Source organism: Streptomyces nanhaiensis (assembly GCF_046614825.1).
GTDB classification, from domain to species: domain Bacteria; phylum Actinomycetota; class Actinomycetes; order Streptomycetales; family Streptomycetaceae; genus Streptomyces; species Streptomyces radiopugnans.
The window spans coordinates 1-50,739 of record NZ_JBKJFM010000026.1 but is presented as its reverse complement, the minus strand read 5'-3'; the positions used below and the strand labels follow the sequence as shown (position 1 = coordinate 50,739).

41 protein-coding genes and 1 pseudogene are annotated in these 50,739 nt (G+C 71.7%); 10 read left to right on the top strand and 32 right to left on the bottom strand.

Annotated features, from left to right (window positions below):
- From ACLIYP_RS09510 to ACLIYP_RS09485, 6 genes and pseudogenes are all read right to left on the bottom strand, one after another.
- Positions 1-293, bottom strand: a pseudogene (locus ACLIYP_RS09510) (hypothetical protein); the annotation flags it as partial.
- Positions 294-376: 83 nt separating this feature from the next.
- The gene (gene rlmB / locus ACLIYP_RS09505; RefSeq protein WP_412712696.1) at positions 377-1,330 is read right to left on the bottom strand and encodes a 23S rRNA (guanosine(2251)-2'-O)-methyltransferase RlmB; all 954 of its coding nucleotides are present in this window, start codon (positions 1,328-1,330) and stop codon (positions 377-379) included.
- A 125-nt stretch (positions 1,331-1,455) separates the two neighbouring features.
- Complete coding sequence (gene cysS, locus ACLIYP_RS09500; protein ID WP_412712695.1) at positions 1,456-2,868, bottom strand: cysteine--tRNA ligase; 1,413 nt, start codon at positions 2,866-2,868, stop codon at positions 1,456-1,458.
- Between the two features lie 51 nt (positions 2,869-2,919).
- Entirely contained in the window at positions 2,920-3,423 is a 504-nt protein-coding gene (gene ispF / locus ACLIYP_RS09495; protein WP_412712694.1) for a 2-C-methyl-D-erythritol 2,4-cyclodiphosphate synthase, read from the bottom strand.
- A complete protein-coding gene (gene ispD / locus ACLIYP_RS09490; protein ID WP_412712693.1) occupies positions 3,413-4,198 on the bottom strand; it encodes a 2-C-methyl-D-erythritol 4-phosphate cytidylyltransferase in 786 nt (261 codons plus the stop codon). The genes ispF and ispD overlap by 11 nt, the downstream gene beginning before the upstream one ends.
- Before the next feature lie 503 nt (positions 4,199-4,701).
- On the bottom strand, positions 4,702-5,184 hold the full coding sequence (locus tag ACLIYP_RS09485) for a CarD family transcriptional regulator (protein WP_093658831.1): 483 nt from the start codon (positions 5,182-5,184) through the stop codon (positions 4,702-4,704).
- 600 nt (positions 5,185-5,784) lie between these two features.
- Between ACLIYP_RS09485 and ACLIYP_RS09480 the strand changes: the two genes are divergently transcribed.
- The gene (locus tag ACLIYP_RS09480; RefSeq protein WP_412712692.1) at positions 5,785-6,477 is read left to right on the top strand and encodes a copper chaperone PCu(A)C; all 693 of its coding nucleotides are present in this window, start codon (positions 5,785-5,787) and stop codon (positions 6,475-6,477) included.
- Positions 6,478-6,689: 212 nt separating this feature from the next.
- Here ACLIYP_RS09480 and ACLIYP_RS09475 read toward each other — a convergent pair whose 3' ends face one another.
- Positions 6,690-7,370, bottom strand: a complete 681-nt coding sequence (locus ACLIYP_RS09475; protein ID WP_093658825.1) for a response regulator transcription factor — start codon at positions 7,368-7,370, stop codon at positions 6,690-6,692.
- The gene (locus tag ACLIYP_RS09470) at positions 7,367-8,923 is read right to left on the bottom strand and encodes a sensor histidine kinase (RefSeq protein WP_412712691.1); all 1,557 of its coding nucleotides are present in this window, start codon (positions 8,921-8,923) and stop codon (positions 7,367-7,369) included. Before ACLIYP_RS09470 ends, ACLIYP_RS09475 begins: the two co-directional genes overlap by 4 nt.
- A gap of 227 nt (positions 8,924-9,150) precedes the next feature.
- Here ACLIYP_RS09470 and phoU point away from each other — a divergent pair, with 227 nt between their 5' ends.
- The 3 genes from phoU to ACLIYP_RS09455 all read left to right on the top strand — a co-directional run bounded on the left by phoU (position 9,151) and on the right by ACLIYP_RS09455 (position 11,267).
- On the top strand, positions 9,151-9,861 hold the full coding sequence (phoU, locus tag ACLIYP_RS09465) for a phosphate signaling complex protein PhoU (protein ID WP_093658821.1): 711 nt from the start codon (positions 9,151-9,153) through the stop codon (positions 9,859-9,861).
- Positions 9,862-10,079: 218 nt separating this feature from the next.
- Positions 10,080-10,226, top strand: a complete 147-nt coding sequence (locus tag ACLIYP_RS09460) for a hypothetical protein (RefSeq protein ID WP_412712690.1) — start codon at positions 10,080-10,082, stop codon at positions 10,224-10,226.
- 279 nt (positions 10,227-10,505) lie between these two features.
- Positions 10,506-11,267, top strand: coding sequence for an OBAP family protein (locus tag ACLIYP_RS09455; protein ID WP_412712689.1), 762 nt, complete (start codon positions 10,506-10,508; stop codon positions 11,265-11,267).
- A 46-nt stretch (positions 11,268-11,313) separates the two neighbouring features.
- On the opposite strand, the gene ACLIYP_RS09450 is transcribed toward ACLIYP_RS09455, so the two are convergent.
- Complete coding sequence (locus tag ACLIYP_RS09450; protein ID WP_412712688.1) at positions 11,314-12,552, bottom strand: ABC transporter substrate-binding protein; 1,239 nt, start codon at positions 12,550-12,552, stop codon at positions 11,314-11,316.
- Positions 12,553-13,232: 680 nt separating this feature from the next.
- On the opposite strand from ACLIYP_RS09450, the gene ACLIYP_RS09445 reads away from it, so the two are divergent.
- Positions 13,233-13,469 (top strand): transposase family protein, encoded by a 237-nt coding sequence (locus ACLIYP_RS09445; protein ID WP_412712687.1) that lies wholly within the window; start codon positions 13,233-13,235, stop codon positions 13,467-13,469.
- A 104-nt stretch (positions 13,470-13,573) separates the two neighbouring features.
- Here the strand turns inward: ACLIYP_RS09445 and mads8 are convergent, their stop codons facing one another.
- From mads8 to ACLIYP_RS09425, 4 genes are all read right to left on the bottom strand, one after another.
- Positions 13,574-19,171, bottom strand: coding sequence for a methylation-associated defense system ATP-binding protein MAD8 (mads8, locus tag ACLIYP_RS09440; protein WP_412712686.1), 5,598 nt, complete (start codon positions 19,169-19,171; stop codon positions 13,574-13,576).
- Between the two features lie 8 nt (positions 19,172-19,179).
- Positions 19,180-20,874: a methylation-associated defense system protein MAD7 gene (gene mads7 / locus ACLIYP_RS09435; protein ID WP_412712685.1), complete on the bottom strand. Its 1,695-nt coding sequence runs from the start codon at positions 20,872-20,874 to the stop codon at positions 19,180-19,182.
- Positions 20,874-25,094 (bottom strand): methylation-associated defense system protein kinase MAD6, encoded by a 4,221-nt coding sequence (gene mads6 / locus ACLIYP_RS09430; protein ID WP_412712684.1) that lies wholly within the window; start codon positions 25,092-25,094, stop codon positions 20,874-20,876. The genes mads7 and mads6 overlap by 1 nt, the downstream gene beginning before the upstream one ends.
- Before the next feature lie 143 nt (positions 25,095-25,237).
- On the bottom strand, positions 25,238-25,366 hold the full coding sequence (locus ACLIYP_RS09425) for a hypothetical protein (protein ID WP_412712683.1): 129 nt from the start codon (positions 25,364-25,366) through the stop codon (positions 25,238-25,240).
- 396 nt (positions 25,367-25,762) lie between these two features.
- Here ACLIYP_RS09425 and ACLIYP_RS09420 point away from each other — a divergent pair, with 396 nt between their 5' ends.
- A complete protein-coding gene (locus tag ACLIYP_RS09420) occupies positions 25,763-26,611 on the top strand; it encodes a helix-turn-helix domain-containing protein (RefSeq protein WP_412712682.1) in 849 nt (282 codons plus the stop codon).
- Positions 26,590-26,796, top strand: coding sequence for a DUF397 domain-containing protein (locus ACLIYP_RS09415; protein ID WP_412712681.1), 207 nt, complete (start codon positions 26,590-26,592; stop codon positions 26,794-26,796). Before ACLIYP_RS09420 ends, ACLIYP_RS09415 begins: the two co-directional genes overlap by 22 nt.
- Before the next feature lie 66 nt (positions 26,797-26,862).
- Here the strand turns inward: ACLIYP_RS09415 and mads5 are convergent, their stop codons facing one another.
- The 6 genes from mads5 to ACLIYP_RS09385 all read right to left on the bottom strand — a co-directional run bounded on the left by mads5 (position 26,863) and on the right by ACLIYP_RS09385 (position 36,141).
- Positions 26,863-28,302 (bottom strand): methylation-associated defense system restriction endonuclease subunit S MAD5, encoded by a 1,440-nt coding sequence (gene mads5 / locus ACLIYP_RS09410; protein WP_412712680.1) that lies wholly within the window; start codon positions 28,300-28,302, stop codon positions 26,863-26,865.
- The gene (gene mads2, locus ACLIYP_RS09405) at positions 28,299-30,548 is read right to left on the bottom strand and encodes a methylation-associated defense system DNA methyltransferase MAD2 (RefSeq protein WP_412712679.1); all 2,250 of its coding nucleotides are present in this window, start codon (positions 30,546-30,548) and stop codon (positions 28,299-28,301) included. The genes mads5 and mads2 overlap by 4 nt, the downstream gene beginning before the upstream one ends.
- A 144-nt stretch (positions 30,549-30,692) precedes the next feature.
- The gene (locus tag ACLIYP_RS09400) at positions 30,693-32,819 is read right to left on the bottom strand and encodes an AIPR family protein (RefSeq protein WP_412712678.1); all 2,127 of its coding nucleotides are present in this window, start codon (positions 32,817-32,819) and stop codon (positions 30,693-30,695) included.
- 608 nt (positions 32,820-33,427) lie between these two features.
- The gene (locus ACLIYP_RS09395; protein ID WP_412712677.1) at positions 33,428-34,258 is read right to left on the bottom strand and encodes a hypothetical protein; all 831 of its coding nucleotides are present in this window, start codon (positions 34,256-34,258) and stop codon (positions 33,428-33,430) included.
- Positions 34,255-35,148: a hypothetical protein gene (locus ACLIYP_RS09390; protein WP_412712676.1), complete on the bottom strand. Its 894-nt coding sequence runs from the start codon at positions 35,146-35,148 to the stop codon at positions 34,255-34,257. Before ACLIYP_RS09390 ends, ACLIYP_RS09395 begins: the two co-directional genes overlap by 4 nt.
- Positions 35,149-35,382: 234 nt before the next feature.
- The gene (locus ACLIYP_RS09385) at positions 35,383-36,141 is read right to left on the bottom strand and encodes a phosphoglyceromutase (RefSeq protein WP_412712675.1); all 759 of its coding nucleotides are present in this window, start codon (positions 36,139-36,141) and stop codon (positions 35,383-35,385) included.
- A 191-nt stretch (positions 36,142-36,332) separates the two neighbouring features.
- On the opposite strand from ACLIYP_RS09385, the gene ACLIYP_RS09380 reads away from it, so the two are divergent.
- Entirely contained in the window at positions 36,333-37,658 is a 1,326-nt protein-coding gene (locus ACLIYP_RS09380) for an MDR family MFS transporter (RefSeq protein ID WP_412712674.1), read from the top strand.
- Here ACLIYP_RS09380 and ACLIYP_RS09375 read toward each other — a convergent pair.
- From ACLIYP_RS09375 to mshA, 9 genes are all read right to left on the bottom strand, one after another.
- Positions 37,636-38,076, bottom strand: a complete 441-nt coding sequence (locus ACLIYP_RS09375) for a GNAT family N-acetyltransferase (RefSeq protein ID WP_412712673.1) — start codon at positions 38,074-38,076, stop codon at positions 37,636-37,638. The genes ACLIYP_RS09380 and ACLIYP_RS09375 overlap by 23 nt on opposite strands.
- A gap of 52 nt (positions 38,077-38,128) precedes the next feature.
- On the bottom strand, positions 38,129-39,106 hold the full coding sequence (locus tag ACLIYP_RS09370) for an alpha/beta hydrolase (protein WP_412712672.1): 978 nt from the start codon (positions 39,104-39,106) through the stop codon (positions 38,129-38,131).
- Positions 39,103-40,275 (bottom strand): branched-chain amino acid ABC transporter permease, encoded by a 1,173-nt coding sequence (locus ACLIYP_RS09365; RefSeq protein WP_412712671.1) that lies wholly within the window; start codon positions 40,273-40,275, stop codon positions 39,103-39,105. The genes ACLIYP_RS09370 and ACLIYP_RS09365 overlap by 4 nt, the downstream gene beginning before the upstream one ends.
- Positions 40,272-41,144, bottom strand: a complete 873-nt coding sequence (locus ACLIYP_RS09360; protein ID WP_412712670.1) for a branched-chain amino acid ABC transporter permease — start codon at positions 41,142-41,144, stop codon at positions 40,272-40,274. Before ACLIYP_RS09360 ends, ACLIYP_RS09365 begins: the two co-directional genes overlap by 4 nt.
- Positions 41,141-41,998: an ABC transporter ATP-binding protein gene (locus tag ACLIYP_RS09355; RefSeq protein WP_412712669.1), complete on the bottom strand. Its 858-nt coding sequence runs from the start codon at positions 41,996-41,998 to the stop codon at positions 41,141-41,143. Before ACLIYP_RS09355 ends, ACLIYP_RS09360 begins: the two co-directional genes overlap by 4 nt.
- A complete protein-coding gene (locus tag ACLIYP_RS09350; protein WP_412712668.1) occupies positions 41,995-42,750 on the bottom strand; it encodes an ABC transporter ATP-binding protein in 756 nt (251 codons plus the stop codon). Before ACLIYP_RS09350 ends, ACLIYP_RS09355 begins: the two co-directional genes overlap by 4 nt.
- 5 nt (positions 42,751-42,755) lie before the next feature.
- A complete protein-coding gene (locus ACLIYP_RS09345) occupies positions 42,756-43,979 on the bottom strand; it encodes a substrate-binding domain-containing protein (protein ID WP_412712667.1) in 1,224 nt (407 codons plus the stop codon).
- 315 nt (positions 43,980-44,294) lie between these two features.
- A complete protein-coding gene (locus ACLIYP_RS09340) occupies positions 44,295-44,828 on the bottom strand; it encodes a type III secretion system chaperone family protein (protein ID WP_412712666.1) in 534 nt (177 codons plus the stop codon).
- Positions 44,821-46,140, bottom strand: a complete 1,320-nt coding sequence (mshA, locus tag ACLIYP_RS09335) for a D-inositol-3-phosphate glycosyltransferase (protein WP_412712665.1) — start codon at positions 46,138-46,140, stop codon at positions 44,821-44,823. The genes ACLIYP_RS09340 and mshA overlap by 8 nt, the downstream gene beginning before the upstream one ends.
- Before the next feature lie 224 nt (positions 46,141-46,364).
- Here mshA and ACLIYP_RS09330 point away from each other — a divergent pair, with 224 nt between their 5' ends.
- Positions 46,365-47,189: a class I SAM-dependent methyltransferase gene (locus ACLIYP_RS09330; RefSeq protein WP_412712664.1), complete on the top strand. Its 825-nt coding sequence runs from the start codon at positions 46,365-46,367 to the stop codon at positions 47,187-47,189.
- Between the two features lie 19 nt (positions 47,190-47,208).
- Here the strand turns inward: ACLIYP_RS09330 and ACLIYP_RS09325 are convergent, their stop codons facing one another.
- From ACLIYP_RS09325 to ACLIYP_RS09310, 4 genes are all read right to left on the bottom strand, one after another.
- Positions 47,209-47,631 (bottom strand): Hsp20/alpha crystallin family protein, encoded by a 423-nt coding sequence (locus tag ACLIYP_RS09325; RefSeq protein WP_093658797.1) that lies wholly within the window; start codon positions 47,629-47,631, stop codon positions 47,209-47,211.
- A 158-nt stretch (positions 47,632-47,789) separates the two neighbouring features.
- Entirely contained in the window at positions 47,790-48,644 is an 855-nt protein-coding gene (locus ACLIYP_RS09320; protein WP_412712663.1) for an oxidoreductase, read from the bottom strand.
- A complete protein-coding gene (locus ACLIYP_RS09315; protein ID WP_412712662.1) occupies positions 48,641-49,222 on the bottom strand; it encodes a TetR/AcrR family transcriptional regulator in 582 nt (193 codons plus the stop codon). The genes ACLIYP_RS09320 and ACLIYP_RS09315 overlap by 4 nt, the downstream gene beginning before the upstream one ends.
- A 31-nt stretch (positions 49,223-49,253) precedes the next feature.
- The gene (locus ACLIYP_RS09310; protein ID WP_412712661.1) at positions 49,254-50,303 is read right to left on the bottom strand and encodes a serine hydrolase domain-containing protein; all 1,050 of its coding nucleotides are present in this window, start codon (positions 50,301-50,303) and stop codon (positions 49,254-49,256) included.
- Positions 50,304-50,422: 119 nt separating this feature from the next.
- On the opposite strand from ACLIYP_RS09310, the gene ACLIYP_RS09305 reads away from it, so the two are divergent.
- On the top strand, positions 50,423-50,739 hold a 317-nt coding region (locus ACLIYP_RS09305; RefSeq protein ID WP_412712660.1), incomplete at its 3' end, for a TetR/AcrR family transcriptional regulator.

Genomic DNA, 50,739 nt, shown 5'->3' with positions numbered 1-50,739 from the left:
CGCACCGCCTGGAGCAGCCGGGTGGCCCGTACGTCGCCGGGCTCCGTCCGGCCGCTCCACACCACGGGCGCGCGCCGCCCGGCCGCCGGGCGGCGGACCGGGACGGCGCCGCGCACCGCCGTCGGCACATCGGCTCCGGTGAGCACGCGGCCGCGGGGCGGCGGCGAGGCGAGCCGCACCCGGAAGCTGGCGTGGTTGACGACGACCTCGGCCGGGTCGCTGGGCACCTTGACCGTGCTCAGCACCGGCTCGTCGTCGAAGAAACCGCGGGGTGTTCTGGTGTCCACACTCATCTAACCGAGTGACGGACGCATAGGACACTGCCTTGACGGTCCCGATCTGTCGGGGGCCCGTCAAGGCCCGGGCGGGCGCGGGGTCACGCGCGGCGGCGGCGGGCGGCCTCGTAGAGGGCCACGCCCGCGGCGACACCGGCGTTGAGGGACTCGGCGCCGCCCGGCATCGGGATGCGCACCCGCATGTCGCAGGTCTCGCCGACCAGCCGGGACAGGCCCTTGCCCTCGCTGCCGACCACGATCACCAGCGGGCCGTCGAGCGCGGCCACGTCCTGGATCTCGGCCTCGCCGTCGGCGGCCAGGCCGACCACGAACAGGCCCTCCTTCTGGTACGCCTCCAGGGCGCGGGTGAGGTTGGTGGCCCGGGCGACCGGGGTGCGGGCGGCGGTGCCGGCCGACGTCTTCCAGGCGCCCGCGGTCATGCCGGCCGCGCGGCGCTCGGGAACGACCACGCCGTGGCCGCCGAAGGCGGCGACGGAGCGGACCACCGCGCCCAGGTTGCGCGGGTCGGTGACGCCGTCGAGCGCGACGATCAGCGGGTCCTCGCCGTCGTCGTAGGCGGCCGCGGACAGGTCCTCGGGGTGGGCGTACTCGTAGGGCGGGATCTGGAGGACCAGGCCCTGGTGGTTGAGGCCGTTCGTCATCCGGTCCAGCTCGGGGCGCGGGGCCTCCATCAGGTGGATGCCGCCGCGGTCGGCGGCGAGCTTGAGGGCCTCGCGCACGCGCTCGTCGCTGTCGATGAACTGCTGCACGTACAGCGTGCTCGCGGGCACGCCCTCACGCAGCGCCTCGACCACCGGGTTGCGGCCGACGACCAGTTCGGAGGTGCCCTTGCCGCCGCGCCGGGCCGCGGGGCGGCGGGCGGACTGGCGGGCCTTGGCGTTGGCCATGCGGTTCTTGACGTGGCCCTTGCGCATCTCGGCGGGCGGCGTGGGGCCCTTGCCCTCGAGGCCGCGGCGCCGCTTGCCGCCACTGCCGACCTGCGCGCCCTTCTTGTTGGACGTACGGCGGTTCGGGCGCTGGCTGTTCCCGGCCATCGGGATCACTCATCTCTTCTTGCTGCTCGGTGGAACTCGTCGGAGTCCGATGGGGTTCGTTGGGGTTCGGTGGAACGGGCGGGCGGGTGGGGGCGGTTGGGAGCCGCGCTCCGGTCCGCGCGGGCTCAGCGGGCGTCGCGCGAACCCAGTTCCCAGCGCGGCCCGGACGGGGTGTCCTCGATGACCAGGCCGGAGCGCTGGAGCTGGTCGCGGATGGCGTCGGCGGTGGCGTAGTCCTTGCGGGCGCGCGCCGCCTGACGCTGCTCCAGCACGAGGCCGACCAGGGCGTCCACGACCGAGACCAGTTCCTCGCCGCGCCCGGCGGAGTCGCCGCCCGCCCAGTGCGCGTCGAGCGGGTCGAGGCCGAGCACGCCCAGCATCGCCCGTACGCCGGCCAGCGCGCCGGCCACCGCGTCCTTGTCGTCCTCCGCCAGGGCTGCGTTGCCCTGCCGGACGGTGGTGTGGACGACGGCGAGCGCCTGCGGGACGCCGAAGTCGTCGTCCATGGCCGCCGCGAACTCGTCGGGCACCTCGGCGGCCGGCTCCACGGAACCGGCCCGCTCCACGGCCCGCTGGACGAAGCCCTCGATACGGCCGAAGGCGGCCTCGGCGTCGCGCAGGGCGTCCTCGCTGTACTCGATCGTCGAGCGGTAGTGCGGGGTGCCCAGGTAGTAGCGGAGCACGATGGGCCGCCACTGCCGGACCATCTCCGAGACCAGCACCGAGTTGCCCAGCGACTTGCTCATCTTCTCGCCGCTCATCGTCACCCAGGCGTTGTGCAGCCAGTAGGCGGCGAAGTCGTCGCCGTACGCCCTGGACTGGGCGATCTCGTTCTCGTGGTGCGGGAAGACGAGGTCGACGCCGCCCCCGTGGATGTCGAAGGCGCGGCCCAGGTACTTGTGGGCCATCGCCGAGCACTCCAGGTGCCAGCCCGGGCGGCCGGGGCCCCAGGGCGTCTCCCAGCTCGGCTCGCCGGGCCTGGCGGCCTTCCACATCGCGAAGTCGCGGGGGTCGCGCTTGCCGGTCTCGCCCTCGCCGGAGGGCTGGCGCAGGTCGTCCAGGTCCTGGTTGGACAGGGAGAGGTAGCCGGGGAAGGAGCGCACGTCGAAGTAGACGTTGCCGTCGGCGGCGTAGGCGTGGCCGCGGTCGATGAGCTCGCGCATCATCCCGACCATCTCGGGGATGTGGCCGGTGGCGCGCGGCTCGTAGGTGGGCGGCAGGCAGCCCAGCGCGGCGTAGGCGTCGTCGAAGGCGCGCTCGTTGGCGTAGCCGATCGCCCACCAGGGGCGGCCCTGCTCCGCGGACTTGGCGATGATCTTGTCGTCGATGTCCGTGACGTTGCGGACGAACGTCACGTCGTAGCCGCGGTGGGTGAACCAGCGGCGCATGATGTCGAAGTTCAGCCCCGACCGGATGTGACCGATGTGCGGGGCTGCCTGCACGGTCGCGCCGCACAGGTAGATCGAGACGCGGCCCGGTGCGAGCGGGGTGAAGTCACGGATCTGCCGGGCGCTGGTGTCGTACAGGCGAAGAGTCACGGGTCAAGGGTAGTCGGAAACGCAAGAGGGGCGGTGCGGGCCGGGCCCGGGTCAGGCGCGGCGTACCACCAGTGCCGTGGCGACGGCCGCCAGCCCCTCGGCGCGGCCGGTCAGGCCCAGGCCGTCGGTGGTGGTGCCGGAGACGGACACGGGCGCGCCGACCGCCTGCGAGAGCGCCTTCTGCGCCTCCGCGCGGCGCTTGCCGATCTTGGGCCGCACGCCGATCACCTGGATCGCCACATTGCCGATCCCGAAGCCCTCGGCGCGGACGATCCGGGCGGCCTCGGCCAGCAGCACGGTGCCCGCGGCGCCGGACCACTCGGGGCGGCCGGTGCCGAAGTGGGCGCCCAGGTCGCCGAGTCCGGCCGCCGAGAAGAGGGCGTCGCAGGCGGCGTGCGCGGCGACGTCGCCGTCGGAGTGCCCGGCCAGGCCGTGCGTCTCCCCCTCCCACAGCAGGCCGGCGCACCACAGTTCGCGGCCCTCCTCGAAGGCGTGCACGTCCGTGCCGATGCCGACCAGCGGCAGGGCGGGGTGAGAGGCGTGCTCAGAAGCCATCGGTGACCCTCCGGCGGGCGAGTACGGCCTCGGCGAGCACGAGGTCCAGGGGGCGGGTGACCTTGAAGGCCTCCTCGTGGCCGGGCACCAGCACCACGGGCACGCCCAGCCGCTCGACCAGCCCGGCGTCGTCGGTGGCGCCCTCGCCCTCGCGCGGTGCGTCCGCGTGGGCCTTGGCCAGGACGGTGCGGTCGAAGCCCTGGGGGGTCTGCACGGCGCGCAGCAGGGACCGCTCGGGGGTGGCCACGACCGGCTCGGGCTCCCCGGCCGGCGTGCCGGGCCCGATCTGCTTGACGGTGTCGGACACGGGCAGCGCGGGGACGACCGCGGGTGCTCCGGCCCGTACGGCGGCGGCCACGGCCTCCACCGTCTCCACCGGGACCAGCGGGCGGGCGGCGTCGTGGACGAGGACGGTGTCGACGTCGCCGGGCAGCGCCGCCAGCCCGCGTGCGACCGACTCCTGCCGTGTGCCGCCGCCGGTGACGACCATCACGTCGGTGTCGCCGGCGGCCTGGGGCAGGGGGTGCTCGTCCAGGAGCGTGCGGACGGCCGCGGCACCGTCGGGCGGTGCCACCACGACCACGAGCGAGACCGTACGGGCGCGGGCGACCGCGCGGACGGCGTGGACGAGCATCGGGGTGCCGCCGAGCGGGCGCAGCGCCTTGGGGGCGCCGCGGCCGAGCCGTACGCCGCGGCCCGCGGCGGGGATGACCGCCGCGGTGCGGGGGGACGGCGCGTCGTCGATCGCTTCTGCGTGCCTGGTTTCGTCTGGCATTGGTCGCCCGTTCAGGTTTGTTTCCTCGGCGGAGGTGGGTATGGCAATCAGCGTGCCGGGTGCGAGGCCCCGACCGGACCCTTCCGTGACGACCGGTCGAGCAGCCGCCCGGGCCCGGCGCTTACGGCACCGGGCAGCCCGGCACCGAGTATCGCGGGCGGCCCGTACGACCTCCTACAACCGCGTTCCGGCAGCCCCGTGCGCCGGGGAACCCGACGGACCCCCGTGGGCGCTGCCCCGACATGCCGCAGTGCCCGGCGACGACTCACGTCGCCACCGGGGCACCGCGGCACTCCTCGCGTCCGCCGGCCTGTGGCCGGCGGGGCTGCGACACGTGTCGCCTTCACGTCCCGCATGTCTTGCGGATGCTGACGGATGGTGGCGGACGGCGGACGTCCGTCACAGGGGCCGGACACGGGTGTCGGGCCTTGTCCGGTGCGCCGCACCGGTCGCCGCCGGCTCGCCGGGGCCACCGGTCCGGGTCCGGGCGGGCGCCGCCGGGTTCAGGACGCCAGGACCTCGTCCAGCAGCGTCTCGGCCTTGTCCTCGTTGGTGTTCTCCGCGAGAGCCAGCTCGCTCACCAGGATCTGGCGCGCCTTGGCGAGCATCCGCTTCTCACCGGCGGAGAGTCCGCGCTCGCGCTCACGGCGCCACAGGTCGCGCACGACCTCGGCGACCTTGATGACATCGCCGGAGGCCAGCTTCTCCAGGTTCGCCTTGTACCGGCGGGACCAGTTGGTCGGCTCCTCGGCGTAGGGCGCGCGGAGCACCTCGAAGACCCGGTCGAGGCCGTCCTGGCCGACCACGTCACGCACGCCGACGAGCTCCGCGTTTTCCGCCGGGACGCGCACCTCCAGGTCGCCCTGGGCGACCTTCAGAACCAAGTAGGTCTTGTCCACGCCTTTGATCTGGCGAGTTTCGATAGCCTCGATCAGCGCGGCCCCGTGATGGGGATAGACCACGGTGTCGCCAACCTTGAACGTCATGTGACAGGTACCCCTTCCGTGGCTATCCAGGGTAACACGGGAACGCCCTCTTCTGAATGGCGTTTTCGCAGGTCAGGGCATATCTCGGGGCTTGACAACAACGCCCGGATCGTGCTGCACGGGCCCCCGGAGGACGGGAATCCGCAGGTCGGAGGGGGTGTGCAAGGGGCGGGAATCGCGCATGGAAGCGCCCCGCAGAGCTTGACCGAAACACCTGTACGTCCGTTTTGTCGGTATCGTTGATCCGGTCGAACGGCCGGAAGCGAATTGATCAGCGCGCGGGCGAACGGCCCCGGGCGGTGTTTTCCGGCGAACTTCCCCGCCTCCTTCACCGGCACTTCCACGGAATGCTCGTAATCGTTCGCACGGACGTGCAGTCGATATTCCGCGGAACCCGCCCCCGCCGGCTCCCGCCCCTCCGCCGGCCCCGCGCGGAAACCTTCCCCGCCTCCCCGCGCCCCGTTCCGCGTCTCCCCGCGCCCGCGCCGGGATGCGGCACTCGGAGGGCCGTGGGGCGGGTCGGGTGCGGGGGCGTTTCGCGGGGTCGGTACTCTGAGCCCGCCGACAGACCCATCCATCCCGCAAGGAGTTGCCGCCGCCGTGAGCAGCAGCCTTCGACGCGGCGCCCTCGCCGCCAGCTCTCTCGCGCTCTCGATCGCGTCCCTGACCGCCTGCGGGGCCGGGCCGGACGCGCAGAGCCTGAACATCAACCCCGACAACGCCTCGGCCGAGGTCGACGACATCAAGGTCCAGAACGTCAACGTCGTCACCTCCGAGGAGGGCTCCGGCCCCGCCTCCGTCTCGGCGCGCATCTTCAACGGCGGCACCGAGGACCAGACGCTGGAGTCCATCACGGTGGACGGGCAGCGCGTGGAGCTGAGCCCGGCCGAGGGCGAGCAGGAGCTGACCGTCCCCGCGGGCGGCTCCCTGGCGCTCGGCGGCGAGGGCAACGCCTCCGCGATCATCGACGACCCCGAGCGGGCCGGCATCGAGGCCGGCAACGCCCAGCCGCTGGTCTTCGAGCTCAGCTCGACCGGCCGGGTGGAGCTGCGCGCCACCGTGGTCCCGGCCGCGGGCACCTGGAAGGACTTCGGCCCCAGCGGCGCCCCGGCGCCGACCGAGTCCGGCCTGCCCGACCCGGACGCCTCCCCGACCCAGACCCCGGGCGGCCCCGAGGAGGACGACCCGGACGGCCAGGACGAGGGCGCCAACGACAGCGGTGACGACGACACCCAGGGCGAGATCGGCAGCTCCCAGGAGGACGGCGGCACCGAGGACACCGGGGGCCGGTGACCCCCGTCCGGCCCCGCCCCGGCCGGCGCGCCAAGGCCGCCCGGGGCACGGACGCGGGTGGGGGCCGCTCCTGATCGGGGAGCGGCCCCCACCCGCGTCGCACCGCACCGGCCGCCGCCGCGCCGGATCCCGGGCGCGGCGGGACCCGAGGGTCCCTTCATGAGCCGGTCACGGGCCCCTTCACCGACCGGTGACGGCCCCGCGGCGGCCCGTCACGGCTCGAACTTGTAGCCCAGCCCCCGCACCGTCACCAGGTAGCGGGGCGCGCTCGGGTCCGGCTCGATCTTGGCGCGCAGCCGCTTGACGTGCACGTCCAGCGTCTTGGTGTCGCCGACGTAGTCCGCGCCCCAGACCCGGTCGATGAGCTGCATGCGGGTCAGCACGCGCCCGGCGTTGCGCAGCAGCATCTCCAGCAGGTCGAACTCCTTCAGCGGCAGGTCGACCTTGGCGCCGGAGACCGTCACCACGTGCCGGTCCACGTCCATCCGCACCGGCCCCGCCTCCAGCGCCTGCGGGGCGGCCTCCTCCGGCTCGCCGCGCCGCCGCAGCACCGCCCGGATGCGGGCCACCAGCTCGCGGGAGGAGAAGGGCTTGGTGACGTAGTCGTCGGCCCCTATCTCCAGGCCGACGACCTTGTCGATCTCGCTGTCCTTGGCGGTCACCATGATGACCGGCACGTTCGAGCGGCCGCGGAGCTGGCGGCACACCTCGGTGCCGGGCAGTCCCGGCAGCATCAGGTCGAGCAGCACCAGATCGGCGCCGTTGCGCTCGAACTCCTCCAGCCCGTCCGGGCCGGTGGCCGCGATGGCCACCTCGAAACCTTCCTTGCGCAGCATGTACGACAGTGCGTCGCTGAACGATTCCTCGTCCTCGACGACGAGCACTCGGGTCACGGGAGGACCTCCGGGGCGGGATCAGGGTGGTGATCGGTGGAGTCGTGGGGGGTTCGGTGGGTCCCGCGGGGAAGACCGCGGGACGTGGTGGGGGTCCGGTGGGAGACCCCGTACGGAGGTACGGGGCCGTCGCCCGCGCCGTACGGGCCGCCGTGCGCGGGGGCGCCGGGGGTGTCCGGGGCGCCGGCGTCGACCAGGTCGTCGGAATCGGTCAGGTCGTCGGAATCGGTCAGGTCGGCGGCGGCCGGGCGGTCCGGGCCGGGGCCGGCTCTGTGCGCGTCGTCCCCGTCGCCGGGGTCGCCGGGGTCGTCGGGGTCGCCGTCGTCGTCGAAGTCCGCCGGCTCGCGCAGCGCGCCGCCGGCCCGCTCCCTCTCCAGCCTCCGGGCTTCGGCTCGCTCGCGCGCGCTGGCGGCCTCCGGCAGGCGCAGGGTGAAGGTGGAGCCCTGGCCCTCCGCGCTCCACACCGTGACCTCCCCGCCGTGCGAGGCGGCCACGTGCTTGACGATGGCCAGACCCAGGCCGGTGCCTCCGGTGGCCCGGGAGCGGGCCGGGTCGACGCGGTAGAACCGCTCGAAGATCCGGTCCTTGTCCTTGTCCGAGATGCCGATGCCCTGGTCGGTCACCGCGATCTCGATCATGTCCCCGCCCGGGGCGGCGACCCGGCGTCCGGCGATGCCCACCCGGGTGCGGGCCGGGGAGTAGTTCACCGCGTTCTCCACCAGGTTGCCCAGCGCCGCCGCGAGCTGGCCGCGGTTGCCCCACACGTGCAGGTCGGCGGTGCCGCCGGTGGCCATGGTGATCTGCTTGACGCCCGCCGCCTGGCGGCAGCGGTCGATGGCCTCGGCCACCAGCTCGTCCACCCGGACCGGTTCGGAGTCCTCCAGCGGGTTGTCGTTCTGCACCCGGGAGAGGTCGATCAGCTCCTGGACGAGGTTGGTCAGCCGGGTCGCCTCGGTCTGCATGCGCCCGGCGAAGCGCTCCACCGCCTCCGGGTCGTCGGAGGCGTCCATCACGGCCTCCGACAGCAGCGACAGCGCACCGACCGGGGTCTTCAGCTCGTGGCTGACGTTCGCCACGAAGTCGCGCCGCACGGCCTCTATGCGCCGGGCCTCGGTCAGGTCCTCGACCAGCAGCAGCACCAGCCGGGAGCCCAGGGGCGCCACCCTCGCGGAGACCGCCAGGGCCTCGCCCCGGCCCGTCCCGCGGCGCGGCAGGTCCAGCTCGACCTGGCGGATCTCGCCGTCGCGGCGGGTGTCGCGGGCCATCTTGAGCATCGGCTCCACCGTGAGCCTCCCGCCGCGCACCAGCCCGAGGGCGTATGCGGCCGAGCTGGCCTTGACGACGGCGTCGGCCTCGTCGAGCACCACGGCGGAGGAGCGCAGCACGGACAGCACGGTGTCCACTCCGGGCGGCAGCACCGCCTCGGTGTGCAGCGAGCTGCGCGTGGGACGGGCCTGCTCGCGTTCGCTCCAGCGGAACGCGAGCATCGCGAACACGCCGGTGCACACCCCGGCGATCGCTGCCGCTGCGGCGACCGCCGCGTTCACGTCCATGCGTCCAGGTTATGCGGGCCCCGGAAGACCGCCCCAGCCGTTCGGGCACCTGCTCGAACAGACGTCTCCGAGAGTTCACGTCGGTGTCGGTACCGGTTCACTTGGTCGGGCGGAACCGGACGTGTTTCGGACAGAACGTGGGAGCGTAGGGGAGAACCGGGGCCCGCGCGCACTCTTCGCGGAAGGCCCGGGCCCTACGGTCACGTCATGCGAGGGGAAGGAAAGTCATGCGGGACGCGTACCACGAGGAGCTGGACTCGATCGGCGACAGCCTGGTCGAGATGGCCCGGCTCGTCGGCTCCGCGATCGGCCGCGCCACCACGGCGATGCTGGACGCGGACCTCAATCTCGCCGAGAGCGTGATCGCAGCGGACGAGAAGGTGGACACCCTCCAGCGGGACCTGGAGACCAAGGCCATAAACCTGCTGGCCCGGCAGCAGCCGGTCGCCACCGACCTGCGGATCGTCGTCACCTCGCTGCGGATGAGCGCCGACCTGGAGCGCTCCGGCGACCTGGCCCAGCACGTCGCCAAGGTGGCCCGGCTGCGCTACCCCGAGTCGGCGGTGCCGCGCGACCTGCACGCGACCATCCTGGAGATGGGCCAGCTCGCGCAGCGCCTGATGGCGAAGACGGGCGAGATCCTGATCACCAAGGACGTCGACCTGGCGCTCCAGCTGGAGCAGGACGACGACGCGATGGACCTCCTGCACCGCACCCTCTTCCAGCACCTGATGGACGACCGCTGGAAGCACGGCATCGAGACGGCCGTGGACGTCACCCTGCTGGGCCGCTACTACGAGCGCTTCGCCGACCACGCGGTCTCGGTCGCGCGCCGCGTCGTCTACCTGGTCACCGGCGACTACGCGGACGAGGTCGACCCGGCCGCCGCCGCGACCGCCGCGGCCACCGCGGAGGAGGCTCCGGCCGGGGACGCGTGAGCGCGGGCTGTGTCCCGGGCGGGGTCCGGGCGAGCGCGGCACGACGGGGTCAGGGGCGCGCGAAGGGCGCGGAGCGCCCGCCGCCCGGGCCGGTGCGCCCCGGGCCCGTGAGCACGCGGTACGTGCCCCCGCGCGCCGTTGACGCGCTCGTCGGTGCGGGCCGTCAATGGGTGGCGAGACGAGCCGGTGACAGCCGGCGAGACGCGGAGGAGGCACTCATGGCGGACTTCCCGACTCCACCCACCACGGCCGAGCACCCCGGCGAGAGGCCCTCGCTGCCCGTACCGGGAGCCTGCGGCTGCGGATCGGGGTGCTCGTGCGGCTGCCAGTCCGGCGGCTCCTGCCAGTGCGGCGGGAACTGCTGACCCCCGGAACGCCCGCCGGCGCGTGCATCCGCACCGGCGCCACACGCCGGGACGGGGCCCGGCCGGACCACCGGCCGGGCCCCGCGGCGTGCCTCCCGCGTGCCCCCGCATGCCTCTGTCGCCGTACGGGCCCCGCGGGCCGTGCCGTCGGGTGAGGGATGCGGGCGGCGGGGTAGTCGTCACGGAGTTCCGGAGCCCGCCGGGCCGCCGCGGCACCGCGCGGGTCCGGCTCCGGCCGGCTCCCCCGACAGCGACGCCGACACGACGGAGGCACCGCAGATGGGCCCCAACCCGAGGATCAAGGACCGCATGACCGGCACCACCCCGGCCGGACGGGACAAGGGCGCCTGGCTCGCGGCCCTGGAACAGGGCTCGAACCTGCTCCAGTCCGCGACACCGCTCAAGGGCTTCGACGTCTACGTCGTCGGCTTCCACTGCGCCAAGGGCGAACCGGACTCCCAGATGGAGGCCCACCACTACTGCCGCGTGGTCAACGACGATCTGCTGCAGTGCGTCCTGTTCGACGGCAACACCCGGGACGCGAACCTGATCGGCATCGAGTACATCGTCTCCGAGCGGCTGTTCGACACCCTGCCCGAGGAGGAGAGGGCCTACTGGCACCCGCACAACTTCGAGGTGTTCTCCGGGCAGCTCGCCGCCCCCGGGCTGCCCCGGTCCGCCGAGACGGCGCTCATGAAGCAGCTGGTCAACTCCTACGGCAAGACCTGGCACACCTGGCACACCAGCGGCCACGGCCACGGTCACGGTCACGGCGCGGGCATGGACCTCCCCTACGGCGACCCCGCACTCATGTGGTCCTTCAACCGCGAGGGCGAGTGCGAGGAGGACCTCAAGCGCGACCGCGACCGGGCCATGGGCCTGGACACCGAGGCCAACCGGGCCGCCCGGCAGTCCTTCCTCGACCTGGCGCGTCCGCAGTGGGGCGTCGACGCGATGAAGGACGACTTCTCCGGCACCACACCCGTCCCCGGCGTCAGGGACGTCCACGCGGCACCCGACGGCGAGGGCGCCGCGTCCTGACCCCGGCGTCCCGCCGTCCCGCCGCCCCACTGCGCGGAGCGGCCCGTCACAGCTCCTTGGCCGCCTCCTCCTCCTTCTCCGCCGTGCGCTGGAGGGTGCCGAGCACGGCGGCCGGATCGCCGTCGGCCAGTACCGACTGGCCGACGTAGAGGCCGATCTCCCGGCTGACCCTGGCCCAGGACACCTTGTTGGACGGGAAGAACTCCGCGGCTCCGAGCCGGTCCAGGAACGGCCGCATCCTCTTGTGCCGCCTGTCGCCGCGCATCCGGTCCGAGGCGGACACCGTGACCGGCAGGGTGTGGTAGCGGTCGGCGAAGGCGAACTGGTTCTCCACGTCGTAGACGTGGTCGAGGAAGGCGGCGACCGCCTCCCGGTTGCCCTCCCGGCGGAAGGCGAGCATCCAGCCCGCGGACCCGGCGGTGGTGTCGGAGAGCCCGTCGCGGCCGGGCAGCGGGGCCGTCCCGTAGTCGGTCTTCTTCCGGTCGGCCTGCCGCGTCAGCGACAGGTCCCCGTTGAGCATTCCGACGTGCCCGTCCGTGAACAGGTTGAACAGCCCCTGGCGGTTGGTGACGGCGGGGTTGGACGTGGTCAGGCCCTGATCGACGAGCTCGTCGCGGAGCCACCCCATGGCCTGGATGTTGGCGGGGTCGTTGATGGCGTACATACCGCCGTCGCCGGTGTAGCCGCCGCCGTTGCCCAGCATCCAGGTCATGGCCTCGGTGGGCGCCTCCTCGCTGCCGAGCGGCAGCCCGTAGGGCACGTCCACGCCGATCGCCTTGAGCGCGATGGCGGCCTGCTTCAGCTCCTCCCAGCTCCGCGGCGGCTTCTCCGGGTCCAGACCGGCCTCGGCGAAGAGGCCGCGGTTGTAGAAGAGGAGCTGGATGTCGGCGGTGAAGGGCATCGCGTACCACACGCGGCGCAGCTCACCCGCCGTGCTGAGCGCGGGGACGAAGTCGGCCTGGACGGGGATGGACAGCACGTCGTCGGCCCGGTGGAGCCGCCCGGCGGCCGCGTGGTCGGCGAAGGAGTCGATCTGCGCCAGATCGGGGGCCTGTCCGTTCCCGATCATCTCCGCGACCTTCTGCTCGGCCTTCCCCGAGGCGTGGACGGAGACGTTCACCTTGATGCCGGGGTTCTTCTTCTCGAACGAGGCGACCACCCCGTCCCAGTAGTCCTGGGTGAGGTCGTTGCCCTCCAGGTCCCCGTGATCCGACGCGACCATCGTCAGGGTGACGTCACCGGTGCGGGACGCCCCGCCTCCGCCGCCGCACCCGGTCGCCGTCAATGCGACAGATCCGGCCACCCCCGAAGCCAAGCCCAGGAACCGTCTTCTCCGCATCCGTGCCACCCCTTACTTAACCGGTACTGCTCCCGCATCGGCGTTCGCTGAGAACCACGCCGGGAACCGTTTCGGAAACCGGAGCGCGGCACCCCCCTGGAAGCCACCGCAGGGTGGCTGAAAAGTAACGCTCGGTCCGCACCTCGACCACCCCGTCGAGCGGACCGATACGCAAACGAGTCCGAGCCCCCGGTTTCGACGCCCGCAGGGCGGCGGGACGGCGTACCGACGGGGGCCGGCCCGCGCCTCGTCCGGGCCCCGCCACGACCTCGGATCCGGCGGAAGGGAAGAAAGCGAAAAAAACCGCCTTCCACCCCTTCCGGTTCGCCGTGGGAGAGTTACCGTGGAATTGGACCTACGGGACGAGCGAGGGAGTTCGACCGGAGTAGCCGACTTGGGCGGAAAGCTCCGGCTTCCGCTGAGGCCGACGTCGACGGTCGGGCTGAGAGGCCCGAAGGTGGTGACACCGGAAGGCGACCTCCACAACCTGATCCGGACAATGCCGGCGCAGGGAGCCCGCCCCGTAGGTTCACCCTTGTCGCGGGCTGCAGAGTCAGGAGGGCCCGTCTGCGAGAACTCGGCGCTCTGTACGGCTCGCGACGCCGGGATCTTCCGGGTCACCGGCTATGTCACCGTGTGAGTACCTGCGGATCCCGGTACTCGCGGACAAGGCGTACGGAGGAGCCGGCAGCACCTTCTGTACTCCGTTCAAACGGCCCTGCGGACGCGACCTCACCACTCGCCAGGAATCCTTCAACCGCGCACACATCCGCTTGCGCAGCCCCATCGAGTATGCCTCCGCTCGCCTGAAGGGTTGGCGGATCTTCCGCCACACGCGCTGCAGCTCCAACTGGCCCGCGTAAGTCGTTCAAGCAGCCCTCCCTCTCGGGCAGCACCGCTGAAGAACCTCCGTAAAAGGTAACTGTGAAACCGAACGAATCTGGCATCAGCCTTCCCATAGGAGGATTTACTGCCCCAGTGCAGTCTGTGTCGCACCTCCGTGGCGCGTCACCCTCGGTCGGCAGTCGACCTTGACCGTCCCCCTGGCGAACGCCTCATCCGTCGCCTTCCCGGACCACACATACGCCTCACCCGGCCTGAGCGCCGCCAGTTTTTCGGGGTTGAGGCCCGAGAGAGCCGCGTTGACCTTCTGCAGGTGCTTCAGCCAGGCGGGCGAGGTGAACCTGTGCAGCACCATGTGGGTGGAGAGCTCGATGAGCTCGGACGGAACCGACGGCGGGTCCTGACTGGCGACCAGAACCGACATGCCCTTGTGGCGCATCTCGCGCACGCTGGACACCAGCCCGGTCACCAGGTCGCCGCTGTTGACGTACTTGTGGGCCTCGTCGAAGACAACCAGTTTGTTGAAACGCCGCCCCTCGTCGGTCGCCTCCGAGAACAGATGCATCAGGACGACGAACAGGCTCAGCGCGTCGCTCTTCTCTATGTCGTCGGAGCGCAGATCGACGATGATCAGGCGGCCGGGACGCACCAGGTCCTTGAGGCGCGCCGAATCGTCGATGTAGTCACCGGCGAGTTCGAGCCGGTCCCTGGCCCGTTTCTTGAGGTGGTCGTCCAGCGTCGAGTCCTCGACACCCCGGCGTACGGCCGCCAGGCTCAGATCCGCACGGTTCGCCTTGATGATCCGCCCGATCTGCCGGATGTAGCCGGACTGGTTGCCCACGGCTCCCATGAGGAACTTCCAGTGGGCGATCTTCAGTTCGGAGGAGGCGAAGGCCAGCGGGCGTACCTGGACGCCCGGGTACTCCGCCTGGCGCTCCTCCACGTACTCCTCGGGAACCAGCAGCACGACATCGCGGAGAGCCGCGGGCTGCGCCCCGTACCGTCGGCGCAGGGCTTCCCGCTGCCCCGCGTCGTCGTTCGCATGAATCATGCTGAGGAACTCGGGGGCGTACTCCGATGTCTCGCTGTAGTGGAAGACGATGCTTGCCAGCGGGCCGGCCAGCCGGTTGACTCCCGGCACCGGCAGACTCGCCATCTCCAGCACCGACCCCAGCGTGTAGCTCTTCCCGGCGCCCTGGACGCCGAACAAGCTGATTGCATGGGTTTCGTTGAGGTCCAGGGCCACGGTGCGCCCCGCGCTCCTGCCGAGCAGACCGTACTGCGGGGAGGGCCGGGAGACGCCGAGGAAGACGTCCGGCTCCGCGGTGTCCGGCTCCGCACCTGGTGTGGGGGACGCTCCGTCACCCACGGCGGGATCGCCGACCGTGTCCCCCCGTTCCGCCGGTGCTTCTCCTGGGGGCGCCGGGACCGCCGGCGCCTCGGGGACCGGTGCCGTTGCGAGAGCCCGTGCCGGTGCGGCGGCCGGAACGGCGGGGCTGTCCGCTCCGCCCTGGGCGGCCTCGGCGCCGCTCCCGGCTTCGGTACTCCCTTGAGAATCGGGTTCCTCCTCCGTTTCCTCCTCCGTGTCGTCGGAGAGGGGAACGGGTTCTTCGGGAACGTGCCGGGTGCGTTCCCGGGGCCGCAGCCGGACGGTGGCCTCGGCCGCGGCGGGGTCGTCCTCCGCTCCGAAAAGGGCCTCCAGGCCGGGCAGTACGGGCTCGCCCGCAGCGGGGCCCTCCGGAGTCACCGGAGCGGGCAGGTACTCCGTCTCGATGCCGTCGAACAGCCGCACCGCATGGTCCCGGCCCACACGGTGGAAGGCGATCCCCTCCTCCTGATCGGTGTCGAGCCCGTCCCTGGACAGGTCGAAGACCAGGCCGGTGCGGGTAAATTCGAGCCGGTAGCCGTGGTCGAGCTGTTCCAGCAGCCAGCGTGCCTCCTTCAGCGGGTCCTCGTCGAAGAGGCCGTAGCGGTCCGCCCGGGAGAGGTACCGGTCCAGGAGGGTCCGCAGGGTGACGTTCTGCAGCGGACGGTCGGCGCGCCCGCGGGCAGGGTCGAACCGGCCCGCCAGGACGCGCTCGGTGTTCCCGATCTGCTGGATGATCTGCCGGCGCCCGGCCTGGTAGGCACCGATGCCGCCGCCGGTGTGGCACTTGACCTCCACCAGGCGGCAGACGAGGGTCCGTCGCTCGGCGTCGAGGTCGAACAGGGCGAGGTCGGTACGGTGCAGCCGTACTTCCGTGTCCCCCGCGGTGGACCGGCTGCGCTCCTCGTCGTAGAACTCCGGGTGGGCGTCGAGGGGAACGAGGATCTGGTTGCGCAGCGCCTCACGCGCACCGAGGTAGCGGCGTGCGAGAGCCAGGCCGAGGACCTCGGTGCGCTGGCTCTCCCCAAGTGCGGCGAGCTTGAACACCAGGCTGCCGGACAGCTCGCGCAGCTGGTCGAAGAAGGTGCGGACGTGCCGCTCGGGGATGCCGAGCGAGCGGTCGGCGAGGACGGGGCCGAGCAGGGCCCGCATCTCGTCCAGCGACCGGGAGGAGACCACGATCTGGTGCCCCAGTCCGCTGTGTGACGTGGTCGTGTAGTCGATGACGTACTCGGAACGGCCGCGCCGTCCGTGGTCGAAGTACTCGGCCCCGAGGGTGCGGTCCACGGTGACGACCCAGTCGCTCATCCGGTGCACGTCGTGCAGGAGCGCCCGGTCGTCCGGGGTCAGGCGGACAGTGACCTGCGGCAGCATGCCCGGCCGGTGTTCGCCCGCGCTGTCCGCGACCAGGGCGGCGGACAGTGCTCTCGGCAGCGCCGCGAGGAGATCCCCGGTCGTCTCGGCCCCCGTCACGGGGTCGGTGGCGCCGTGCCGGGGCTGCCTGGCCCACTCGGCGCTCTCGTCGTCCTCCCGGTACTCGCTGCTCATCTCCTGCACGAGGCCGTGGACGGCGACGCGGCCGATGCCGTCACGTCCGGGCGCGATGTCGTGGCTCTCTCCCCCGAAGGGGTTGAAGAGGAAGGTGAGGTGGGCGGGAAAGTCGTCGACCGACTTCAGCAGGTCCGAGGAGTCGCGCAGCACCACCGACAGTTTAGGGCGCAGCGGGTCTCCGGGGGTGGCGAACGCCTCGGCGGCGGCGGAGCGCGGGCCACTCGCCGGAGCCATCAGGTCGGTCAGTGCGGAACCGGTCCACGGGTCGTCCGGGGCGGCGGCGAAGAGCCGCACAGTGTAGTGGAGGTGGGACAGGTGACGGCGCTCCTGGAGAGAGACCAGCATGTCGGCGAGGAGTTCGCCGTGCCCCGCGCCCAGCGCGTTGATCACCAAGCTGTCCACATAGGGGTGAAGACGGATGTACTTCTCCACCCGGTCGGCGAGCTCGCTGCCGGCCACACCACCCGTCGCGGCCGCCGTGTCGGTGCCGAGCGCACCCGCTACCCGGGCCAGCACCTCGCGGGGGTTGTCCACTTCGCTGGGCAGGCACACCTGCCAGTAGTCGGTCAGCGGGCTGCTGGCGAAGGCGAGTTCTCCCGAACCGAGCGGAACGGCGAGTGGATAGCCCAGCGGGGCCAGCCCTTGCTCCAGGCTGTCCAGCCGGGCCTTGACCACGCTTTCCGGGTCGCCGCGCAACGCGTCGAGCCAGTGATCGGCAAGGGCCGACTGCCCGCTCCACCACAGCATGCGCAGCGGATGGGTGGGGGCGACCAGGACGGCAGTGCGCCGGCTGCCGTCGATGTCGTGGAGGCGGACGGTCAGGGTGTCGGTGCGCAGGAGGCAGTGCAGGTCGGTTCGCCGCTGCTCGATGTCGGGGGCGTTGGGCCGGTCCAGGGCCCGCACACAGGCGGTGACCGCGCCGAGATACGCCTCCGCGTACGCCTCGACGGCGGAGCGCAGTTCACGTGGATCGGTGCCCTCCACGACGAGGACGTCACTGGGGTCGTCCACCGTCCCCGGCCCGGCGAGCCGTCCGAAGAGTTCCTGCCGTGCGGCGGTGTAGTCGCTCAGCGGGCCGGCGGGCTGTTCCGCGGGGCCGGCTCCGGCCGCTCCGGCGGACTCCCCCTCGGTTCGTTCGGACAGGCGGGCGACACCTGCGGCATCCACGTCGATCTCCGGCCCGTGCAGGGTGCGGGGCTCGCGCAGGATGTGCTGCTGTGCCTCGACCAGGATCCGGGGCAGGTCGATGACGACGAGTCCGGCGGGGCCGAACGAGGCCCGCAGCGGGCGGGCCTTGAGGCCGGTGCCCCGCGCGCCCCAGCCGACCTCCCGGCACTGGACGCGGTCGGGGGCACGGCCTTCGGCGAGCGTGGTGAAGCGCAGCCGGTTGATCGCCTGGGCGAGGCCGGGCGCGTGGTGGCCGCGCGGGGTGGGCGGCTCGTCGAACTCGCCTTCGGGAACGACGTAGAAGCGGTCGCTCTCGTACGGCTTGCGCCCCGTCGCCTGCTCGGTCCCGGCGACCGGCATGGGGGTGTCGTTGCCGTCGAGCGGGGTGACCCGGACGAAGTGCCAGCCCTCCTCCCAGTCGGGGGCCCGGCGTCCCTTCCTGAGCTTGACGGTGGCCTTGTGCACCGACTTCGCGTTCCGGGTGACGGACAGCGTCGCGGTCAGCCCGGTGGGGGTGGCCGGCGGGGCGCTGTCGTCCTCGTCCCCGTTCTCCTCGCCGGTCTCGGCGCAGATCTCGACCTTGAAGCGCCTGAGTCCGGGGATGCTTCGCGGGTCGGGGTCGACGGTGAAGGTGACGGGAAGGGAGGAGAGTCCTCCCGGCAGGAGGTAGGGCTGGCCGAAGAGACGTTCCAGGGCGGGATGGTTGCGCTGGTCCTCCGCGTTCTCCCCGGCTTTGGGAAGCGCGGTCAGGTCGTCGACCTCGATGCGTACGGTCTGGTCGGCCGGGTCGTTCTCCTGCGGCCAGTGGTGGAAGGCGAGCGGCCAGTTCTCCGGGTCCGCGGCGATGGCACGGCACCAGTGCCGCGGTTCGGACAGTCCGGTGGCCGCGGCAAAGTCGACGAGGCGGCGGAGGAAGCGCTGGTGTTCGGCCGAGTTGCGGGGCAGGCCGAGGGCGAGGATCCGCTGTCTGTCGGTGGCGGGCCCCTCGGTGAGCTTCTCGACGGTACGGCGGTTGCGCTGGATCTTGGTGACGACGAGGGAGGGGTCGGTGAAGAGGTGGAAGTCGGGGATGAGACCCAGCAGGTGGACAGCCGCGCCGGCGGCCTCCTGGTGGTACTCGTTCTCCCGCAGGGTGAGCAGGTAGCGGGCCGCGGCCCGGTCACCGGCCTCGGAGGTCTCGGCGAGCAGTTGCTCGACGCTCGCCCGCAACGGTTCGGGGACGCCCTTGAGCAGGCTTCTCCTGAGCCGGGTGTGCACCTCGCGCAGGGAGATCTCCTCGAAGGTGGCGACGGAGAAGGAGTCCTCCGCGCTGGCCTTGAGCCCGGGGGGCACGAAGACCAGCAGCGGGGGCCGCAGCCTCCCCTCCTCGTCGGGATTGCGCAGCTCGACAAGCTTGGTGCTGGTGATGTATCTGTCGTCGCCGGGGGCGCCGGCCGTCAGGACGTACACCTGGGCGTCGGGCACCGCGGCACGCAGGCCCCGGGCGAGCCGGGTGGCGAGCTCGGCGTCCAGCCCTCCGACGCGCATGCAGTGGCCGGGGTCACGAGCGCGCAGGGTGTCGGCGAGCCGCGGCAGCACGACGTGTTCGAGCGCCTGCCGCCAGTCGGCCTCGGTGATCTCCACGAGTCCGCGTGCCATGCCCGTGCCTACCTTCCGCCCGTCGCGACCGTGCCGTCTTCGGTGATGGTGAATCTGGGAGTGATCACCTGGGTGAGGTAGGCGTCCGACAGGTCGTCGTAGAAGCCGATCTCACGCATCCGGGTGGTGAACGCCTCGGTGTTGACCCGCAGCGCCGTCTCCTCCTCCAGCCCCGCGGCGCCGAAGCCGTCCTGGGCCGGAAGGCGGTCCACATGGAGTCCGTACCGGTCGCGCAGCAGGGCCAGGAACTCGTCGAGCCGGAGGGAGACGGTGTGGTGGGTGTACGGGGAGGAGCTGCTGCGGGGGTTCAGGCGCAGCAGCGCAACCTGCACCAGTACCTCCAGCAGGGCGCTGTCCAGGACGAAGCGGCGGCGGCCGCCGTGGGGCTGGGTGATGGCCGCACCGGGCCGGTTCTTGAGCAGGAGGGAGTCGATGGTGTCGACGATGTACTTGTGGTGGTAGCGGCCGCGGTAGGCCATCAGGAGTTCGAGGTACTGCTCGAAGGGGTCGAGCCCCATGGACGCGTCCAGCAGGGGCCGGACCTCCTCGGGCTGCTCGCTGACCGGGGTGTCGTCGAGGATCGAGGTGAGCCGGGCGCCGAAGAACTCGTCGCGGAGCCTGCGGTAGGAGTCGGTGCCGAAACGCAGCAGCTCGGACACGGTGAAGTGGCCCCGCTGCGGCTTCGCCGTCTTGCCCTGGCCCACGAGGTGCTCGGCGAAGTCGTCCAGTTTGCGGACGGTGTACGCGGCGCGTACGAAGTCGGGGATGCGGCGCAGCCAGTGCTCGGCGCTGTGCTCGGCGAGCGCGGCGGCGGGGGTGCCGGGCACCCCGGCCACGTCGACGAAGAGCCCGATCCGGAACGGGCACCCGGCGAGGGGATCGGGCGCGTCCGCGGTGGCGGGGCAGCGGTCGCGGGCGCAGGCCGGGTCGGTCCCCGACCGGGCCACCGCCGCGGGCAGCAGCTTCATCGTCTTGAGCTGGCCGAGCGCGAGATGGAAGGCGAAGAGGATCTTCAGGTACTCCACCATGGTGATGCGGGGCAGCAGGTCCTTGAGGGACAGCAGCCGCACCACGTCGTCGGCGAGGAGATCGGCCTGCCCCACGCACAGCGGAGGCGTGGAGTACCAGCCCTTGACGCTGTGCGGGCTGTCCGCCTTCACCTGACTGTTGAGGTGGAGCACCGCTTGGGTCTCCACGTCGACGGGCGCGGTCCGGGCGGAGCCGGCGCCGGCGGTGTCGAGCCCGGTGAAGAAGAACTTCCGGAGCTGGTCCAGGGCGAGCATCCCGTAGGGGCCACGCGCGTGCCTCAGCATCTCGTAGAGCTGGGCGTCGGCCCCGTACGGGCGGGAGCGGTAGTAGTCGCGGAACTTGTAGGTGAGGCCGTGCAGGGGACGCAGGCCGGCGACCGCCTGGGTGGGCCTGCCCCGGTTGACCATGTCCAGGAGCTGGGTCTCGATCCACCGCCGGGCCATGTCGGGATGCTCGGCGAAGCCCTGGAACCTGTCCGCGTGCTGGTCGGCGGTGAACTCGCCCACGTACTCCGCCGCCGACAGGTTGTTGCGCCGCACCATGCGGCTGGTGAAGCCCTTGTGGTTGAGGCGCATGAGGAAGCCGGTCAGCACCCGGTCCATCTGGACGCGCTTGAACTCCAGGTAGGAGACGCCGAGGTGCTTGAGCTCGGTGTCGCGTCGGCGCAGTGCCATCAGCGGGCTCCTTCCGTGTCCTGTGCGGCGCCCGGTCCGGCGGGGGCCTGCCCGGCGGGAGCCAGGCGCAGGGCGCCGTCCGGCAGCCTGCTGAGCCGGTAGGGCGGGGAGCCGGGCGCGTTGAGGAGCACCTCCTGGTAGGAGGTGGCGGCCAGGGCGTTCTTGAAGACGGCCAGCGCGAGGTTCTGCCCCTGCCGGTCCGCCACACCGGGCTGGTGGCCCCGGTGCAGCCGGTCGAGCAGCTCGTACAGGTCGAGGCGGACGGTGAGCCGGGCGCGGTGGGCGCGCTCGTCCCCGGGATGGTGGTGCACGACGAGTTCGCGGGGGCTCGTCTCGACGTACGGCGAGGCAGGCGGCCGGGCGACGGCGATGGTGAAGCTGTCCGCGGGGAACAGGCGGTGGCTGCGCACGGTGCCGCCGGGCACGGCCCGTACCTGGAGGGCGAGGTCGCGGCCCTCCCGCCCGGGGGTGCGCGGCATGTCCTCCCCCCGGTTGACCGCCTCGATGACGCGGGTGAGCTCCTCCGGGCCGGGCCGGCCGGTGGACAGGAGGTGGAGGAAGCGGTCGGCCGCCTGGTAGGGGAGCAGCCGGGTCCAGCGGGTGCCGTCGAGGCTCTCGAAGTAGAAGCGGCGCCGGGCCGCGGCGAGATAGGCCCGGTGCGCGGAGATCTGGGCGCGGTCGGCGAGGTGGGTGCGGGGCAGGGCCCGGAAGCTCTCGGTGAGCAGCCGCTCGTCGAGGTCGCCGCGCTGGTCGAAGGAGACGAGGCTGTGCCCGGCGGCGGGTCCGGTGTAGTCGAGCCGCCGGTCCAGCTGGGGATCGGGGACAGTGGCGACATCGAGGTCGCGCAGTTGGGCGAGGAGGCGGTCACGCTCGTCCGCGCGGTCCTCGCCGGTGTGCGTCCCGGTCCAGCTGGTGAAGTACAGGCTGTCGAGGAGCTCCTGGGACGCCTCGGGCTCGCCACTCGCTTGGCGTCCGTGGAGGGCGTGGATCTGGGCGCAGTCGCGGCCCGAGGTGAGGGTGTAGGCGAGGGCGGAGCGCAGGTCGCGCAGGGTGATGTGGAGGCGGCCGCGCAGGTGCGCCATGCGGTAGAGGGTGGCGAGGCGCGCGGTGATCTGGGCCCCCGCTGTGGGGTGGGAGAAGGTTCGGGCGTTGTGGAGGGCGTAGCAGCGCGGGGCGAGCCGGCAGGAGCCGCAGGCCGCCCAGTGCCGTCCGTCCGTCATGGCGGCCACCATGCGGTGCATGATCGGCTGCTTGCCGCCCCCGGGGTCGGCGAGGACATCGCGGGCGTTGAGGTTCACGACGGTGACGCCATGGGCATCGCGCCCGGTGGACAATCCTTCGCGGACGGTGGCCGCCAGCAGCGGATAGCGGTCCTCGTGCCGGGTGACGAAGTCGACGAGGCGGCCCTCGTTGACGGCGATGAGCCGGGTCTGGTCGTCGGGCCATGCCGTGGGGTCCGTCCCCCGGTAGGGGGCGAGGAAGGCGTCCAGGACGGTGTCGTTGTCGGTGCCGCCCTCGTCCTGGCTGCCGTCGTGGTTGGTGTGGAAGGAGCGGCCGTCCAGGGTGAAGTCCTCGCCGTTGGGGCGCGGCTCGCCGAAGTCGGCCGAGCGCCGCCGGGCCTCTTCGGCGAGGCGCTCCAAGAAGGCCGTCTTGCCGTCCCCGGCGTTCCCGGTGATGACGACGAGGCGGTGGCGGCCCTCCAGGACGTGCGGACGCAGCGCGGTGTCGAGGGCGGTGTCGACGTAGAGGGGGAAGGCGGCCGGGTCCAGGCCACGGGTGCCCGCGTTGGTGCGGTTGCTCTGGCTGTAGAGGGTCTGCAGATGGCTGACAAAGGGGTTGGTGCCGGCCGTGTCACCGGCCGCCGCGGGCCGTGGCGGGGCCGTCCGTGCCCGCGGCACGATCCGCACCTCGCGCACGGCGGTGAGCTCGCCCTGGAACTCCTCGGCGTCGCGGTAGCGCTGGAAGCGGCGCGGTGCGATGGCACGCCGCAGTACGGCGGTGAAGTCGGGGTCGAGGTCTCCGAGACCGGGCAGCCCGCGCGGGTCGGCGGGCTCCGCACCGCGCTGCGGGGTCTGCCGCCCCTCCCAGGGGTAGCCGCCGGTGAGCGCCTCGTACGCGGAGACGCCGAGGGCGAAGAGGTCGAGGTCGGCGAGTTCCTCGCGGCTGGGGCGCTTCAGACCGGTGGCCTCGGGTGCGAGGTAGCGGGGCGAGCCGAGAACGGGGGTGAGGGTGGAGTCGGCGGAGACGGCCGCGTTGAAGTCGAGGATCCGGGCGCCGTCGGCGGTCCACAGCAGGTTGCTGGGCTTGATGTCGCAGTGGAAGACGCTCTCGGCGTGCAGGTGCGCGAGACCGGCGAGGCAGTCCTCGAGCAGCTTGCGCACGTCGGCCGGGCCCAGGGTGCGGTCCCGGCCAAGGACCCGTTGCAGGTCCCGGCCCTCGGCGTACTCCATCCGCAGGTAGGGAAAGCGGCCCCTGGGGAGCCATTCGGCGTCGATGAGGCGCACCAGGTTGGGGTGGGGAGGGATCTTGCGGAGGATGCGGTACTCGTCCTTGAGGCGCTCCTCGACGGACTCCCGGTCCCTCGTGATGATCTTCAGGACCTCGTCGGTGTCGTCGAGGGTGTTGAAGACCCGGTAGACGACACCGAACTGCCCGTGCCCCAGCCGGGCGCGGACCCGGAACTTCTCGGTGAGGCGGAAGCCCTCGGGGAGGTTGTCGTAGCTGTGCGGGTTGTCCCAGTCGAACGGCTCGCGCTCCTCGTCCCGCTCTGGCAGGGCCCGGGCCCGGGCCCGGGCCCTGCCAGAGTCCACCAGGGAGAGCCGGCCGATCGCCTCGCGGGCGGGCGGCCGGGCGGCCGGGTCGTCGGAGAGCAGCGCCCGGATCACGGCCTTGAGGTCGGGGTCGATCCGGTCGGCGTCGTCGAGGGCGTCGAGCAGTATGCCGCCCGCCTCGCGGACGGGGAGTTCACCGGTGTAGAGCTCGTGGAAGAGCACCCCGGCCGCGTACAGGTCCGTGGCGGGCGAGAAGACACCGGGACGGTCGTGGCACTCGGGTGCGAGGTAGGCGGCGGGCTGGTACTGGAACGCCTCCATGCCCAGGGTGAGCTCCCGGGGGCGCGGCGGGCCGGGATGGGCGTAGTCGAAGCCGGTGAGCATCGCGACGCCGTTGCGCCCGACGAGCACGGTGTCCGGGGTGAGGTGCCGGTGCACCACCCGGTGGGCGTGCGCGACGGCGAGGGCGCTGAGCACACCGTCCACGACGCGCCGCTTCGCGTCGGCGCCGAGCGCGCCCTGCCCCTTGGCGTCGAGCTTGATCCGCAGCGCGTCGGCGTGCACGTCCTTGAGGACGACGGCGTACCCGTCCCCGTCCTCCAGCGGGAAGGAGGTGGTGCACGGGACGATGTTCGGGCAGGACGGGAGCTTGTTGAGCGCCTGGACAGGGTTGCCGATACGGGCGTGGGCCGTGGAGCGCGCGGACTCCGACAGCAGCGGGTCCACCGCATGCACCTGGAGGATGTGCGTCCCCGACTGCGGCTGGTCGGCCAGGCGCACCCGGTAGACGGACACCCGCCGGGCCGGGTCCTCGCCCTCCTCGAACGGCTCGGAGGGGTCGGCCTCGTGGAGGGTCTCCACGACCTCGTAGTTGCCGAAGCGGCGCGGCCCGGAGGGCGGGCGGGTCTCCGCCTGGAAGACGCGGGCCAGGTCGTCATGGAGGTCCGAGACGCTCTTCAGCGGCCGGTTGTCGGGCGGACGGTGCTCCCGCAGGAAGGACACCAGCTCGCTCAGGTGGACGGTGTTCCGCTCGTCCAGGCCGGCCGGGTCGTACAGGACGGCGCTGGGGTACGGCAGGATCACCAGCCCCTCGCACCACACCGAGCCGAGGGCTGCGGTCGCGGCCCGGGAACGCCCCAGCAGCCCCGCGGTGACCCGCGCGTGGCTGCGGACCTTGCGCACCGGGCTGGCGAATGGCGTCCGGCCCTCGGGATACCAGCGCCCGCCGCGCACCTCGATACGGCCGAGCGTGCCCTTGGTGTCCGCGATGTAGCAGGCGTGGTCGGTGAGGATCGCCAGGTCCACCTCGAACACCTGCCGGCCCGGCCCGTAGGACAGCTCGAAGTTGGACACCACCGTCCACGTGTCGGGTCCGTGCTCGCGCAGATGACGCAGCACCATGCGCTCGGCCTCGTTGGCCGGCTCCCCGATCGGGATGATCCGCGCCATCGCCCCGCTCCCCGCTCCTGCTTCCGTACGCGCGCTCCGGCCGTCAAGTGCCGGTGCGTGCACGGTTCTTCACTGTCGGATGTGTCACTGGACACTCTAGGACGCATCACCGACAACGCGCCGGAAGTTCGCGTGATCGACGATCACAGCATCTCGCCACGGCTGCGGGCGTTGGCCGCGGCGATCCGGGACCGCAGCAGCGCGTCCGGCACGCCACCGGCGTCGTCGTCGCCCACCGGCTCGACCTCCCCGGGCCTCGCGGTCCACTCCACGCCCCCGCTGACGTAACCGTCCTGGTGGGTCCATGACGACGCCCCGGCGCTCCCGCCGGACGTCGTGGGCGAGCGTGCCGGGCGGGAGACGCCGCGCCTCGTGTCCGGCGCGGGCGGCACGGGCCGCCTCGGCGTGGGCCTGCGCCGCGGCGGCGACCGCCGCGCGGTTCCGGGTGGCGGGGATGGCTGGTGCGGCGGGGGTGGTGGGGGTGGTCCGGTCGGCCTTGCGCTGGGGCACGTGCGCCTCCTGTGCGCGGGGATGCGCCTTTCACACTCCCTCCGTTCTCACTTTTCGCACCCATATCGTCACCGTGCGCCACTGCCGTGGACAGGGTGACGGCATCCCCGCCGGGGACGCGGAACAGCACGTCAGCACACCGACATCAGGGGGAACACATGGCCGCGATCACCCGTGAACTCGACCCGTTCCGCTCCGCGCGGGACCTCTACGGCGCGGAGCTCCGCCGCCAGCGGCAGCTCGCCGGGCTCTCGCTCGACCGCCTGTCGGAGGTCGTGAACTACAGCAAGACCCATTTGCACGGCATCGAGATCGCCGAACGCCTGCCGCTGCCGCCGATCTCGTCCAAGCTGGACGCGGCGTTCGGCACCGGCGGCCTCTTCGAGGGCCTGTGGCGCATCGTGCAGCAGGAGCGGTACCCGGACCGGTACCGCCAGTTCATGGAGCTCGCCGACCAGGCCACCGACATCCACGAGTACGCGGGCCACCTCGTCCCCGGCCTGCTCCAGACCGAGGCGTACGCGCGGGCGGTACTGCGAGTCGGGGCGCCGGAGGCGTCGGAGGAGGAGATCGAACGGAAGGTGGCGCTACGGCTGGAGAGGCAGGTGAGGCTGCGGGAACCGGACGGGCCGCACCTGTGGGCGGTGCTGGAAGAGGCGGTACTGCGGCGGCCCGTGGGCGGTCCCGCGACGATGCGTGGACAGCTCGCCGAGCTCTTGGTGCTGGCCGAATCCCCACATGTAGGGATCCAGGTGCTCCCTTTCGCACATGGGGAACACACGCTCCTTGCTGCCCCTCTCACGCTTCTGCACCTGCCAGGACACAAGGTAATCACCTACTTCGAGGGCCGGTACGACGGCTACCTCGCCGAGGAACCGAACGAAGTGAAGCAGCACCAGCGGGCTTACGATCTGCTCAGGGCCTCTGCCCTGCCGCCGCAGGACTCAGCGGCGATGATCGAAGCAGCGATGGAAGGCTTCAACTCATGCGAGCAGCAGACGGACTGAGTACCGCACAGTGGCGTAAGTCCAGCTACAGCAACCCAGACGGAGGGAACTGCGTCGAGGTTGCCGACAGCTTCTCCGGCGTAGTCCCCGTCCGGGACAGCAAGGACACTGCCGGGCCTGCGCTGATACTGGGCCGCAGGACCTGGCAGCACTTCATCGACGGCCTCAAGAACGACTCGCTGTAAGGGCATCACGCGCAGCGGGCCCTGGAAACATTCCAGGGCCCGCTGCGAAGCGAGCACCCTCCTGCATCAGCCGGTAGTGGCACCCGTGTGCAGCACTACAGCTTCCTCCAGCTTGGCGAGAGCAGCATCTTCCTTGCAGTCTGCCTCATCACGCCGCCGGTACGCCTCGCGGACACTCTCAGCAATTCGCTTACGGTCCGAAGTTGCAACAAGCGGGATAGGAATTTTTCGAACGAGCTCAGTGTGATACTCCTGCTGCTTTCCGCCGACGCTCATGGAACGGATAATCCGGAACGCCGCGTCCGCACGGAAGAAGGCAAAGAGGTAGGCTCCCGGGATATCCGCGTCTCCACTAAGCACGCGCAGAAAGTCCTGGCTAAAAGCATGCCTCAGCCAGGAGCCTGTGACCAGGATCGAACGACCATAAACTTCATTCTCACCCAGAGTGCCATGGGCAGCGACGAGGACAGTCTCATTTCGCTGCATTACATCTTCAGGGGCCCTTTCAGGGCTGATCCAGCGTCCTTCCGGCCGCACCCAGAAAGCTTGACGTTGCCCGATGAGCCGGACACCGTGGGCGGGGTCGGCATCAATACGCTTAAACCGCGCTCCTGTTCTCAACCTCCCCCCCTCGCACACCTCCCCCAACGTCACATGCTCCACCGACGCCAGCCGTTCCAGGATGCGCCGGGCGCGGGGCTGGAAGTTCAGGGCACGCAGCGTCGTGGCACTCACCCCGGACTGGGCGAAGCCCAGATCCCGGCCCTGCTCGTGCCACTTGAGGTCGAGCAGGTCTTCGAGGCCGGCCGTGGTGAACAGATCCCGGGTGGCCTCGGTGAGGCCTCTCTGGTAGGCAGCGCGCAACTCGGCCGCCTCCTGGACGAGTTCGTGGATCTCCTTCTCCTCTGCCGCGCCGAACCGCGGCACGGGGATGTTCTCGATGTGGTGAGGCTCGATGTGCTTGACGGACGACCCGTAGATCGACTCCTTGACGAGCACTTCACCGAACCGGCTGGCTAGAAAGGCGTGCAGGTACCCGAAGGCGATCCGGTCAGGGTTGGGCTCAACCTTGAGAACGTCCTGCGAGGACCAGAAGCCGCCCATGTCCGGACGCACATACGCCCGCCTTCCGGCGTTGAACCCCGAGCAGGAGATCAGCGTCATGCCGGGCTTCAGTTTCAGGTAGGACAACTGTGTCGACTCGGCATCGGCCTTCCTCAGGAGCGGCAGATTGGTGAAATCGGCCAACTGCATATCCTTGCTGCCCACGAACGGCACGCCGTACTCGGGGTCGGTGACGTAGACCCGCCGGAACTTCGGCCCGTTGAAGATCCCCCCGGCGTGCCCCGCCGTGACCTCCTTCAGCGGCGTCTTCTCCACCGGCAGCCGCTCCAGCAGCCGCCGCATCACGAACGCTCCCGACAGGTAGGGCTTCGCGTCCAGCCGCAGTCCCTGCGCATCGAGCCACCGGCGTCTGGCCGGATTGCCCTGCTCGGCGACCTTCACGAATCCGCCCCCTTCTCCCAGGGGAACTCACCGGCGTACCGCTCCACAAACTTGTGGTATTCGGTGATAATGCTCGGCCGGTCGTGGTACGGAGGCCGGTCCCGCAGGGGCATCAGGTCGTCGTCGAGGACCGGGGAACGGCGCTTGATGGTGCGCGGAATCGCAACACCGTTGACGACGATCTCGTCCGTCTCCTCGTACTCCCGCACCACGAGGTCGCCCCGGGCGTCCCGCACGTACAGCAGGTTGCCGCGCCGGTCGACTCCGGCCTTCTCCGCGACGGCCATGAAGACCGGGTAGTCGGCCGGGCCGTGCAGCCGTTCCTCGTACTTCTCCCGCTCGGTCTTCCTCCGCAGGAAGAGCAGGGTGGTGAGGATATTGACACCCGCGCCCACGATGAAGGTCTCCACGGGCAGTTCGACACTGGCCATCACCCAGCACTCGTCGAGGATGTACTGGCGTACCGCCTCGTCGTCGGGCCCCGGGTTGGACAGGATTCCGTTGGGGAGGACGATGCCGATACGGCCGCCGGGACGTACCCACTCGACCGCCTTCTGGACGAAAAGCTTCTCCGGGGCAATGGAGAGAGCCGGCTTGCCGCGCCTGAGACTGCCGTCCTTCCCCCGGGACCAGCCGTAGGCGACGCTCGGCTTCTCCGCACCGGACTCGTCCTTGCGGAACTGCTCCAGGACCGGTCCGGAAACGGGAATGTCGGTACCGAAGGGCGGGTTGGTCAGCAGGACGTCGACCTTGCCGGGGCCGATGCGGTCGAGGCGCTCCATGGCACGTTCCACACCGGGCAGGGCGCCGCTCCGGGGAAAGGCGAGGGAGTCCATCTGGAAGGTGTTGCCTGCGCGGTCGGTGAGCATCATCACGCCGAACGCGGTGGCCCGGGTCAGGAAGGGGTCGAAGTCCGCGCCGAAGATCCGGTCCTTGGCATACTCACCGAGCCGATCCCGGAGAGCGGCCTCCAGCCGGGCCCGCTCCTGAACTGACAGCGACTGCTCGTCCTCGGGCAGCCACTTGTGCACCAGATGCAGCAGGCTCTCGCGCAGGAAGCCGCCGGTGCCGCAGCACGGGTCGAAGACGGTCTCATCCTCCTCGGGGTCGAGGATCTCGACCATGAGCCGCACCGCGCTGGACGGAGTGAAGTACTGACCACGGTCACCGCGCAGATTGGCGCCGACGAGTTCCTGGTAGGCGGCGCCAATCGCGTCCATGGAGGAGTTCTGGAAGCGGTAGGTGGCCAACTGGCGGGCAATGAAGGTGAGGGCGCCGTCGCTGAGGGTGAGACGGTCGTACTCGTCGAACCGGTTCTGCTCGGCGTAGAACTTCTTGACGTCCTCGAAGAGCTCCCTCACCCGGGCGGCGACGGCCGGGCTGCCCGTCTCGTCCTCGGCAGCAGCGGCGATGTCCGTGCTGTCGATGTAGAAGCGGGTCTCCTGCCCCTCTTCGCGGACCAGGCGCTCGTCGTGGAGCTTGGCGAAGAGGACGTACAGGAACTGCCAGAAGGCGGCGTCCTTGGGCAGGCCCTCGTTGCCGTGGATGTAGTTGTGGCAGCGGCGGAAGGCGAACCGCAGCATGGTCTCGTCGGCCCGCCGCATGATGGCGAGCGAGGAGGCGTTCCCCTGTGCGTCGAAGGCGGTGGCGTCACCGCGGGGCCAGTTCAGCAGCGGCCGGTACTTCTCCTCGAACGGCGAGGAGGTGTCGCGGTGGATGAAGTACAGGTCCTTGTCGTCCGTCCACAGGCCGTACACACACTCGGGGCCGGCCCCGTGCATCAGCGCGGCGACCTCGTCGACCTGTTCCTTGGCACGGGCGAACGTACGGATCTTGGAGACGGTGCGGCTTTCCTTGGGGCGGGGCTTGGTGACGACGATCCGGCGGACGTACCGCAGCTCGTGCGGCTTGTCGTGCTCGAAGATCGCGATGCTCGCGCGACGACGGGTCCTGCGGCCGGTCTCCTCGTTCAGGACGGAGATCGGGAAGTCGGCCTCCATGTCGCGCGGGTCGATGCCGTACTGATGGACAAGTGCCCGGGCGATGTGCTGGCGTACCCGCTCGGCCTCAGTGAGCTTCACCACCTTGTCGCCGGTGATGTAGTCGAAGACCTCGTCGTCCTGGAGCTTGCGCGGCTCCGCGGGCTCCTCCTCGCGGTTCTGCTTCTCCCGCGCCGCCTCGCCCGCCTTCTCCGGCTTCCGCCCGTCCTCCCCCGGCATGTCGAAGCCCAGCTGCTCGTCACCCATCTCGCCAGCGCCCACCTTGTCCCGTATTGATCTGATGCGCACCGCCTGTCGGTCTGCCGTGCACCGCCCCAGACTAAGGGAGGGCACTGTCGGCCCCCGGCCCCACTCCGCTCCCTCCCCGACAGCAGGCCGGCCCGTCGCTCCTCAGCCTTCGGAGTCCTCCTCCGCGCCGGAAGCGGCCTCGGCGATCTGGACCAGGGAGCGCCCGTCCGGGGTGACCCAGTACTTCGTCCCCTGCACCTGCTGCTCGTTGCCCATCGCCACCCGGCGGATGTGGCGGACCAGGCGGGAGGGCGAGTACGCCTGGCCGTCCGCGACCCACACGAGAGGACTGCTCTTGCTGTTCCGCCAGGTGGCCTGCCCCCGCCGCGGGTCCTCCTGGACCCAGCGCGGAAGGTTCTTGTGGTCGGCCTCGGTGTCGGGGCGCAACGTCAGGACGGTGCCTTCCGCGATGAGCCCCTGCTCGACGATCCTGGTGACCGCGCGGGTGGTGCGTCCCCCGGCGGCCGGCTGAGCCGGGGGAACCGTCGTGTCCTCGGCCGCCGGCCCGGCCGGTTCCAGCGGTTCGGCCGGGGAGGACTCCTCCAGGAGCAGCAGCTCGCGGAGCCGGTCCGCCACCTCCGTGGCGCGTTCCGGCAGGGTGACGGCTTTGGCGATCTGGCTGGTCCGGCCGTGCGCGGCGTCCACGACATCGACCATGAGCGGTACCGCCCGCCGCACCCGCGCCGGTACCCGGGCCAGCTGCTCCTGCCAGAGCTGCTCGGCGTCCTCGTCGTCCAGGTCGCCGGTCTCCATGGTGTGGAACAGCGCGTGGGTCAGGAGGAGGTCCGCGTGCTCGGCCACCTGGGTCGCACGGCGACTCGGCGTTCCCTCCGGGGTGCCCAGCGCGTCACGCACCGCACGGAGCAGGCCGACGCAGCGCCACACCCGGTGAGCGGTCGGCATGTGCCCGAAGACCGCCCCGTAGTTCCTCCTCTCCCACAGCCACGCCGGGTTCCGCTTCGCCTCGGCGGCGAAGCCCGGCTCCCGGTGCGCCGCGGCGAGGGCGAGAGCCGCCTCCTCCATGGTGCACCCGTCGTCCCGGGCGGGCTCGCCCTCGCCCCGCTTGATGGCGTACGTGCGGTCCAGCGAGAGCCGGAAGTCGTCCCGCAGATCGAGCTGCTCCTGCTCCAGCGCGCGGAAGTCCCGGGCCTCGATGGGGTTCTGGGTGTTGGCCGCGATGGTGATCCGGTCGCCGAAGTCCTCGGGGCAGTCCTCCAGCGAGATGATCCGGACCTGCACCCGCCCGCGCGCGGCACAATCGGGGTGCGTCTCCATCACTCTGCGCACCGCGTCACCGGTCTGGGCGCCGTTGATCACGTTGGCGCCTTCGAGATGCAGCCCCACGGGTGCCCAGCGCCGGGGGGAGTCCACGCCCTTGGGCTCGATCCGGTCGCAGACGAGGGTGATGCCGCTGTTCAGGTACAGGAAGTTCTCCGGCTCCCGGATGAGGGAGTCCCGGATGGTGGAGTTGACCTGGCTGTCACCAAGGGCGTCGCGGACGTTCCGGGCGGTGAGGATGCCGCCGTTCTCCCCCGCGTACCAGTCGGCCACCGTCGAGGCGGTGACGGTGCCGTAGTACATGCGGAAGGAGTTCTCCACCCTGCCCGGACTGTCCAGCTCGATGTCGAGATCAACCTTCCGCCGGGCCTGGTCCCCCAGGATGGCCTGGTACATGTCCTGGAGGTTGATGATCTCGCAGCCGATCAGATCCGGGTTGTGTCCGCGCAGCTCCTGTAGTTCCTCGTCGAGGAGCCTCCTGGTGTTGTGGTGCAGCTCGGTCCCGGTGACCAGCGCGAGGACCAGGGTCACCCGCGGCCGTCGCGCGTTCAGCGCGCGGGTGAGCTCGTCCACGTGGGGGGCCATCTTCTCGCCGAACCGCTCGAACTCCCGCCGGAAGAGGTACCGCATCCCCCGGACGACGGCGGACACGTCGCCTCTGTTGAACCCGGCGTTCCCCCTGTCGTTCCACTTGGCCTGGACGAGGATGATCTCCCGTCCCTCCACGGCGACCGCGTCGATGCCCTCGTCCGTCTCGCAGTCGGTGATCGTCCGCGCCACCTCCTCGTCCGGCCGGCCGGTCACCATCTGCACCGCGAGCGCGGCGACCGCACGGCTGCTGAAGCACTGCTCCTCGTCCGACCGCCCGGCCCAGTCCGACATGTAGATCAGCGGCCGGAACCGCTCGCTCAGCTTCTTGCGCAGGTTCCGGACCTGGACCGGGTGCGGCATGAACTCCTGCTCCTTCGTTCGCCGTTGGGCTCTGCCACGAGGGTGAGCGCCCGCTCCCGAAGGCTATCCACCGCATGGGTGATGTTCCGCCTGTTTCGGCGGAACGCCCAGGTGCACCCGGGCGATCATCGCAACGATGCAGAGGGCCTCTCGACGCCGTCGATACCTCCTGTGCCTTCAACCGCCGGCATGGGGGCTTGTAAGGCTGAGGCGCAGGGAGTCGGCAAGGGTCCACTTGCCCGGCCCGGACTCTGAGCCGGGGCCGCAGCCACGAGACCGGTGACGAGCCGACTCCCTCCGGCTCGTCGCTGCTGGGCTGCGCCGCACTGGAGACCTGAGCCACCAGGTTGTACCCTGGAGTTGATCCGCGGGGCGCAAGCCCACCGGAGGGGTTGGTTTGACGGCCATCGAATCAACCCAGCTTCGCAAGGTGCTGGCAGTGATTAAGTGGCGCGACTATAGCGGTCGAGCCCCGAAGCAACTCTTCGGTTGCGGTCCACTGGTATCGCTGCTCACGAGCCTTGCCAAGCGAGAGCGCTCGACAAGTTAAAATCTTATGCGAATGCCTCACCATTCAATATGGTGAGGCATTTCTATTGAAGCCTTGATTAACTGGGCCAGACCTTCCTGCTCCTGTTCTTACCGCTTCCCTGCCCTTGCCTGATGTACCCGTCCGGGTAAATATTGCAGTACGAGTTGCTTCCCGGGAGTTTCCACACCTCGTGGGTGGTCGTGATCCTTTCGCCCCCCTTCCGCCTTGTCACATCCCAGTGGTATCCCCTGGGTATCTCTATGCCGCACACCCGAAGAACATCGCCCCCGTGCATGTCGCTCGCCTTCACCCACTCACGGCGGCCTCGATCAAGCAGAACAGCGCCTCTGCCGAACAGAGTCTTGAACTCCCGGACCCCTGTCTCGTCCTGCAGGTTCCTCCACTCCTGCTCAGAATCAAAAACGTGCAGCGGAAGGATACGGGGGTCGTGCACGCTCGTAGCAGGGAAGGCCGCACTCAAGGAGCAGACCTCTTCGGTGAACCGCGCACATTCCGCAGGTGATCTGAAAACGCGGAAGTGCGCCTTGTACCTGACGAACCCCTCCAGACTGAGAAGCTGCTTTTTTCGCACAGGGTTGCTGCTCGGATCCCTCCTGATGAAGCATCCGAGACTGGAAAAGACGATAACCGGAGACCGGTGGATCTGCGAGTAGAGCTCGCGGGCATCCTCTGTCCTGACCAGATTGAATGAGCGCCCCGATGTCTGCCCGCCTGCCACTCTCACCAGTTCTGCGCGACGGACGTGGAGTTCCACATCCTCCGTACCGCACTTCCTCCCGATGGCTCTGCGGATCTCTTCCTGATCTCTGCTCTCACGTCCGGCAGGAGGGGCGAAGAAGTACACCGCCGGCTGTTCCCACGGCCGGGTACGCTCCTGCCCGCTCACCTCTCCTCCGCCCTGCCGAGAGCGTCACGCAGGCCTTGTCCTCCACCCCCGTAGGCGCGCAGTACCGCGGCAGGAGGAAGACTGACGGCTCTCAGCTCCTCCTCCGTCATGCTCCGGACGCAGCGAAGAACAAACTCTCGCAACTGACCGACTCCGACACGGGCAGGACCCCGTCCCGGCGTCTGGTGCTGCACCATGTCGCCCGGCGCCTGCAGCGCCTTCTCCTGGAACCAGGCAGAAAGACGGTCAACGACCTTCTTGTTCAGGTACTCGTTCCACGGTCTTCTGACAGAAATGGGCAGCTTACTGGTCGGCAGCCCTTCGCGTACCCAGACATCCACCTGCTCACTCTCGTCCCCGTCGAGCGTCATTTCCTCCCGCACCTCCTCCCGGAAGGAGTGCCGCCATCCGCTGAGCTCTTCACTCGAAACAGTCGGCAGGCTCGGCAGAGCTTCCTCTTCTTCGGAGAGGGGTGAACGGGCCGGGACGGCCTGATTTCCGTTCCAGCGATAGTCCTCACCAGAGCGGTAGTCCATGACAGAACGCCACAGGTCGGGCCGGATCCTTCCACGACCGGCCGGGGGAGATTCTGTTCCCTTCCGCCTCGAGCCGTCGATCAGTCTTACTTTCGGCGGGGCAGCAGAAAAGTCCAGAGCAAGCATGTCCGGATAGATCTTGATGAAATCGGCGATACTTCGCGCTCCGTAGTCGCTCTCCCTGAAAGCGCGATCGGTGATGTCCAGAAGTCGGTTCTTGAGAACGGCGGTGGTCATCTCCGTCCAGTTCGGGCTGCCACTCCGCTTCGCCGCCTCGAACGCCTGAGTGATTAGCTCCCGCCCACTCTCACGTGCGCTCGTGAGATCGACGGAGCCCGTCTTCTCCTCATCCATGAGCGAGATTCTTGCTCAAGATCACCCAGAATTCAGCTGATCGGTGAAGCTGCCGCTTACGCTGTCCCACATCGTGGCATGCACGCAGCACACAGCGCCTTGCGGTTCGGCCATTCCGCGCAGCGCTGGGGGCCGGATGCGGGCCGGTGGTCGGCCCGCATCCGGCCCCGGGGAACGGCCGAGCCCCCCACTCGCGGAAAGACCGCAGGCAGAGGGCTCGACCGCGGGGTCGGGTTACTTCTTGCCCTGGTTCTTCACGGCCTCGATGGCGGCCTTGGCCGCGTCCGGGTCGAGGTAGGTGCCGCCCGGGTTGACCGGGTGGAAGTCGGCGTCCAGGTCGTAGGACAGCGGGATGCCGGTGGGGATGTTCAGGCCCGCGATGTCGGCGTCGGAGACGTTGTCGAGGTGCTTGACCAGCGCGCGGAGGCTGTTGCCGTGCGCGGCGATCAGGACGGTGCGGCCGGTGAGCAGGTCCGGGACGATCGAGTCGTACCAGTACGGCATCATCCGGATCACCACGTCCTTGAGGCACTCGGTGCGCGGACGCAGCTCGCTGGGGATCATCGCGTAGCGCGGGTCGTCGCTCTGCGACCACTCGGCGCCGTCCTCCAGGACCGGCGGCGGGACGTCGTAGGAGCGGCGCCACTGCATGAACTGCTCTTCGCCGAACTCCTCGCGGATCTGCGCCTTGTTCTTGCCCTGGAGCGCGCCGTAGTGGCGCTCGTTGAGGCGCCAGGAGCGGCGGACGGGGATCCAGAGGCGGTCGGCGGCCTCCAGGGCGAGCTGCGCGGTGCGGATGGCGCGCTTCTGGACGGAGGTGTGCACGACGTCGGGGAGCAGGCCGGCGTCCTTGAGCAGCTCACCGCCGCGGGCCGCCTCCTTCTCGCCCTTCTCGGTCAGGTTGACGTCCACCCAGCCGGTGAACAGGTTCTTCGCGTTCCACTCGCTCTCGCCGTGGCGGAGGAGGATCAGCTTGTACGGTGCGTCGGCCATGGGCCCGAGCCTAATCGACGTCCGGTGGGCGGTCCGGGGGCGGCCGACTGGCGAGACGCGGGCCCGGCGGGGCGTACGGGGCCGCCGGTTGACGGTCCGCGTCAATTCGGTGGAGGCGCGGGAGCGGGTGTTCGTAACGTGCGTGCTCCAGGGACGGCCGTTACGGGCCGGCGGGTCGCGGGAGGCGTGCCGTGTTGCGAAGTGTGTCGGGGCTGCCCCGAGCGTTCTGGTGGCTGTGGACCAGCACTCTGGTCAACCGGCTCGGCGGCTTCGTCGCCACCTTCCTGGCGATGTACCTGACCGTCGAGCGCGGCCACTCGGCGACGTACGCCGGTCTCGTCGCCGCGCTGTACGGGCTGGGCGGGGTGGTCTCCTCCGTCGGGGCGGGGGTGCTGGCCGACCGGCTGGGGCGGCGTCCGACTCTGCTGATCTCGCAGCTCGGTACGGCGTTCTCGGTGGCGCTGCTGGGCTTCATGGAGCAGCCGGTGGCCATCGCGGCGGCCGCCTTCGCCGTCGGTGCCACGAGCAACGCCTCGCGGCCGGCGGTGCAGGCGATGATCGCCGACATCGTGGCGCCCGAGGACAGGATGCGGGCGTTCTCGCTCAACTACTGGGCCATCAACCTCGGTTTCGCCGTCTCGGCCTCCGCCGCCGGGCTGCTCGCCGAGCACGGCTACCTCCTGCTGTTCCTCGGCGAGGCGGCGCTGACGCTGGTGTGCGCGGTGCTCGTCTTCGTCAAGCTGCCGGAGTCCCGGCCGGAGGCGGGGACGGGCGCGGAGGCGGCGGCCGGGGAGGCGGGGACGGGCGCGGAGGCGGCGGCCGGGCCCGCACGGACGGGCGGGAAGGACGGGAGGGGCGCGGCCGGGGTCTCCATGGGGGACGTGCTGCGGGACGGGCCGTTCATGGCCGTGGTGGGTCTGAGCTTCCTGGTGGCCCTGCTGTTCATGCAGACGTACGTGGCGCTGCCGCTGGACATGGCCGCCAAGGGGCTGAGCAGTTCCGACTACGGGCTGGCCATCGCGGCGAACGGCGTGCTGATCGTCGTCCTCCAGATCCCCGTCACCCGCCTCATCGAGCGCCGCGACCCGGCCCGGCTGCTGGTGGCCTCCTCGCTGCTGGTCGGAGGCGGGATGGGGCTGACGGCGTTCGCCGGGTCGACGGTGGCGTACGCGCTGGTCATCTGCGTCTGGACACTCGGCGAGATCGTCAACGCGCCCGTCCAGACGGGGCTGGTGGCGCGGCTGTCCCCGGTGTACGGGCGGGGTCGGTACCAGGGGGTGTACACGCTCTCGTGGTCGCTCGCCGCGCTGGTCGCGCCGCTGGCGGCCGGGTCCGTGATCGACCGCTGGGGGGCGGGGACGCTGTGGGCGGCCTCGGCGGTGGTGGGCGCGGTCGCGGCGGCGGGCTACGTGCTGCTGGTGCGGGCCGCGGCCCGGCGGGACGGCGAGGCGTCGGAGGCGCGGGCCGAGGGCTCCGGGACAGCGGCGGCGGGGGTCAGTTCAGCCGCAGGTCGATGAAGGGGACGGTCTGCCCCGGCAGCACGTAGCGGTCGGTCTCGGTGAATCCGTGCCGGTGCGCGAACCGGAGCCCGTCCGGATTGGACTCCAGGACGACCGTCTCGATCACCTCCGCTCCCAGCTCCCGTGCCTGTGCGAGCCCCCGTTCGCAGAGCGCGGTGCCGTGTCCCCGCCGGCGGTGGCCGGGGAGCACCCGGGCGATCACCGTGGCGGTGCGGTTGCCGTCCGCGGGCGGGCGGACCGTCGTGCAGCCCACGAGGACGTCGCCGAGGTGGGCGACGTCCAGGATGTTGCGTCCGGAGCGTTCGAGCACCTCCTCGGCGGAGAGCGGGGCGGTGGGGATGACGGTGTTGTGGACGTGGCGCCAGGCGGCGAGCATTGCGTCGCCGTCCGCCCGTTCGATGCGCAGATCTGTCATCGCATCAGGGGACCCGGGCGGACGGCCTCGCGTCAAACGGTTCGGCGGCGGGTCAGGCGCGGTTGTCCTCGGGTGCGGTCCTGGCCCGGATCTCCTCCAGTGCCGTGCGGACGGCCGCCGTGGCGCCGGGGGCGAGCAGGACGGAGTAGTGGTTGGCGCCGGGCACGCACCGCACGGTCACGCCGGAGCCGGGTCCCGGGCCGAGGCCGGCCGCGGCGAGGCGGTCCTCGTCGTACAGCCCCCGCGGCTCGTCCAGCATGCCGCGCTCGGCCCACAGCAGGGTCATGGGAACCCCGGCCGAGGCGGCGGTCCGCACCGCCGCGAGGGTCTCCGGGTCGGCCAGGACGTCCGCCCCGTCGGCCCGTACCGCCTCCAGTACGCAACTGCTGCGCAGCTCCGGCGCCCGCCCCACCAGGTCGCGGTCGACGTAGGCCCGGACGTCGTCGTTCCAGTGCGGGCCCAGGGCCGGGTGCTCGCGGAAGAACGCGCGGTACGCCTCCCGGTCGGGGAAGGTCATCGACAGCCGCCGCATCGCCGGGCCGATCACGGCCTCCAGCAGCTCGTCGATGTCCGTTCCCGCGGGGGCGGGGAAGCCCACGCCGCCGTCCACCAGCACCACGCCCGCGATCCGGTCCGGGTGGCGGGCCGCCGTCAGCGCGGCGACGAAGGCCCCCATGGAGTGGCCCACCAGCACCGTCCGCTCCCGGCCCAGGTGGTCCAGGAGGGCGATGACGTCCTCGGTGTGGGCGGCGAGCCCGTACGGCCCCGGGAGCGCGGCGCTGCGCGCCCGGCCGCGCAGGTCGGGGGCGTACAGCGGGACGTCCTCGCCCAGGGCGGCGGCCAGGGGGGCGAAGGAGCGGCCGTTGGCGGTGATGCCGTGCAGGGCGATCACCGGTTCCCCGGCGCCGGGCCACCGCGAGACGGCCAGTTCCCCTCCGCGCACCGGGACGGCCGTCTCCTGGGCGGTCCGTCCGGCCCGTGCGGTCCGTCCGGTCTTTCCAGTCCGTCCGGTCGCCGTCGGGTCCGTCATCGGGTCTCCTCTCCCCTCCGCCAGGTCAGCGAGCGCCGTATCGACGCGATGCCGCCCGGCGCCGCGTACACCGCGATCACGAACAGCGTGCCCAGGATCACCATCGGCTCCGACAGCGGCGCGCGCAGGGCGCCCGGCAGCCCGTGCACCAGGTCCGAACTCGCCAGCACCGCGAGCCGCTGGTCGAGGAAGGTGAACAGCACCCCGCCGACCAGCGGGCCCCAGCGGGTGCCGCTGCCGCCCAGGACGACCATCACCAGCAGGGTGAGGGTGAACTCCGGGGTGCTGGAGCGCGGGGTGGCGCCCGCCGTGACCAGCAGGTGCAGCGCGCCGCCCAGCACGCCGAGGGCGGAGGCCAGGACGAAGACGCCGAGCTTGTGGCGGAACGGGTCGTAGCCGAGGACGGAGACCCGCTGCTCGTTGTCGCGGATGCCCTGCCAGACCCTGCCGACCGGCCGGGCCACGGCCGTCCACACCACGGCGGCCGTCAGGGCGAGGTAGGCCAGGGCCAGCCAGTAGACGTTGGCGGTGTTCTCCACGCCGACCAGCGCGGCGGGCACCCCGTCTGTGTGCAGCGGCAGGCCCTCCTCACCGCCGGTGAGGCCGCCCGGGTTGCGCTGCACCCAGATCGAGCCGGCCTGGGCGAAGGCGAGGGTGACCATGGCGAAGCCGATGCCGCCCAGCGCCAGCCCGCGCAGCGAGACGGCGCCCAGGAGCACGGCGGCGGCGGTGCCGCCGGCCAGGGCCAGCCCGATGGCGGGGAGGAGGCCCAGGCCCAGTTCGGTCATGGCGAGCTGGGTGCCGTACGCGCCGCCGGCGACGTAGAGGGCGTGGCCGAAGGAGAGCAGGCCGGTGCGGCCGAACATCAGGTCGTATCCGAGGGCCAGTCCGCCGAACACCAGGCACAGGGCCAGCAGTTGGAGCGATCCGGGCGAGTTGACCGGGCCGTCGAGCAGTACCGGGATCTCCAGGGCGGAGTACGGCAGCAGGGCCAGGGCGGCCAGCACGGCGGCCGGGGCGAGCAGGCCCCGCCACCGTCGGGCGGGCCGGGCGGCGGGTCCGGTGGGCCCGGCGGATCCGGTGGGTCCGGTGGCGGTGGGCGCGGGTCGCTCGCCGGATGAGGACGGTGCGGTGGCCCGGGCGGCCGGGGAGGCCGGGGAGGCTGTCATGCGACTCCTCCTGCGAGTCGGGGGGCGGGGCGGGCCAGGACGACGGCCGCGAGCAGTACGACGACGGCGAAGTCGCCGTAGCCGTCGACGTAGTAGTTGGCGTACTGCTGCACCAGGCCGACGGCGAGCGCGGAGAGCGCCACGCCGGGGATGGAGCCCATGCCGCCGATGACCACCACGACGAAGGCGAACACCAGCAGCGAGGTGCCCTGGTGGGGGGAGAGCGAGCCGAAGTAGAGCCCGCCGAGGACGCCCGCCAGCCCGGCGAGGGCGCCGCCGATGGCGAAGACGAGGGTGAAGGCGCGGGTGACGTCGATGCCCAGGGCGGTGACCATCGCCCGGTCCTCCACACCCGCCCGCACGATCAGCCCGTAGCGGGTGCGGGAGAGGAAGAGGGTGACGGCCGCCAGCACCGCGAGGGCCACCGCGATCAGCACGAAGCGGCTGACCGGCACCTGTGCGCCCAGCACCGAGACGGTGCCCGAGAGCGCGTCGGGGACGGGGAAGGGGCGGGAGTCCGCGCCCCAGACGGCCTGGACGAGCGCTGGGACGGCCAGCGAGAGGCCGACGGTGACCAGGATCTGCTCGCGGGGGCGCCCGTAGAGGCGGCGGATGAGGACGAGTTCGACGACGATCGCCAGCAGTGCGCCGGTGGCGGTGCCGACCAGCGCGGCCAGCGCCAGCCCGCCGGTGCCGCCGACGGTCTCGGCGGTGCGCCAGGCCGCGTACGCCGAGACGGTGAGGAAGGCGCCGTGGGCGAAGTTGAGGACGTCCATCAGGCCGAAGATCAGGGCGAGGCCGGAGGCGATGAGGAAGTACAGGGCGCCCAGGCCCAGTCCGGTGAGGGTGAGCAGGACCAGCGTGCTCATGGGGTGGTCTCCTTGGTCGCGTGCTCGCGCTGTCCCTGCTCCCCGGACTGCTCCCCGGACTGTTCCCCGGGTCGCCCTCCGGCCTGCCCGGCCCGCTCGTGGCGGCCGACGCCGAGCAGGCTCGTGGTCAGCTCGCGGTCGGCCAGGAGGGCGGCCGCGTCGCCGGTGTGGACGGTGCGGCCCGCGTCCAGCACCACGGCGTCGCGCGCCAGGCGGCGTACGACGGCCAGGTTCTGTTCGACGAGCAGCACGGGGACGCGTTCGGCGGCGCGCTGGAGGACCTCGGCGACCTCGGTGACGACGCGGGGCGCGAGCCCCTTGGTCGGCTCGTCGACGATGACCAGGCGGTTGTCGTTGAGCAGGGCGCGGGCGAGGGCGACCATCTGCTGCTGGCCGCCGGAGAGGGTGCCGGCGCGCTGTCCGCGCCGGGCCTTCAGCTCGGGGAAGAGGTCGTGGACCAGGTCGTAGTGGTGTGGGCCGGAGCCGCGTTCGGCGAGGGCGAGGTTCTCGGCGACGGTGAGGGAGCCGAACACCCCGCGGTCCTCGGGCACGTAGCCGACGCCGCGCCGCACCACGGTGTGGGTGCGGTGGCCGGTGACGTCCTCGCCGTCCAGGCGGACGGTGCCGCCGGTGACCTCGCCGCCCTCGGGCAGCAGGCCCAGTACGGCGCGGACGGTGGTGGTCTTGCCGACGCCGTTGCGGCCCAGCAGGGCGGTGGTGCCGGTGGGGGCGACGTCGAAGCCGACGCCCTGGAGGATGCTGGACTGGCCGATGCGCACCCGCAGGTCGCGCACGGACAGGACGGGGGGCGGTCCGGGATCCGTTCCGGAGCCCGCTTCGGGGTTCGTGCTCACAGTTCCTCCCCCACGTACGCCTCCTGGACGGTCGGGTCGGCCATCACGGCGTCGGGTGTGCCGATGGCCAGCAGGGTGCCGTGGTGCATCACGGCCACCCGGTCGGCGAGGCCGAGCAGGATGTCCATGTGGTGCTCGACCATCAGCACGGTTCGGCCCTCGGCGCGGTGGAGGGCGCGGATGACGTCGGTCAGCTCCCCGACCTCCTCGGCGGCGACGCCCGCCATGGGCTCGTCCAGGAGCATCAGACGGGGCCCGCCGGGCGAGGAGCCTCCCTGGGCGAGGGTGGGGGCGAGCAGCACGGCGAGCTCCAGTTTGCGCTTGTCGCCGTGGGACAGGCCCCCGGCGAGGTCGTCGGCGCGGCGGGCCAGCCGTACGCGCTCCAGTACGGCCCGCACGCCCTCCCCGTCCTCCGCGACCCGCTTCGCGCCGGCCGCGCGGGCGGCCAGGGCGACGTGCTCGGCGACGGTCATGGTCGGGAAGACGGAGGAGGACTGGAAGGTGCGGCCCAGCCCGCGGCGGGCGCGGCGGTGGGGCGGCAGGCCGGTGATGTCGGCGCCGTCCAGGCGGACGGTGCCGCCGGTGGGGCGGGTGATACCGGAGACGAGGTTGAACAGGGAGGTCTTGCCGGCGCCGTTGGGTCCGATGACGGCGACGAACTCGCCCTCCTCCACGGCCAGTTCGATCCCGTCGACGATGGTCGCCGCACCGACGGACCAGCTCAGCCCGCTCAGTTCGAGGACAGGTGGCACAGCCGTCAGCCGATCTTCTTCTCGGCGGGGGCGACCTCCCGGGCGTCGAGGGTCTGGACGACCTTCGGCGCATCGCCGTCGAACTCCGCCTGGAACATGGGCTGGAGCAGCGCGTGGTCGCCCGCGCGGACGGTGTTCTCGCCCTTGATGCCCGCGAAGGTGTGGCCCTCCAGTGCCTTGACCATGGCGTCGGTGTCGCCGTCGGCGCCGGCCTCGCGGACGGCCTGGGCGACCATCTGGGCGGCGTTGAATCCGTCGGGGGTGAACAGGTCGGTCTTCCAGCCCTTCTTCCCGAAGTACTCCTCGACGGCCTTCGCCTCGGGGCTGTCGGTGGCGCCGGGCACGTAGTGGGCCAGGAGGGTGACCTTGTCGCGGGCCCTGCCGAAGACGGGGTAGCTGGCGCGGCTGTCGAGTCCGGTGACGACGGTGGCGGCGTCGAGCACGCCCTGCTGGTCGAGGGTGGTCCACATCGACTGGGCGGTGTCGCCGGCCCAGGCGACGAAGACCATGTCGGGCTCGGCGGCCTTGACCTTGGTGGCGGTCGGGGTGAGGTCGGTGGCGCTGGGCGGGGCGAGGACGGAGTCCACGGTGGTGCCGCCGGTGCCGAGCACGCTCTCCACGGCGGCGACGTTGGCCTGGCCGAAGGCGTTGTCCTGGGCGAGGACGACGACCTTCCTCCCCTTGCCGCTCCTGCCGTCCTCGCCCGCCTTGCCGCCCTCCTGGGCCTCGAGGATCCGCTGGGCGGTGGCCACGTCCTGGAAGGTCTGGCGCCCGGAGCGGAAGGTGTACTTGTTGGCGCCGGTGAGGGCGTCGGTGGCGGCGGGGCCGGAGATGTAGAGGACCTTGTTCTGGGCGGCGACCGGCGCGATCTGGGTGGCCACGCCGGAGGCGGCCGTGCCGGCGATGATCCGCACGCCCTGGCCGGCGCTCTTCTTGGCCAGCGAGACGCCCTTGGCGGGGTCACCGCCGTCGTCGTACTTGGTGACCTTGATCTCGACGCCGTCGATCTTCCCGGTGCCGTCGGTGGCGTGGTCGAGTCCGGCCTCGAAGCCCCTCAGGTACTGCTCGCCGTAGGAGGCCAGCGGGCCGCTGGTGGAGGTGATCAGGGCGACCTCGACCGCCTCCGCTCCCCCGCCGCCGGAGGCGGTGGTGCCGGGGCTGGAGCAGGAGGTGGCGAGTGCGGCTGCCACGGCTGCCGCGGCGAGGGAGGTGATGGCGGGTCTGCGCATGGCGGGAGGGCTCCTCGGCGGGTCTGTACGGGCCACCGGCGGGTGGCCGGCTCACGGTGGTGATGCCTGGCAGCGTCGCCTCACCCGTGTGCACCGGCAATGTCCGCGCCGTACACAGGAACACCCCGGCGCATGGGCTTCCGCCACATGGGCGCCGGGGCGTCCCGATCCCGCGGTGCGGTCCGCGGCGTGCTTCCGCGCTGCGATTCCGTGTCGCGATTCCGTGCTGCGATTCCGCCGTGCGGTCCTACGGCCTGGTTCCGCCGTGCGGTCCCGCGGCGTGCCCGCCGGCCGTCCCGTCCCCCGCCCGTCCGCTCACTCGTCGCGCAGCAGGTGCGCGAACGCCTCCAGGTTGCGCGTGGACTCGCCGCGGGAGGTCCGCCAGGCGTACTCCTTGCGGATGGAGGTGGCGAAGCCCATCTCCAGCAGGGTGTTGAACGCCCCGTCGGCGTTCTCCACGACCACGCCGAGCAGCCGGTCCACCTCCTCGGGGGTGACGGCCGGCAGCGGCAGCTTCCCCACGAGGTAGACGTCGCCGAGGCTGTCGATGGCGTAACCCAGTCCGTACAGGCGGGTGTTGCGCTCCAGCAGCCAGCGGTGGACCTCGGCGTGGTTCTCGTCCGGGCGGCGGACGACGAAGGCGTTGACGGACAGGGAGTGCCTGCCGACGATCAGGGAGCAGGTCGTGGAGAGCTTGCGGGTGCCCGGCAGTGTGACGACGTAGTTGCCCTCGGACGGGCTCTCCCACTTCAGCTCGGCTTCCCGCAGCGCCTGCTCGATCGCGGCCCTGGCCTTCGCGGTCGCCTCGCCGCCGTTGCCGCCGCCGCTGTTGTCGCGCTTGTCACCCATGTGCCGATCGTAGGTGACGGCGGCGTCCGGCCATCGCCTCGGCGTACACCTCGGCGGTGGTGGCGGCGGCGGTGTCCCAGCCGAAGCCGCTCGCGTGGCGGGCCGCGGCCTCGCCCATGCGGGACGCCAGCTCCCGGTCGTCGATCAGCCGCCGCAGCGCCCGCGCGTAGCCGGCCGGTTCGTGGCCGTCGACGAGGAGGCCGCTGACCCCGTCGCGGACGGCCACCGGCAGCCCGCCGACGGACGCGGCGACCACGGGCGTGCCGCACGCCTGCGCCTCGACGGCGACCAGGCCGAAGGACTCGCTGTACGAGGGCATCACCAGCACGCTCGCCGCGCGGTACCAGTCGGCCAGGAGCTCCTGGCCGACCGGCGGGCGGAAGCGCACCACGTCGGTGATGCCCAGGCGGGCGGCGAGTTTCTGGAGCTGCTCGGGCTTGGCCAGCCCGCTGCCGCTGGGTCCGCCGACGACGGGGACGACGAGGCGTTCGCGCAGCGAGGGGTCCTCGTCCAGCAGCAGGCGGGTGGCGCGCAGCAGGACGTCGGGGGCCTTGAGGGGCTGTATCCGCCCGGCGAACAGGGGGATGAAGGCGTCCTGCGGCAGGCCCAGGCGGGCGCGGGCGGCGGCACGGCCGTCGGCGGGGCGGAAGCGGTCGAGGTTGACGCCGGGGTGGACGACGGCCGTGCGGGCGGGGTCGGCGCCGTAGTGGTGGACGAGTTCGCCCGCCTCCTCGGCGGTGTTGGCGATGAGCCGGTCGGCGGCCCGTACGATCTGCGTCTCGCCGATGACGCGGGCGGGGGGCTCGGGGGTGTCGCCCTCCGCGAGGGCGGCGTTCTTGACCTTGGCCATGGTGTGCATGGCGTGCACCAGGGGGACGCCCCAGCGCTCGGCGGCGAGCCAGCCGACGTGGCCGGAGAGCCAGTAGTGGGAGTGGACCAGGTCGTAGTGGCCGGGCCGGTGGCGGGCCCAGGCGCGCATCACGCCGTGGGTGAAGGCGCACAGCTGGGCGGGCAGGTCCTCCTTGGCGAGCCCCTCGTAGGGACCGGCGTCCACGTGCCGCACCAGTACGCCGGGGGCGAGCTCGACGGCGGGCGGGAGCCCGCCGGTGGTGGCGCGGGTGAAGACCTCGACCTCGGTGCCCTGGGCGGCGAGCTGCCGGGCCAGCTCGACGATGTAGACGTTCATGCCGCCGGCGTCGCCGGTGCCGGGCTGGTGCAGTGGCGAGGTGTGGACGCTGAGCATGGCCACGCGGCGGGGCCGTCGCGTGAACCGGTGCAGCCGCCGACCGAGCCTGGTGTGGTGCGGGCTCACCTGCGCTGCCTCCTCGGGGACGGGACGCCGAGCGGCGGTCCGCTCTCTCGGGGCGTCAACGCCTCAACACCGGCCGGGGCAGTTCCCTTCCCACGCCCGTCCGTTTTGCCAAACCTTGACACGAAGGCGCGGTACGGGCACCGGCGGGTCACCCGCGCGGACGGACGGGGAGCGGGCGGGAGCGGCCGGACGGGGCCGCGGCGGGAGACCGTAGGGTTGCCGGCATGGGCAGGCGTGGGGCGGAGCGGCCCGTGGGGACCGTCACGCGGGGAACGACGAATCCGAACCGGCTGCGGCGCATGGACCGCTGGATCGCCGCCGTCCACGGGTCCGCGCTGCGCCGCACCGCCGATCCGTACGGCCCCGTCGCCGTGGACCTGGGGTACGGCGCCGCGCCCTGGACGGCCGTCGAGCTGCTGGAGCGGCTGCGGGCGGTGTGCCCGGACGTGAGCGTCACCGGCATCGAGATCGATCCGGCGCGGGTCGAGGCGGCCCGCCCCTACGAGCGTCCCGGCCTGGTCTTCGCCCGCGGCGGTTTCGAGGTGCCGCTGCCGGGCGGGCGGCGGCCCATGCTGATCCGGGCCGCGAACGTGCTGCGCCAGTACGACGAGCGGGAGGTCGTCCCCGTCTGGGACCGGCTGCGCGCCCGTCTGGCGCCCGGCGGGCTGCTGGTGGAGGGGACGTGCGACGAGATCGGACGGCGGCACGTGTGGGTGGCGATCGGCCCCGAGGGGCCGCGCACGGTGACGTTCGCGGCCCGGCTCGGCTCCCTGGACACCCCCTCCGACCTGGCCGAACGGCTGCCCAAGGCACTCATCCACCGCAATGTGCCGGGTGAGCCGGTGCACGCCTTCCTGCTCGACATGGACCGGGCCTGGGCGGCGGCCTCCCCGTACGCCGCGCTGGGCGCGCGGCAGCGCTGGATGCGTTCGGTGAAGGAGGTCGCCGCCGACTGGCCGGTCGTTGACGGGCCGCACCGCTGGCGCCAGGGCGAGGTCACCGTGCGGTGGGAGGCCCTGGCGCCGGGCGGCGGCGGTGAGGGGACGTGAGGGCGCGGAACCCTCGGAGTCAGCTCGTCAGCTCCTTCTTGCCGGAGCCGCCGCTGATCTGGATCTTGCGCGGCTTGGCCTGCTCGGCCACCGGGATGCGCAGCGTCAGGACACCGGCGTCGTACGAGGCGTCGATCCGGTCGGTGTCGAGGGTGTCGCCGAGGAAGAGCTGCCGGCTGAACTTGCCGGTGGGCCGCTCGGCGGCGATCCGCTCGGCGTCCTCCGGTCCGAGCCACCGGCGCTCGGCGTGGACGGTCAGGACGTTGCGCTCGACGTCGAGGTCGATGCTCTCCGGGTCGACACCGGGGAGGTCGAAGTGGACCACCACGTCGTCACCGGAGCGGTAGGCGTCCATCGGCATTCCGACCGGGCGGGCCGTGGTGCCCAGGAGCTGCTCGGTGAGGCGGTCGAGCTCGCGGAACGGGTCGGTGCGCATCAGCATCACGGGTCATCTCCTTCCCTGGCACTCCATCCTGCGGTGCCCTTCACTTCCTATATAACTCCAGGAAGGAAAATTGACAAGCCCACACTCAACTACGGTGGAAACAGCAGGTCACGAGCGTGCGCCGGAGCCCTGCCGGGAATGGAGAGCCCGCTCGGCTAGACGGCCGCCGCGGCCGGGCGGGGGGTGCGGAACCGCGTCCGCAGATAGGCGTCGAACACCCGGCCGCCCAGCAGGCGCCGGGTGTGCACCAGGGCCCTGGCGGCGGGGGTGACCACGTAGCGGGTGCGCGGCCGGGCGGCGGTGGCGGCGCGCTCGACGACCCGGGCGACGGCCTCGGGCGGGGCGGACAGCAGCTTCGAACCGTAGGCCGCGGACATCTGGCGGTCGGTGGCGGCGTTCAGCGCGGCGTAGGGCCCGGCGGCGCCCCCCGACCCGGCCAGGGAGCGGGCCGCGGTGTCGCCGAAGCCGGTGCGGATCAGGCCCGGCTCGATCAGGCTGACCCCGATCCCGAACGGCGCGGCCTCGAAGCGCAGCGCGTCGGTGAGCGCCTCCACCGCGTACTTGCTGGCGTGGTAGTAGCCGCCGGCGGGGAAGACCAGCCTGCCGCCCATGGATCCGATGTTGACGATGCGGCCGCGCCCGGCCGCGCGCATGCCGGGCAGCACCAGTTGCGTCATCCGCGCCAGCCCGAACACGTTGGTCTCGAACTGCCGGCGCACCCTGTCCAGGTCGGCCTCCTCGACGGTGCCGTACTCGCCGTACCCGGCGTTGTTGACCAGGATCCCGACCGAGCCGTGCTCGGCCTCGACCGCCGCGACGGCCGCGGCCATGGACTCCTCGCCGGTGACGTCCAGGGGCAGGAGGCGGGCCCCCGCGCCGGCCAGGCCGGCGACGGCCCCGGGGCGGCGGGCGGTGGCGTAGACGGTCAGCTCCGGGCGGCGGGCCAGGCGCAGGGCCGCGGCCCTGCCTATGCCCGAGGACGCTCCGGTGATCAGCACGGCGGTGGTCATGAGTGCTCCTTCGGGGCGGTGGGGGAACGGTCGAGACCCGCGGCGAACAGCTCCACACCGCGGCGCAGCCGCCGGGCCGGGGCGTCGGGGTCGGACAGGTCCGCCTCCAGGCCGCGGGTGAAGGCCAGGAGGAGTTCGGCGAGTTCGGCGGCGTCCGCGTCCGGACGCTCGGCGGTGACGACGGAGGCGAGCAGCTCGCGCATGGCGGCGTCGTAGGCGGCGATCGGCTCCGCCGACAGGCGGGCGTCGACGCTCAGCAGCTCGACCGCGTGCGCGGGGCTGTCGGCCCACACCTTCGCGAGCATCCCGAGCTTCGCCTCCAGGACGCCGGTCAGCCTCGCCGTGAGCCCGCCCGGGGCCCCGGCGGCGGCGCGCGCCCCGGCCAGGGAGGTGTCGAGCAGGCGCGCGACCAGACGCCGGAACGCGTCCTCCTTGTTGCGCACGTGCTGGTAGAGGACGGGGCGCGACATGCCCGCCTCCCGCGCGATGTCCTCCATCGTCGTGCGCCTCACCCCGTGGCGGGTGAAGCACGCGTACGCGGCGTCCAGGATCCGTTCGATCCGCTCGTCATCCGACATGCAGACAATCTTTGCACAGAATGTCTGAACGTCAAGCGGAGTCCTCGCCACGGAGCGCGTCGACGGCGGTGAGCACGGCCGTGCGGTCGGCCTCCTCGCCGGTGACGCCGTACCACCACACGCCCAGCGGCGACCGGCCCGTGTCGTTGAGGGAGACGACCGCGGCACGGCGGGCGGGATCCACGGCGACGAGCTGGCCGCCGGAGCCGTCGGCCCAGACCAGGCCGCGCTCGGAGTCGGTCCACCACAGCAGGCCGTAGCCGTCGTAGACGTCGCTGTGGCCGACGGGGGAATGCCGCGCCAGCGTCCGCTCCACCCACTCCCGCGGAACGACCTGCCGCCCCTGCCAGCGACCGCCGTCGGCATAGAGGGCGGCGAAACGGGCCAGGTCCCCGGCGCTCATGTAGAAGCGGTACATGCGCAGCTCGGTGTCGTCCGAGGACTGGTAGACGACGTTGCCGGGGCCGAAGTCGCGCATGCCGGTGGGCTCGGCGATCCACTCGGTGAAGGCCTCGCCGAGGGTGAGGCCGGTGCGCCGCTCGAAGATCACGCCCAGGGCGTTGAAGTCCCAGTTGTTGTAGTAGAAGAACGTGCCGGGGCGGTGGCTGCCACGGGCCGGGCGGCGCTCCTTCATCCCGCCCGACTCGCCGATCGAGGGCAGGTAGACGCCGGAGCGGGCCCGGAGCAGGTCCCAGACGGTGGCGCTCTTCTCGGTGGCGGTCAGCGGGGTGCCCGGCTCGTCGACACCCAGCTCGCCCAAGGTGGCGTCCAGGTCGATCAGCCCGCGTTCGGCGGCTATTCCGTACAGGGCGCCGACCAGGCTCTTGCGCACGGAGGCCACGTTGTAGAGCTCCCGGACGGCTCCGGTGGCATGGACCTGTCTGCCGTCGCGGACCGCCACCAGGGCCTCCGCCCCGGAGGCCCGCACCGCCGCGTCGATGTCCCCGCGCGCCGACGAGGGCAGCGGCGCGGCCGGCATCGCCCGGCCCCCCGTGCCGGGGGCCTCGGCGAAGGGCCGGCTCAGCCACCAGCCCGCCGTACCGGCGAGCACCGCGAGCACCGCCACCACCACCACTGCCACACGCCGGATTCCACTCATGACCCCACTCCAGTGAATCGAATTCTCTTCAGAGAACGCCGTTCTCCAAAGAGTACGATAGCCCGGGACATGCAGGGCACCACGACCGGGAGTCGGCGTTCATGAGCAGGGCATCATCGGGCGGTCCGGGCGGGCACCGGGCACGCACGCGGGAACGCACCCGTACGGAACTGCGCGCGGTCGCCCGCCGACTGCTGGCGGAGCACGGGCCGGAGGCGGTGACGCTGCGCGCGATCGGCAAGGAGCTGGGCCTGGTCCCCTCGGGCGTCTACCGGTACTACCCGTCGCGCGAGGAACTCCTGAGCGCCGTGGCCGGGGACCTGTACGCCGATCTGCTGGCCCGGCTGACCGAGGCGGCCGGGCCGCTGCCTCCGGGCCCGCGCGCCCTGCGCGCACTGGCCGCCGCCTACCGGGAGTG

Bases quoted from the DNA above. Each gene is read 5' to 3' on its own strand.
- rlmB (WP_412712696.1), bottom strand. From the start codon at position 1,330: ATGGCCGGGAACAGCCAGCGCCCGAACCGCCGTACGTCCAACAAGAAG.
- ispF (WP_412712694.1), bottom strand. From the start codon at position 3,423: ATGGCTTCTGAGCACGCCTCTCACCCCGCCCTGCCGCTGGTCGGCATC.
- ispD (WP_412712693.1), bottom strand. From the start codon at position 4,198: ATGCCAGACGAAACCAGGCACGCAGAAGCGATCGACGACGCGCCGTCC.
- ACLIYP_RS09485 (WP_093658831.1), bottom strand. From the start codon at position 5,184: ATGACGTTCAAGGTTGGCGACACCGTGGTCTATCCCCATCACGGGGCC.
- ACLIYP_RS09470 (WP_412712691.1), bottom strand. From the start codon at position 8,923: ATGGACGTGAACGCGGCGGTCGCCGCAGCGGCAGCGATCGCCGGGGTG.
- phoU (WP_093658821.1), top strand. From the start codon at position 9,151: ATGCGGGACGCGTACCACGAGGAGCTGGACTCGATCGGCGACAGCCTG.
- ACLIYP_RS09460 (WP_412712690.1), top strand. From the start codon at position 10,080: ATGGCGGACTTCCCGACTCCACCCACCACGGCCGAGCACCCCGGCGAG.
- ACLIYP_RS09455 (WP_412712689.1), top strand. From the start codon at position 10,506: ATGGGCCCCAACCCGAGGATCAAGGACCGCATGACCGGCACCACCCCG.
- ACLIYP_RS09445 (WP_412712687.1), top strand. From the start codon at position 13,233: ATGTCACCGTGTGAGTACCTGCGGATCCCGGTACTCGCGGACAAGGCG.
- mads8 (WP_412712686.1), bottom strand. From the start codon at position 19,171: ATGGCACGCGGACTCGTGGAGATCACCGAGGCCGACTGGCGGCAGGCG.
- mads7 (WP_412712685.1), bottom strand. From the start codon at position 20,874: ATGGCACTGCGCCGACGCGACACCGAGCTCAAGCACCTCGGCGTCTCC.
- mads6 (WP_412712684.1), bottom strand. From the start codon at position 25,094: ATGGCGCGGATCATCCCGATCGGGGAGCCGGCCAACGAGGCCGAGCGC.
- ACLIYP_RS09420 (WP_412712682.1), top strand. From the start codon at position 25,763: ATGGCCGCGATCACCCGTGAACTCGACCCGTTCCGCTCCGCGCGGGAC.
- ACLIYP_RS09415 (WP_412712681.1), top strand. From the start codon at position 26,590: ATGCGAGCAGCAGACGGACTGAGTACCGCACAGTGGCGTAAGTCCAGC.
- mads2 (WP_412712679.1), bottom strand. From the start codon at position 30,548: ATGGGTGACGAGCAGCTGGGCTTCGACATGCCGGGGGAGGACGGGCGG.
- ACLIYP_RS09400 (WP_412712678.1), bottom strand. From the start codon at position 32,819: ATGCCGCACCCGGTCCAGGTCCGGAACCTGCGCAAGAAGCTGAGCGAG.
- ACLIYP_RS09390 (WP_412712676.1), bottom strand. From the start codon at position 35,148: ATGGATGAGGAGAAGACGGGCTCCGTCGATCTCACGAGCGCACGTGAG.
- ACLIYP_RS09385 (WP_412712675.1), bottom strand. From the start codon at position 36,141: ATGGCCGACGCACCGTACAAGCTGATCCTCCTCCGCCACGGCGAGAGC.
- ACLIYP_RS09375 (WP_412712673.1), bottom strand. From the start codon at position 38,076: ATGACAGATCTGCGCATCGAACGGGCGGACGGCGACGCAATGCTCGCC.
- ACLIYP_RS09370 (WP_412712672.1), bottom strand. From the start codon at position 39,106: ATGACGGACCCGACGGCGACCGGACGGACTGGAAAGACCGGACGGACC.
- ACLIYP_RS09365 (WP_412712671.1), bottom strand. From the start codon at position 40,275: ATGACAGCCTCCCCGGCCTCCCCGGCCGCCCGGGCCACCGCACCGTCC.
- ACLIYP_RS09360 (WP_412712670.1), bottom strand. From the start codon at position 41,144: ATGAGCACGCTGGTCCTGCTCACCCTCACCGGACTGGGCCTGGGCGCC.
- ACLIYP_RS09345 (WP_412712667.1), bottom strand. From the start codon at position 43,979: ATGCGCAGACCCGCCATCACCTCCCTCGCCGCGGCAGCCGTGGCAGCC.
- ACLIYP_RS09340 (WP_412712666.1), bottom strand. From the start codon at position 44,828: ATGGGTGACAAGCGCGACAACAGCGGCGGCGGCAACGGCGGCGAGGCG.
- ACLIYP_RS09330 (WP_412712664.1), top strand. From the start codon at position 46,365: ATGGGCAGGCGTGGGGCGGAGCGGCCCGTGGGGACCGTCACGCGGGGA.
- ACLIYP_RS09325 (WP_093658797.1), bottom strand. From the start codon at position 47,631: ATGCTGATGCGCACCGACCCGTTCCGCGAGCTCGACCGCCTCACCGAG.
- ACLIYP_RS09320 (WP_412712663.1), bottom strand. From the start codon at position 48,644: ATGACCACCGCCGTGCTGATCACCGGAGCGTCCTCGGGCATAGGCAGG.
- ACLIYP_RS09315 (WP_412712662.1), bottom strand. From the start codon at position 49,222: ATGTCGGATGACGAGCGGATCGAACGGATCCTGGACGCCGCGTACGCG.